The sequence below is a fragment of the Streptomyces sp. NPDC015171 genome, from assembly GCF_043079545.1.
GTDB lineage: Bacteria > Actinomycetota > Actinomycetes > Streptomycetales > Streptomycetaceae > Streptomyces.
Genome location: NZ_JBIBUO010000014.1, coordinates 168,840 through 214,519, shown reverse-complemented (window position 1 = coordinate 214,519; position 45,680 = coordinate 168,840). Strand labels below are relative to the sequence as shown.

Genomic DNA, 45,680 nt, shown 5'->3' with positions numbered 1-45,680 from the left:
GTCACCAACGTCGAGGCGTCGATGTCCTCGCCCTCGTCGCTGCTGCACTGGACCCGCCGCATGATCGAGATCCGCAAGCAGAACCCCGCCTTCGGACTCGGCTCGTTCACGGAACTCCCGTCCTCCAACCCCGCGGTACTGGCCTTCCTGCGCGAATACGGCGACGACCTGGTGCTGTGCGTGAACAACTTCTCGCGCTTCGCCCAGCCGACCGAACTCGACCTGCGGGCCTACGACGGACGGCATCCGGTCGAGCTGATCGGCGGGGTGCGCTTCCCCGCCATCGGTGAACTGCCGTACCTGCTGACCCTGCAGGGCCATGGTTTCTACTGGTTCCGGCTCACCCGAGTCGCATCCCGCATCGGCCGCCGCTGACCCGTCCGGCGCCGAGGAAAGGACGCGTCACCATGGCGAAGACCATCACCTCCCGACCGAGAACCGCCACCGGGTCCCACGGGTTGCTGGCCTCGTTGGGCGGGATGCTGCGCGCATGGCTGCCGAGGCAGCGCTGGTTCGCGGGCAAGGACCGGCCCGTCACCGATCTGTCGGTGCTGTCCGTGACCGAGCTGTTCCCCGGCTGTCTGCACCTGCTGGTGCACGCCTCGCACGCGCCGGTGCCCGCCCCCGGCGGCACTCCCCCGCCCGGCGACTGCTACCAGCTGCTGCTGGGGCTGCGCCCGCACCTCGCCCCGCGGCTGGAGCGGGCGTACATCGGGCGGGCCGAGGACGGCCCGCTGGCCGGGCTCGCGGTGTACGACGCGCTGCACGACCCGCGCGCGGCCCATCTGCTGCTGGAGCGGCTGCGGCAGCCCGGCGCGGCGGGCCCGCTCAGGTTCGAGGCGGACCCGTCCGCCCGGCTGCCCGGCGGTCTCCCGCCGCGGCTGCTGGACGCCGAGCAGTCCAACTCCTCGATCGTGTACGGCGACGCGTACATCCTCAAGGTGTTCCGGCGGGTCCAGCCGGGCGTCAACCCGGACCTGGAGGTGCCGGCGGCGCTGACCGCGCAGGGCTGCGCCCGGGTACCGGCGCCGGTGGCCTGGTTCACCACGACGGCGCCGCGCCCGGCCACCCTGGGGGTGCTGCAGCCGTACCTCCCGGACGCCACCGACGGCTGGTCGCTCGCGCTGCGCGCGCTCGCCGCCGGGGACGACTTCACCGCCGAGGCCCGCGCGCTGGGCCGGGCCATGGCCGAGGTGCACCTGGCGCTGGCCGGGGCCTTCCCGCCGGCCGGTCCCGGGGAGAACGGCCGCACGGCCGAGGCGATGTGCGCGCGGCTCGACGCCGCCGCGCACGCCGTACCCGGCCTTCTGCCCTTCGTGCCGGGCCTGAAGGCCGCGTTCGGGGCGCTCGCCACCTGCGACACCGGGCCCCCGGCCCAGCGCATCCACGGCGACCTGCACCTGGGACAGGTGCTGCGGGCCGGCCGCGACTGGTTCGTCATCGACTTCGAGGGCGAGCCGTCCCGGCCGCTCGCCGAGCGGCGGGCCCCGCAGTCCCCGGTGCGGGACGTGGCCGGGATGCTGCGCTCCTTCGACTACGCGGCCCGGCAGCGCCGCCCGTGGCGACCCGAGTGGGCGCGGCGCTGCCGGGAGGCGTTCTGCGCGGGCTACGCGGCCCGCGCGGGCTGGGATCCACGCAAGAAGCACGCGCTGCTGCGCGCGCACGAGACGGACAGGGCGGTCTACGAGGTGCTGTACGAGGCGAGACACCGACCGGACTGGCTGCCGGTTCCGATGGCGGCGATCAAACGGCTCGCCGTGTGGGGAGGCTGACCCATGGCGCTGCGTGACACCGCACGTATCGAGGCGGCGGGCCCCGTGCCGCCCGCGGCGGTCCCGCTGGACCCCGCCGACCGCGGCCGGCTGCTCGCCGGCGCGCACCACGATCCGCACGCCCTGCTGGGCGCCCACCCGGTGCCGGGCGGCATCCTGTTCCGGGCGCTGCGCCCGAACGCCCGCGCGGTGAGCGTGGTGATCGACGGGGCGCGCACCGACATGTGGTCGGAGGGCGGCGGCCTCTTCGCCACCGTGCTGCCCCGCCCGGAGATCCCCGAGTACACCCTGCTCGTGACGTACGACGACGGCGAGCAGGAGGTGCACGACCCCTACCGCTTCCTGCCCGCCCTCGGCGAGCTGGACCTGCACCTGATCCGGGAGGGCCGGCACGAGCAGCTGTGGCGGGCGCTCGGGGCCGAGCCGATGGTCCACCAGGGCGTGGCCGGCACCCGCTTCACCGTGTGGGCGCCGAACGCCCAGGGGGTGCGGGTGGCCGGTGACTTCACGTACTGGGACGGCACGCAGTACCCGATGCGGTCGCTCGGCGCGTCCGGGGTGTGGGAGCTGTTCCTGCCCCGGATCGGTGAGGGCACCCGGTACAAGTTCGAGATCACCTCCCGCGACGGCCGGCGGTTCCTGAAGGCCGACCCGATGGCGCGGGCCGCCGAGGTGCCGCCGGACACCGCGTCGGTCGTGACGGCCTCGCACTACGCGTGGGGCGACGCCGAGTGGCTGGCGCGGCGCGGCGACACCCCGGTCCACCAGGCGCCGTTCTCGGTGTACGAGGTGCATCTGCCGTCCTGGCGGCCCGGCCTGACCTACCGTGAGCTGGCCGAGCAGCTGCCGGCGTACGCCAGGGAGATGGGCTTCACCCACGTGGAGCTGATGCCGGTGGCCGGGCATCCGTTCAGCGGCTCCTGGGGGTACCAGGTCACGTCGTACTACGCGCCCACGCCCCGGCTCGGTTCCCCCGACGACTTCCGGTACTTCGTGGACGCCTGCCACCGGGCCGGCCTCGGCGTGATCATGGACTGGGTGCCGGCGCACTTCCCGAAGGACGACTGGGCGCTGGCCCGGTTCGACGGGGAGCCGCTGTACGAGCCCGGGGACTGGCGGCGGGCCGAGCATCCGGACTGGGGGACGTACGAGTTCGACTTCGGCCGGACCGAGGTGCGCAACTTCCTCGTGGCCAACGCGGTGTACTGGTGCGAGGAGTTCCACATCGACGGGCTGCGGGTGGACGCCGTCGCCTCCATGCTCTACCTGGACTACTCGCGGGACTCCGGGCAGTGGGCGCCGAACGTGTTCGGCGGCCGGGAGGACCTCGACGCGGTCGCCTTCCTCCAGGAGATGAACGCCACCGTGTACCGGCGCTGCCCGGGCGTGGTGACCATCGCCGAGGAGTCCACCGCGTGGGACGGGGTGACCCGGCCGACGGACAGCGGCGGACTCGGGTTCGGTCTGAAGTGGAACATGGGCTGGATGCACGACTCGCTCCAGTACATCCAGAAGGAGCCCGTGCACCGCAGGTTCCACCACGACGAGATGACCTTCTCGATGGTGTACGCCTACAGCGAGAACTACGTGCTGCCGATCTCGCACGACGAGGTGGTGCACGGCAAGCAGGCGCTGGTGTCGAAGATGCCGGGCGACTGGTGGCAGCGGCGCGCGAACCACCGGGCCTACCTCGGCTTCATGTGGGCCCACCCGGGCAAGCAGCTGCTGTTCATGGGGCAGGAGTTCGCGCAGGGCGCCGAGTGGTCCGAGGCGCACGGCCCGGAGTGGTGGCTGCTCGGCGACGAGTACCACTCCGCCGGCGACCACCGGGGTGTGCGGGATCTGGTGCGGGAGCTGAACACGGTGTACGGGGCGACGCCGGCGCTGTGGCAGCGGGACACCGACCCGGGCGGCTTCAGGTGGGTGCTGTGCGACGCGGCGGACGACAACGTCCTGGCGTTCCTGCGGTTCGCCGCGGACGGCGCCCCGCTGCTCGCGGTGTCGAACTTCTCCCCCGTCGTACGGCACGGCTACCGGCTGCCGGTCCCCGACGGGTACTCCGGCTGGCACGAGGTCCTGAACACCGACGACGAACGCTACGGCGGCGGCGGTGTCGGCACCGAGGGGCCGGCCGAGCCGGAGGACGGGTTCCTGCGCCTGACGCTGCCGCCGCTGGCCACCGTCTGGCTGACGCCGCGGCGCTGAGCGCCGCAGGTGTCGGCGGTCGCCGGAGGGGCAGACGGTGTCATGAGACCGCGACTGCCCCTCGTGGCCCGGACAGGAGGGCGGCATCAGTGCGCACCGTCGGAGTGGAGGAAGAGCTCCTTCTGGTCGATCCGGACTTCGGCGACCCGAAGGCGCTGGCGGCCGCCGTCCTCGCCCATGCCGCCCTGGACGATCCCGGTCAGCACGTGTTCGAGCCGGAGCTGTTCGGGCAGATGCTGGAGTTCGCCACGCATCCGCAGTCGGACATGGCGGACCTCGGCGAGGAGATCGTCCGCTGCCGCAAGGAGGCGGCCCGGCACGCCGGGCAGATCGGCTGCGGGGTGGCCGCGCTGGCCACCTCGCCGCTGCCGGTCAGCCCCTCGCTGAGCGTGAACGAGCGCTACCAGTGGCTGGCGGGGCGGTTCGGGATCCCCACCTGGGACCAGCTGGTGTGCGGCTGTCATGTCCATGTGTCGGTGGAGTCCGACGAGGAGGGCATCGCCGTCCTCGACCGGCTCCGCCCGTGGCTGGCGGTGCTCCGGGCGATCAGTGCGAACTCCCCGTTCTGGCAGGGCGGGAACACCGGGTACGCCAGCTACCGCAGCCGGGTGTGGAACCGGTGGCCGTCGGCCGGGCCGACCGAGCCGTTCGGTACCGCCGAGCGGTACCACCGGCGGGTGGCCGACATGGTGGCCACCGGGGTCATCCTGGACGAGCGGATGGCCTATTTCGACGCGCGGCTGTCCGCCCGCTATCCGACGGTGGAGATACGGGTCGCGGACGTGTGCCTGTGCGCGGAGAGCGCCGTGCTGATCGCGACGCTGGTACGGGCCCTGGTGGAGACCGCCGCGCGTGAGTGGCGGGCGGGCCGTCCCGCGTCCGGGGCCGATGTGAGCATGCTGCGCCTCGCCGACTGGCAGGCCGCCCGCTTCGGCCTGGAGAAGGACCTGCTCGACCCGGTCACCCTGCGGCCGCGGCCCGCCCCGCACGTCCTTCGCTCCGTGCTGGAGTACACCGGGGACGCGCTCACCGACAGCGGAGACGCGGTCCGTGCCTCCCAGGCCGTCGAGGAGCTGCTGCGCACCGGCAACGGGGCGCGCAAGCAGCTCGCGCTGCTGGAGCGCACCGGCAGTCTGCGGGACGTCGTCACCGAGTGCGTGCGCCGCACCCAGGGCTGAGCGTCCCGCCCGGCGGCGGTCGCGGGTACCGGCGCGGGGGACCGCGGGACACATCCGCGTCATCAGCCGATCACGACTTCGACGTTCCCGGTACCGAACGCGCTTACCTGGGCTACATTCGAGCACCGCCGACACCGAGCCGATCGGCGGAGTGACCCTCCGTACCCAGGAGCAGCGCATGCGGAACGTCGCCCTCGCTCCAGCAATCGCCCCGCCGCTCACCGGCGGTCTCGCCGACAGCGTCTTCGCCGCGGCGGACCGGAATCCGACGCTGCCGGTGCTCGCGCGCCGCGCGGGTCCCGCTGCGGCCGGCTGGGAGGTGGTGACGGCGGCCGAACTGCGGGACGAGGTGGTCGAGCTGGCCAAGGGCCTGATCGCCACCGGCCTCTCCCCCGGCCACCGGGTGGCCGTGATGGCCCGGACCCGCCACGAGTGGACGGTGTTCGCCCATGCGCTGTGGGCCGTGGGCGCCGAGGTCGTGCCGATCCATCCGTCCTCCTCGCGGGAGCAGGTCGAGTGGATGCTGCGGGACGCGGGCTGTGTGGCCGTGGTCGTGGACGACGAGCAGGGCGTGATGACCGTCGGCACGGTGTGCACCCGGCTGCCGCGGCTGCGGCACGTCTGGCAGCTGGACGCGGGCGCCCTGCCCGATCTGGTCGAGCGCGGGGCGGTGGTCCCGTACACCACCGTGGAGTCTCTGCGCCGGATCGTGCTGCCGGACTCCACGGCCGCCGTCGTCTACACCTCGGGCACCTCGGGGCGTCCGATGGGCTGCGCGCTCAGCCACCGCGGCCTCGCCTACCCCTGCGACACCCTGCTGGCCGGCTGGGCGCACGCCGCGGCACCCCCGGGCCAACAGCCCTCGGTGCTGGCCTTCCTGCCGTTCTCGCACGTCTACGGCATGATGATCATGGTGACATGTGTGCGCGGCGGGGCGCTGATGGCGCATGAGCCGGAGCTGACCGAGGCGGCGCTGGCAGCGGCCCTGAGCACCTTCCGGCCGACGTACCTGTACGGTGTGCCGTCGGTGTTCGAACGGCTCTACAAGACGTTTCTGCGCACCGCCCAGCAGGCGGGCCGGGGTGCTCTGTTCGAGCGGGCGGCGCAGACCGCACGGGACTTCGCGGCGGCCGAGGAGCGGTCGCGGCTGGGCAACGGGCCGGGTCCTGGGCTCGATCTGCGGCTCCAGCACGCCCTGTACGAGCGGACGGTGTACCGCAGGCTGCGGGCCGCGCTCGGCGGGCGGGTGCTGCGCGGCACCTCCGGCGGCTCCTCGCTTAGCCGCGAGCTGTGCCTGTTCTACGAGGGCATCGGCGTCCACGTGCACGACGGGTACGGACTCACCGAGGCCTCGGGCGGGATCACCATGCAGCCGCTGGGCCGGGAGAAGTCCGGAACCGTCGGGCAGCCGCTGCCGGGCACCCAGGTCCAGGTGGCCGACGACGGGGAGATCCTGGTGCGCGGTCCTTCGGTGTTCCAGGGCTACATCAGCGACGAGCGGGCGACCCGGGCGGCGCTGCGCGGCGGCTGGCTGGCCACCGGGGACCTCGGGCGCCTGGACTCCGAGGGCTATCTGACCATCACCGGGCGCAAGAAGGACATCATCGTCACCAGCGGGGGCAAGAGCGTGGCGCCGGCTCTGCTGGAGCGGCGGCTGCGCATGCATCCGCTGGTCCACCAGGCCGTGGTGATCGGTGACGACCGGCCCTGTGTCGGCGCCCTGATCACGCTGGATCCGGAGTTCCTCGCGCACTGGCGCGGGGGCCTGGGGCTGCACGGCGACCCGCCGGGCCGGGAGAGCCGGGAGGAGAACGCGCTGCGGGAGGAGATCGCGCGGGCCGTGGCCTCCGCCAACAGCGCGGTGTCGCGTGCGGAGTCCATCCGGGTCCACCGGGTCCTGCCCGAGCCGTTCGCCGCGGTCGACGGGCTGCTGACGCCGTCGCTGAAGCTGCGCCGGGACGCCGTGGTGCAGCACTACGCGGCCGAGATCGAGGCGATGTACGAGGCGCGTGCCCGGTCGCGGCCCGAACTGCCGGAGCCGGCCGAATGGGACGAGCCGGACGACGTGTTCCGCTGAGCGGGTGTGCCGTACGGTGCCGGGGGGACGGATAAAGCCGCGCCGTCGGGGGAACCCGGAGGGCGGCGAGTGATCAGCAACGACGACCGTCCCGGTCGCAGGGGCCGAGCCGGGCCTCCCGGCCGGGGCCGGGGAATGCGAGATGGCGACGGAGCCGCGTTGGGACGACACATCTCCCCAGGAGGAGAAGTACGGGCGTACGTTCTCCTTCCCGGGCGAGCTGTCGAACGTCACGGGTGCACGACTGGCGGCGGAGGAGTTCCTGCGCACGCTCGCGCAGGACGTGCCGCCGGGCGCCCACGAGTACTGGGACGACATCCTGCTCGTCGTGACGGAGCTGGCAGCGAACGCGATCCAGTACGCGCCCGGCCCCTTCGGTCTGCGCATGCGCCGCACCTTCGACGGGGTGCATGTGACGATGCGTGACACGAGCCGGACCAGGCCGGAGCCGCGGCCCTTCCACCCGCGCACCGGCGGTGGCGGCATCGGCTGGCATCTGGTGCACACGCTGTGCATCCAGGTCAGCGTCGTCGTGCACGAGGACGGCAAGGACATCCACGCGTTCCTGCCCTGGTGACCGAGGTAGGACGTGTAGGTGTGCGTCAACCGGTTACTCCCCTCATGAGTGGGGGCATGCTGGTCCCCACGCGTTCGTCTGCCTGCCGCGGCCAGCTGGCGGAACGGCTGGAGGCACGGTGGGATCGGAGCCGGTGGGCGGCGATCCGGGGCGGGCGAGCGAGGACGAGCCTGACCGCCTGGAGCCGCAGAAAGGGATGGACACCGTGACACGACCCAGGATCCTGGTGGTCGGCGCCGGCTTCGCCGGAGTCGATTGCGTCCGCCGACTGGAGCGGAAGCTCGCCCCCGACGAGGCCGACGTCACGCTGGTGACGCCGTACTCCTACCAGCTCTACCTGCCCCTGCTGCCCCAGGTCGCCTCCGGGGTGCTCACTCCGCAGTCGATCGCCATCAGCCTGCGCCGGAGCAAGAAGTACCGCACCCGGATCCTGCCGGGCGGCGCGATCGGCGTGGACCTGCGGTCGAAGGTCTGCGTCGTCCGCACCCTCAACGACAAGATCGTCAACGAGCCCTACGACTACATCGTGCTGGCGCCGGGCAGCGTGACCCGCACCTTCGACATCCCGGGCCTGACCGAGCACGCCTTCGGGATGAAGACCCTCGCCGAGGCCGCCTACATCCGCGACCATGTGATCACCCAGCTCGACCTGGCGGACGCCAGCGACGATCCGGCCGAGAAGGCCGCGCGGCTGCAGTTCGTCGTGGTCGGCGGCGGATACGCGGGCACCGAGACCGCGGCCTGTCTGCAACGGCTGACCCACGCGGCCGTGCAGCGCTATCCGCGCCTCGACCCGCGCCTGATCCGCTGGCATCTGATCGACATCGCGCCCAAGCTGATGCCGGAGCTGGGCGACAAGCTCGGCCGCAGCGCGCAGGAGATCCTTAAGCGGCGCGGCGTCGACGTCTCGCTGGGCGTGTCCATCGACAAGGCCGGTCCGGAGGAGGTCACCTTCACCGACGGCCGGGTGGTGCCGACGCACACCCTGATCTGGACGGCCGGCGTGGTCGCCAGCCCGCTGATCGGTACGCTCGGCGCCGAGACGGTCCGCGGCCGGCTCGCGGTGACCGCCGAGATGACGCTGCCGGGCCACGACGGGGTGTTCGCGCTCGGCGACTCGGCCGCCGTGCCCGACCTGGCCAAGGGCCAGGAGGGCGCGGTCTGCCCGCCCACCGCGCAGCACGCCATGCGGCAGGGCAGGAAGGTCGCTGACAACGTCATCGCGGCGCTGCGCGGCCAGCCGCTGAAGCCGTACGAGCACAAGGACCTGGGGCTCGTCGTCGATCTCGGCGGCAAGGACGCGGTGTCCAAGCCGCTGGGCATCGAGTTGCGCGGGATCGCGGCGCAGGCGGTGGCCCGCGGCTATCACTGGTCGGCGCTGCGCACCAACGTCGCCAAGACCCGGGTGATGACCAACTGGCTGCTGAACGCGGTCGCGGGCGACGACTTCGTCCGCACCGGCTTCCAGGCCCGCAGGCCGGCCCGGCTGAAGGACTTCGAGTTCACCGACTCGTACCTGACGCCGGAACAGGTGCGGGCCCGGGTGGCGAGCACCGCCGCCGACCAGCCCTGATGTGACCGGGATCACCGAGGGGCCGCCGATCATTGCGCACCGGACCGGCGGTCCACTCAGGTGATCGGATCACATCACACGGAGGGACACACCGGCATGACCGAGAAGACCGTGAAGGGCCCGGCGAGCTACTTCCCCGCGATCGAGAAGAAGTACGGCCGCCCGGTCGGCGAGTGGCAGGAGCTGATCCGCTCCTCGCCGCTCACGCAGCACATGGAGCTGGTCGGCTGGCTGAAGTCCGAGCACGGTCTCGGCCACGGGCACGCCAACGCCCTGGTGGCAGCCACGCTGGCCGGGAGCAGGTAGCCGCGGCCCGCGTGCGATGCTGGGCGGAGATCATTGCAGGGCAACGGGAGAGAGCGCGGCGGCGTGAGGGCAGCGGGACGGTCGGTACGGGTACGGATGTGGGACCGGCTGGCGGCGTCCGATCCCGGACTGCTCCGGCTCGCCGCGGGACTGCGCACGGTCGCCGCCATCGCCCTCGCCCTCGCCGTCCTCGCCGCACTGCGCGTCCCGGTGCCCCAGCTGGTCGCCGGGTCCATGACGGCGATGGCCGCCACCTTCGCCATCCGCGAGAAGCAGCGCGGCCAGCAGGCGGTCACGCTCGCGCTCGGCCTGCCGGTCGCGCTGGCCTCGGTGTCGCTGGGCACCCTGCTCAACCGGTGGGTCGTGGTGGGGGACGTGTTCTTCGTCGTCCTCATCTTCTGCGCGGTCTACAGCCGCCGGTTCGGCGACCGCGGCACGGCGCTGGGGCTGATCGGCTTCCAGATCTACTTCCTCTCCTTGTTCGTGCACGCGACGACGTCCACACTTCCCGCGCTGTACGGCGTCATCTGCGTGGCGTTCGCGTGCAGCGCCTTCGCGCGGTTCGTGCTGCTGCCGGGGACCCCGGCGGGCACGCTGGACCGGCTGCGGCGGGCCTTCCGGGCCCGGCTGGCCCAGCTCCTCGCCGTCCAGGCCGAGTTGCTCGACGCCGGGCCCGACGAGACGGAGAAGGTGCTGGAGGAGCTGCGCACCGGGACCGCGCGGCTGCACGAGACGGCGCTGATGATCCAGGGCCGGCTCGAGGACGGCACCTCGGACCCGGCGGTGGCCCGGCTGCTGCAGCGCCGGATCGCGGACGCCGAGATCGCGGCCGAGCGGCTCGGACTGCTGTTGCTCACCGCGCGCAGCGCCGAGCGGACCGACACCCTGACCCTGCACCTGCCGGGCGCCACGCTGTCCTCCGTGGGCGAACTGCCGGAGCGGGACGAGGCGACGGCCACGCTGCACCGGGACCTGCGGGCGCTGCGGCTGCTGATGCTGCGGCCGGCCGGCGAGGCGTCGGGGGCCGGTCTTGCCCAGGTGCGCAACCGGCTGCTGGGCTACCGCGAGGAGGAGAACCTGCCCGACGCCTCCCCGGCGGTGCAGGACGTCTTCCGTGGCCTCGGCGAGACGGCCCGGGCCTCGCTCGGTCTGCGGATGGCCCTGGAGGGGCCGCGGGACGAGGACCAGTCCGACGACTCCCCGGCGACGGCCCGCTCGCGCGAGGAGCTGGACGCCGAGGACGCGGCGATCGAGATCAGCGAGGAGAGCGAACCGGAGGAGCCGGAGCCGACCGGTCTGAAGCGGCCCACCACCCGGGCGGCGGTCCAGGTCGCGGTGGGTTCTTCGCTGGCCATCGCCGGCGGTGAGCCGCTGTCCGGTCAGCGCTGGTACTGGGCGGTGCTGACCTGCTGGATCGTGTTCATCAACACCGCTTCGACCGGCGAGATCCTGGTGAAGGGCTACCGGCGGCTGCTCGGCACGGTCCTCGGGGTGGTGGCCGGCATCGGGCTCGCCGGCCTGGTCGGGCACCACACCTGGACGGCGTTCGGGCTGGTGCTGCTGTTCATCTTCGCGATGTTCTACACCGCGCCCCTGTCGTACACGCTGATGTCGTTCTTCGTCACGGCGATGCTGGGGCTGCTCTACACGCTGCTGAACACGTACAGCACGGCGGTGCTGGTGCTGCGGGTGGAGGAGACGGCGCTCGGCGCGGCCTGCGGGGTGATCGCCGCCGCGCTGGTGCTGCCGGTCCGCACGGACCGTCGTACCAATGAGCTGCTGGTGGCGGTCCTGGACCGGCTCGCCGATGTCACCCGGGGCGCGGTCGACCAGCTGAGCGGCGGGTCGGGCGGCGATCTGGTGGAGCAGGCGCGCGAGCTGGACCAGGCGCTGGCCGATCTGCGGGCGGCCACCCAGCCGCTGACGCATCCGATCGCGCCGCAGCGCTCGCGCCGGGACACGGCCCGGTACGTGGTGGCGCTGCTGGAGACCTGCGCGTACCACGGGCGTTCCCTCGCGGCCACGGCCGAGCTGCTGCCCACGCATCCGTCGATCGCGGCGGACCCCCGGCTGCGCGGCGCGTGCGGGCGGATCCTGCACAACATCGAGGTGATCGCCGCGCGTGTCGCGGACCCGCGGTCCACCGCGGAGATCGAGACCGGTCCCAGCATCGCGTCGATGCTGGAGCCGGGCACCCTGGGCACCCCGCGCTACGGGCGGGTGACCGACCGGGTGCTGCGCCATCTGCAGCGGCTGGACGAGGCGGTCTCCGGTCTGGCCCGCCCGCTGGGCGTGCCCGGCGGGCCCACGCAGCCGCGGAAGTGAGCGGTGCTCACGGCCTGCCGGTGCCGGGGCCGCCGAGCACCTCGTCGCGGACGCGGGCGCAGCTGCGGCTGATCAGCCGGGAGACGTGCATCTGGGAGATGCCGAGCTGGTCGGCGATCCGGCTCTGCGTCATGTCCTCGAAGAAGCGCATGTAGAGGATGGTCCGCTCGCGTTCGGGCAGCCGGCGCAGCCCCTCCTTGGCGGCCTCGCGGTCGACCACCACGTCGTAGGAGGTGTCGGCGGAGCCCAGGGTGTCGGCGAGGCTGTAGCCGTCGTCGGCGGCGGACAGCTCGGCGTCCAGCGAGAGGGTGCTGAAGCTCTCCAGCGCCTCCATGCCGATGCGTACCTCTTCCTCGGCGAGGCCGGTGGAGGCGGCGATCTCGGCGATGCCGGGTTCGGCGGGGCCGTCGGGGTTCTGGGCGAGTTCGCGGCGGGCCAGCCGCACCCGGTTGCGCAGTTCCTGCACCCGGCGGGGCACCCGCAGCGCCCACATCCGGTCGCGGAAGTGGCGTTTCACCTCGCCGGTGATCGTCGGTACCGCGTAGCTCTCGAAGGCCCCGCGGGACGGGTCGAACCGGTCGACGGCCTTCACCAGTCCGAGCGCCGCCACCTGGCGCAGGTCCTCGACGGCCTCGCCGCGGTCGCGGAACCGGCCGGCGATGCGGTGGGCCATGGGCAGCCAGGCGGTGACGAGCGCGTCGCGTACGGCGTCCCGCTCGGGGCCGTCGGGCAGGCCCGCCAGTCTGGCGAACAGCTCCGCGGTCTCGGGGGCGTCCTCGTGGTGGTGGCGGGCGGGCGGGTCGGCGGGGGCAGTGGTGCCGGAACGGCTTGTCGACAAGTCGGTCAGCATGCGGAATCGCTCCTGAACGTGGTTTCAGGGCACGGCCGGGACAGCGGTCCCGGTCCTGGCCGAGCCTCCCTTCCGTTTCGGGAGGTGCTCGGACTGCATGGCTCTCTCTTTTCCACCGGCTGACCGCTGAGGGCGCGGTCAAACACCCTCGATTCCGCTGTCATCACTCCGCGTCGCGCGGGTACCCGGCCGGCATGAGGGATGTCGTATGAGGGATGTCGTGGACGCGGACGAGTTGCTGCGGCGTATCCTGCGGGGCCGCCGGCGCGCGGCCTCGGAGGAGCGCGCCTGGCGGGAGCGGGAGCAGAGCCTGGCGGCGACCGATCCGGAGGCCGCACGGGAGGCGGGAGACCGGGCACGGGCGTACGAGGCGGTGCTGCGGGTGCTGGAGGAGATCGTCTCGCCGGGCGCGGAACCGGAGCAGGCCGACGGAGTGAAACAGGTCACCTGACCCGCTTTTTGGTACCCAAAGGCACAGCAGATGGTTTATCGTTCATACATACGTGATGCGGGAGTGGCGCGGAATCGCTGTTCCCCACTCCTCGCGTCACCGCATACGGCCCTGGCTGGCCTCCCCCGTCCAGCCAGGGCTTTTTACTGCCCGCAGCGCGACACGCGGACGGACATCCGCCGCCTTCGAGGTGCCCGGGGCGGCGGCAGCGGCTGAAATGGGCTTAAGCACCCGAACCGCTACCGCCGTCGGCGAGGAGCACCGCGCCATGACCAAAGCGATCAAACTGCTCACCGCGCTGCCGCAGGCGCAGCGCGAGCGCCTGATGGAGCTGGCCGAGGAAGTCTCCTTCCCGGAGGACACCCGCATCTTCGAGCCGGGCGGCACGGCCGACCGGTTCTGGGTGATCCGCTCGGGCGCCGTCCATCTGGACCAGCAGGTCACCGCCCGGCAGCGGGTGACCGTGGCCACGCTCGGCGCGGGCGACCTGCTCGGCTGGTCCTGGCTGTTCCCGCCCTACCAGTGGGACTTCGGCGCGGTGGCGTTCAGCAACGTACGGGCCTACCAGTTCGACGGGCCGTCGGTGCTCGCGGTGTGCGTGGAGGACCCGCTGCTCGGGCTCTCGGTGGTGCGGACGGTGGCCGAGATCCTCGCCCACCGGCTCGAGACGACCCGCGGCAAGCTCATGGACCAGTACTCGCTGCGCCGGCGGGGTCCGCTGTAGGCCGTCAGATCCGGTAGCGGCGCAGCGCGGGGACGGCACCGGCCAGGGCCAGCATCACCACGACGACCAGGACGCCGCCGCCCGCGACGGCCGCCCGCGGGCCGAACACCGAACCGGCGGTGCCGTGCAGCGCGTCGGCCAGCCGCGGCCCGCCGGCGACGACCACCGTGAACACCCCCTGCATCCGGCCGCGCATCTCGTCGGTGGCGGCCGACAGCAGGATCGCACCGCGGAAGACCATGGAGACCATGTCGGCGACGCCGGCCACGGCGAGGAAGGCCATGGCCGCCCAGAGGTTCCCGCTCAGCCCGAACCCGGCGATGGCCACACCCCAGCCGACGACCGACCCGATCACCATCCAGCCGTGCCGGCGGGCCCGCGAGAACACCCCCGAGAAGAGGCCGCCGAGCACCGCGCCGACCGGGATGCCGGCGAACAGCACGCCGAGCGCGAGGCCCTCGCCGTAGGAGCCGTAGCTCTCCGCCGCCAGCTGTGGGAAGAGGGCGCGGGGCATGCCGAGGACCATGGCGACGATGTCGGCCAGGAAGGACAGCAGCAGCACCGGGTGCCGTGACATGTACCGGAAGCCGTCGGCTATCTCGCGCACACCGGCACGCCGGGCACCGGCCTCGCCGAGCGGCGGCAGGGCGGGCAGCCGGAACACGGCCCACACCGTCACGCACAGCGCCAGCGCGTCGATCAGGTACAGCTCGGGCAGCCCGATGACCGGGATGAGCACACCGGCGAGCAGCGGCCCGGCCACCAGACCGGTCTGCATCACCGTCGAGCCCAGCGCACCCGCGGCCGGCAGCTGCTCGGCGGGCACCAGCCGGGCGATGGAGGCGGTGCGGGCGGGCGCGTTGAGCCCGAAGAACGCCTGTTGCAGCGCGAGCAGCACCATGAGGACGACGACCGAGTCGAGACCGGTCGCCGCCTGCGCCCAGAACAGCAGCGAGGTCACCGCGATGCCGGTATTGGTGACCAGCAGCAGTTTGCGGCGGTCCACGGTGTCGGCGACCGCACCGCCCCACAGCGCGAAGACGACCATGGGCACCAGGCCGGCGAGGCTCGCGTAGCCGACCCACGCCGAGGAGTGGGTGATGTCGTAGATCTGCTTCGGTACGGCGACGGCGGTGAGCTGGCTGCCGACGGCGGTGACGATGGTCGACGACCACAGGCGCCGGTAGGCGGGGATGCGCAGCGGGCGGGTGTCCATCGCCCAGCGGCGCCAGCCGCGCCCGGGCGGGGCCTCGGCCGACGGGCCCGCGGTGTCGGTCTCGGTGCTGCTGCTCTCGCTGGTGTCCACGGCCGTCCTGGTTGCTCGCTACATCTTTTCGCTTCGACAGCCTAACTATCACAGCAACACCGCCTGCGCGACGAGGGGATCCGGCTCAGGACCCGGCGACCAGGACCGCGCCCAGACCCAGCATGGTCACGGCGACCAGGCCGTCCAGCACCCGCCAGGCGCCGGGCCTGGCCAGGTACCGGCCGAGCAGCCGGGCGCCGAAGCCGAGCGCGGCGAACCAGCACAGGCTGGCGAACGCGGCGCCGAGTCCGAAGGTCCAGCGCAGCGGGCCCCGGTCGGCGGCGAGGGAGCCGAGCAGGAACACGGTGTCGAGATAGACGTGCGGGTTCAGCCAGGTCATGGCGAGGCAGGTGAGCACCGCCCGGCGGCGCGAGCCGGCCGTCCCGCCCTCCGCGCGCAGCCCGGTGCCGGGCCGCAGCACCCGGCGGGCGGCCAGCGCGCCGTAGCAGAGGAGAAAGGCGCCGCCGACGAGCCCGATCGCCCGCAGCGCGCCCGGCCAGGCCACCACCACGGCACCGACCCCGCCCACGCCGAGGGCGATCAGCAGCGCGTCGGACAGGGCGCAGATGCCGACCACGGCGAGGACCGCGTCCCGGCGCACCCCCTGCCGCAGGACGAAGGCGTTCTGGGCGCCGATGGCGACGATCAGGGAGAGGCCGGTGCCGAATCCGGCGACCGCGGCGGTCAGGGCGTGCGTCATGCCGCCGACGCTAGAAAGTCCCGGGGCACAAGTACAGCTAAAGATTTTTACGTACCCTTAGCACTTGTGATGACAGAGCTACCCTCGGAGCAGGTGCGGACGCTGCTGGCCGTGGTGGACGAGGGCACCTTCGACGCGGCCGCCGCCGCCCTGCACGTGACGCCGTCGGCGGTCAGCCAGCGTGTGAAGGCCCTCGAACAGCGCACCGGCCGGGTCCTGCTCCAGCGCACCAAACCGGTACGGCCCACGGAGTCCGGCGCGGTGCTGGTGCGGTACGCCCGGCAGCTCGCCCGGCTGGAGCGGGACGCCTGGGGCGAGCTGGGGCTGAGCGGCGGCGGGGAGCCGACACGGGTGTCGGTCGCGGTGAACGCGGACTCGCTCGCGACCTGGTTCCTGCCGGCCCTGAGCCGGGTCGAGGGCCTCACCTTCGAGCTGCACCGGGAGGACGAGGCGCACACGGCGGCGCTGCTGCGCGAGGGTCTGGTCATGGCGGCGGTGACCTCCTCGCCCGACCCGGTGCCCGGCTGCACGGTCCGGCCGCTCGGCCGGATGCGCTATCTGCCGGTCTCCGCGCCGGAGTTCGCCGCCGCCCGGCTGGCCGGCCGGCCGCTGCCCGAGGCACTGTCCCGGGCCCCTGTCGTGGTGTTCGACCGCAAGGACGACTTCCAGGACCGCTTCGTCCGCCGGCTCGGCCGCGGGGCCGCCGGCCCGGTCCGGCACCATGTGCCCACCTCGGAGGGGTTCCTGGACACGGTCGTCGCCGGGCTCGGCTGGGGCATGGTCCCGGAGGTGCAGGCCGGCCCCCTGCTGGACCAGGGGCGGTTGATCGTGCTCGCCCCCGGCGAGTGGATGGACGTCACGCTCCACTGGCAGCAGTGGAAACTCGACTCCCCCGCGCTGGCGGCCCTGGCCGACGCCGTGACGGCGACGGCGGGCGAGGCGCTGCGCGGCTGAGGGCTCGGGGGGGGCGGCGCGGCACGGCTGAGGGCCCGGGGCGGGGCAGCGGGTGCGGGCGGGGCCGGCGCCGGGGCGCGCGCTGCCGAGGACTCGGTGGTCACCGGCCGCCGAGGGCCTGACGCCCGGTCATGCGCCCCCTCCCCGTGCCCGTCACCGCGCAGGCGACCGGCCGTTCGGCGTGGGGTGGGGCAGGCGCGCGGGGGACGGCAGTCGTCGGGTGCGGGCCGGGGCGCCCGAACTCAAACGCCGCCTGGGCCCGGTCGGGCGGAGCCGTGCGCTCCGCGCCCCCCGTCGAGGGCGAACGGCCCCCCGCGTGGCCGGTACACGCGCGTCACCCGAACCATCTGCTGTCATTCCGTTTCACACCCCGCCCGGCCGGTCACCCGAACCGGAGGACGCGTGCGGACCGCATGCGACAGACCACTGCCGACTACGATCCGATCCAGGAGACCGCGATGGACAACTGGCGCGACCACGCCATCTGCCGCCACGAGGACCCCGACCTGTTCTTCCCGATCGGCACCACCGGTCCGGCGCTGGTGCAGGCCCAGCAGGCCAAGGAAGTGTGCGGGCGCTGCCCGGTCCGGGAACAGTGCCTCGACTGGGCGCTGAACACGGGCCAGAGCATCGGCGTCTGGGGCGGTACGACGGAACTCGAACGCCGGGCGCTCGCGCGCCGCGCCCGCTCCCGTCCCCGCTCGGGCTGATGACCTGCCAGGGGGCCCGCCCGGCGCCCCGTTCAGGCACCGGCCCCGCCTCGCCCCCTCACGTCTCGTCGCCGGGGGACGGGCCGGACGGGAGGCGCAGGGTGAACACCGCGCCCTCCCCCGGCTCGCTCGCCACGTCGGCGGTGCCGCCGTGGGCGGCTACCAGGTGGCGGACGATCGGCAGGCCCAGCCCGCTGCCACCGGTGCGACGGCTGCGGGACTTCTCCGCGCGCCAGAACCGTTCGAAGACATGCGGCAGATCCTCGGGCGCGAGACCGGGACCGGTGTCGGTGACGGTGAGCACGACGTCGTCGCCGTCCCGGCGCGCGACGAGCGTGACCGTGCCGCCCGCCGGGGTGTGCCGCAGCGCGTTGGAGACCAGATTGCCGAGGGCCTGCCGCATCCGGACCGGGTCGGCGTCCAGCCAGGCGGCGGCGTCGGCCTCGGTGCGCAGCGCGACCCCGGTGGCGTCGGCCGCGACACGGTGGGCGGCGGCGACCTGATCGAGGAGATCGCCGGCCCGCAGCGGCTCGCGGTGCACGCGCAGCGTACCGGCGTCGGCGGCGGAGAGGTCCTGGAGGTCGTCGATGATCCGCTGCAGGACGAGCGCCTCCTCGTGCAGCGAGTCCAGCAGCGCCGGATCGGGGTCGACGACACCGTCCCGGACGACCTCCAGCCAGCCGCGGATGTTGGTGAGCGGGCTGCGCAGCTCGTGCGCGATATCGCTGACCATGGCCTTGCGCTGGGCCTCCAGGCGCCGGCGCCGCTCGGTCAGGTCGTTGAACGCCTCGGCGAGGATGCCGGTCTCGTCCCGCGTGGTCACCGGCACCTGTACATGCAGCTCGGGCGGCTGCTGTGCGGCGAGGGTGAGCGCACGCAGCGGCCGGACCAGCCGGATGGCGACGACGGCGGTGACGGCGACGGTCACAGCGAGGACGAGGCCGGCCACGCCGACCACCTTGCCCTTGTTGGCCGGTGACATGTCGAACCGGGCCGGGTTCTGGTCGCCGATGCCGAGGAACAGGTCGGCCACCGGGGCGACATAGGGTTCCAGCTGGGCACGGCGGGCGCTCTGCACACAGCGCTGCGCGGCCCGCCCCGCCTCGCCGGAGCTCCGCTTGGAGTACTTGCCCAGCAGATAGCCGCCGGCGAAGGGGTCCTTGCCGCTCGGGTCGAAGGTGAGATAGAGCCGTCCGCCGGGGTCGAGGCCGGCCTGATGCAGACAGGGCTCGGCCAGCGCCGACAGGGCGTCCAGGGCCTGCCGCTCGGTGGCCGTGGGGATGTTGAGCTGTCCGTCCTCGCACACGGTGGCGCCGTAGCCGGCCGGGTCGGCGCCGTCCGGGAGGGTGACGACCGGCCGCCCGCTCGCGGTCCGTACGACCGCGGCCTGCAGACCGTACTGCCCGAAGCACTGCTTTCGCTTGGCGGCCAGCGCGGCGAGCCGGGCGCGTTCCTTCGCCGGGAGCCGGTAGGGACCCACCACCCGCGGGTCGATGCCGCTGAGCTGGGCGCCGGTCTCGGTGTACGTGTCGGTGCGCAGCGGGTCGATGCCGGCGGCCGGCCGGGGCGGCAGCGGGGTGCCGCGGGGCGCGGAGTCGGCGACGAAGGTGCGGTCGGCGGTGGTGAGGGCGATCCGGCGCCCGGTGGCGGCTGCCAGCTCCTTGACGGTGCGCCGCACCCCCGACCAGTCGGAGTGGGTGGCCGCGTAGCCGCTGAGCTGGGCGAGGATGCGGTTGTCGGCGGCCAGGTCCTGGCCCTGCTCCTCCTTGAGGGCGCTGGTGGTGGTGGTCACCGCGAGCCAGGCCGTGGCGGCCACCGAGCAGACGGCGATCAGCGCGGAGACGAACAGCAGCCGGACGAGCAGCCGTTTGCGCAGCGGGATCCGGCGCTTCACGGGCCCGGCGCCGTCCGCCCGCAGGGTCCGGTCCGCCGTCCGCCCGCCGCTCCGGGGCCCCCGGCGCCTCATGGCCGGACGCCGCTCAGCTTGTAGCCGACGCCGAACACGGTCAGCAGCCGGACCGGCCGCCGCGGGTCGGCCTCGATCTTGCGGCGGAGGTTCATGATGTGCACGTCGACGGCCCGTTCGGGGCCCGGTCGAAGCCCCGGGTGCAGTGCAGCAGCTGCCGCCGGGTGAACACCCGGTCCGGCTCCCCCGCCATGGCCAGCAGGATCTGGAACTCGGCCGGCGTGCACTCCACCGGTGCGCCGTCGCAGCGCACCTCGTGCCGTACCGGGTCGACGCTGATCCCGGCGGCCCGCGCGACGGGGTCGTCCTCCCGGGCTCCCACGCCCCGCCCGCTGCGCCGCAGGACCGTACGGATCCGGGCCATCAGCTCGCGCGGGCTGTACGGCTTGGTGAGGTAGTCGTCGGCGCCGAGTTCGAGGCCGAGCAGCAGATCCTCCTCGGCCGAGCGGGCGGTGAGCATCACCACCGGGATGCCGGGGTCGCCGGCGCCGCCGCGCAGCGCCCGGCACACATCGAAGCCGTCGAGGACCGGGAGCATCAGATCGAGGACGACGATGTCGGGCCGCAGCCGGCGGGCCGCGTCGAGCGCGGCGGCGCCGTCGTGCACCACCGTGGCGGTGTGCCCCTCGGCCAGCAGCGAGCGGCGGATCAGTTCGGCCTGCTTCTCGTCGTCCTCGGCGACCAGTACATGTGCGCACACGAGTTCGGATCTTAGGCTGCTCAGCGGGCGAGCCAGTCGGCGTACCCCATGACGACGACCGGATGCCGGCCGGGGTCGAGGGTGCGCAGGAGGTCCTTCATATGCGCCTTGGAGACGCTGACGCAGCCGTGGGTGGGTCCGCCGTGGTCGACGTGCAGCCACACCCCGCCGCCGCGCCCGGGGCCGAGGGGCCGGGTCCAGTCCAGCGGCGAGGTGCCGCGCTCGCGGTTGTAGTCGATGGCGACGACGTAGTCGAAGGCCCCCTCCAGCTGTTCGCCCTTGAAGCCGGTGCCGGGCGAGTGGAAGCCGCCGGAGCGGTGGTACGGGAGCCTGCTGCCGGGGTCGGGGAGCAGGCCGCCGGCGTCGGAGAGGGTGTACACGCCGAGCGGCGAGCGCAGGTCGCCGGACATGTGGTGGGCGCTCCAGCCGCGCAGCGCGTTGTGCGCCGGCCAGACCGGCCCGGCCTGCCAGCCGGTGCCGGTGCGCCGGTACAGAACGACCGTGCAGAGCGGGGAGTTCCTGCCGCGCCCGGTGACGACGACGGCCTGGCCGCAGCGCTCGGGTATCGCCGCGCTCCGCTCGGGACCGAGTCCGGGTATGCCCCGGGGTGCCGGCGCCGTGGGCGTCTCCCGGCCGGGTGCCGGTGCCGGGCGCCGGGCCGGGGTCCGGCGCCCGATCGCCTCGGCTCCGCCGCCGCAGCCGGTGAGCAGCAGCGGGGAGGCGAGGAGTGCCACGGCGGTCCTGCGTCGGATCATGGAACGACCTTGGCCGACAGTTGTTTGGAAGCGGTCAGGAATCAGGCGCTGTTCGGCTTGCCCGACGTGTACAGCCAGGTGTGGAACAGCTCCTTCAGCTCCTTCCCCGAGGTCTGCTCGGCAAGCTTGACGAACTGTGCGGTGGTGCCGTGGCCGCCGCGGTGCCCGGTCGCCCAGGCGCGCAGGATCCGGAAGAAGTCCCGGTCGCCGACGGCCCGGCGCAGCTGGTGCAGTGCCATGGCGCCGCGGTCGTAGACGGGCGTGCCGAAGATACGGGCGCCGCTGCCCGGGTTCCCGGGCGGGTAGGCCCACAGGTCGTCGCCCGCGGGCCGGGCGTACAGGGCGTCGAAGCTCTGCTGGGCGCTGCGGCCGCCGTGCTGCTCCGTGTAGAGCCACTCGGCGTAGGTGGCGAAGCCCTCGTTGAGCCAGATGTCCTTCCAGGCGGTGAGGGAGACGGAGTCACCGAACCACTGGTGGGCGCTCTCGTGGACGAGGGTGGCGAGGTCGGGCGCGGAGTCGTAGACCGGCCGGCTCTGGGTCTCCAGGGCGTAGCCGACGTCCGGGGCGTGGTCGACGATCGCGCCGGCCGCCCGGAACGGGTACGGCCCGAACAGCTTGCTCTCCCACTCCAGCACGGAGGGCAGCTTCTTCAGCACGGGCTCGGCGGCGCGCGCCTCGCGGGAGTCCACCGCGTTGTACACCTGGATGCCGTCGCGCGTGGTGTACCGCTCGGTCTTGAACTTCCCGATGGTGGCGGTGGCCAGGTAGGCGGCCATGGGCTGGGTCTCGCGCCAGCGGAAGGTGGTCAGCCCGTGCGCGGTGCGCAGGCCGAGCAGGACGCCGTTCGCGACGGCGGTGCGCCCCTTGGGCACGGTGATCGTGAAGTCGTACGACGCCTTGTCCCTGGGGTGGCCGTTGGCCGGGAACCAGGTCATCGCGCCCTGCGGCTCGCCCGCGACGAAGGCGCCGTCGTCGGTGCGGATCCAGCCGTCCGCCGAGCCGTCGGGGTCGGTGACCGGCGCCGGGGTGCCGTGGTAGGCGACCGTCACGCGGAACTCCTGTCCGGCGCGCAGGGCGTGGCGCGGGGTGACGACGAGTTCCTGGCCGTCGCGCCGGACGCCCGCGGCGGTGCGGTCGACGGTGACGGCGGTGACCTTCAGCCCCTTCAGGTCGAGGTCGAAGCGGGTCAGCCGCTGGGTGGCACGGGCGGTGAGCACGGCCGTGCCGTCCAGCCGGCGGGAGGCCGTGTCGTAGCGGAGCGTCAGATCGTAGTGGCGGACGTCGTAGCCGCCGTTGCCGCTGAGCGGGAAGTAGGGGTCGCCCGCGCCCGCCGCGCCGGTGGTGCCGGGCGCCGGTGCGGCGGCGCCGAGCAGCGCCGCCACGGCGACGGGGACGGTGGCGAGGACGGCGGTACGACGACGGGCGGGCTGTCTGCCGGATGGCGTCACATGCGCTCCTTCGGGAGTGACCGGTGATCGACTGGCCGTCAGATTAGGCACGGAAGTGGATCGTTTTCTTCCTTGTTCCGGTCAATTCGTGCCGCGTGGCCGCCCCGGGCGGACCGGTGTGCCGCAGTACGCTCGCGAAACCGTCCCCGATCTGGAAGGGCTTCGACCGTGAGCGTGCGCGTGCGCCGGATCTACGAACCACCCGAGCCCGACGACGGCCTGCGCGTGCTGGTCGACCGGCTGTGGCCGCGCGGCCTCGCCAAGGACGAGGCGCGGGTGGACGAGTGGCCGAAGGAGCTGACCCCGTCGAGCGAGCTGCGCACCTGGTATCACGGGGGCGAGGGCTCGTACGAGGAGTTCCGCCGCCGCTACGAGGCGGAGCTCGCCGCGCCGGAGGCCGCCGCGCTGCTCGACGGACTGCGGAAGTCGGCCGCCGAGGGACAGGTGACGCTGCTGACGGCGTCGAAGCGGCCGGATTCCGGTCATGCCCACGTGCTGGAAGAACTGCTGTCGGACTGACTGACCGACCGACGGTCTGAGGGCAGGCGGTCGGGCGGCCCGGCCCACGGGGCCGAACCGCCCGACCGAACCGCCGGACCGAACCGCCGGACCGGCTCAGCCCGTCTGCGCCGCCGCGTGGCGGCCCGCTGCCCGGCCCGAGAACAGGCAGCCGCCGAGGAAGGTGCCCTCCAGGGCGTTGTAGCCGTGGACACCGCCGCCGCCGAACCCGGCCACCTCGCCGGCCGCGTACAGCCCCTCGACCGGGGTGCCGTCGGCGGCGAGCGCCCGGGAGTCCAGGTCGGTCTGGATGCCGCCGAGGGTCTTGCGGGTCAGCACATGCATCCGGACCCCGATCAGGGGGCCCGCCGCCGGATCGAGGATGCGGTGAGGTGCGGCGACCCGGCCGAGCCGGTCGCCGATGTACCGGCGGGCGTTGCGGATGCCCTGGACCTGGGAGTCCTTGCTGTACGGCTGGGCCATCTGCAGGTCGCGGGCCTCGATCTGGCGGCGCACCCCGGCCGCGTCCAGCAGCGGTTCGCCGGTCAGGCCGTTCATCTTCTCGACCAGCCGTTCGAGGCTGCCCGCCGTGACGAAGTCCGCGCCCTTGTCGAGGAAGGCCCGCACCGGTGCCGGGGCGCCCTTGCCGAGCAGCCGGTCGCGCAGTACGGCCTTGCGGTCCTTCGCCGTGATGTCGGGGTTCTGCTCGGAGCCGGAGAGCGCGAACTCCTTCTCGATGATCTTCCGGGTGAGGATGAACCAGGAGTGGTCGTACCCGGCGATGTCCTCGGTGGTGCGCAGGTACTTGAGCGTGCTGAGGGTGTCGTAGCCGGGCAGGCAGGGGTCGGGCAGCCGGCGGCCGAGCGCGTCGAGCCAGATGGACGACGGTCCGGGCAGGATGCGGATGCCGTGGCCGGGCCAGACGGGGTTCCAGTTCTGCAGGCCCTCTGTGTAGTGCCACATGCGGTCGCGGTTGACCAGCCGTACGCCGGCCTCGGCGCTGATGTCGAGCATCCGGCCGTCGACGTAGGCCGGGACGCCGGTGACCATCTCGGCCGGGGGCGTGCCGAGCCGTTCGGGCCAGTAGCGGCGGACGATGTCGTGGTCGGCGCCGATGCCGCCGGTGGTCAGGACGACGGCCTGGGCGGTGAGTTCGAAACCGCCCACGCCCTCGCGGCCGGAGGCGACACCGCGCGGGGAGTCGTCGGGGGCGAGGACGGTGCCGCGCACACCGCGTGCCGTGCCGTCCTCGATGACCAGCTCGTCCACCCGGTGGCGGTGGTGGAAGGCGAGCAGCCCCTCCCGGGCGGCCTGCCGGGCGTACCGCACGAAGGGCTCGACCACACCGGTACCGGTGCCCCAGGCGATGTGGAAGCGGGGTACGGAGTTGCCGTGTCCGTCCGCCCGCAGGTCGCCGCGCTCGGCCCAGCCGACGGTGGGCAGCAGTTCGATGCCGTGCCCCTGGAGCCAGGACCGCTTCTCGCCCGCCGCGAACTCGACGTAGGCACGGGCCCAGCGCACGGCCCAGGAGTCCTCGTCGGCGAGCCGGTCGAACTGCGCGCTGCCCTGCCAGTCGTTCCAGGCGAGGCCGAAGGAGTCCTTGATGCCGAGGCGGCGCTGCTCGGGCGAGTCGACGAGGAAGAGCCCGCCGAAGGACCAGAACGCCTGGCCGCCGAGGTTGGCGGCGTTCTCCTGGTCGACCAGGGCCACCCGGCGGCCCCGGCTGGTGAGTTCGTGCGCCGCGACCAGGCCGGCGAGACCCGCTCCGACGACGATGACGTCCGCGTCCATGACGACTGTGTCCTTCCTGACGGTGCTCGGTACGAGGGTGCTCGTGCGGGGGTGCTCGTGCGGGGGTGCCGTTGGGGGTTCCTGGGGGGGCTCGTGCAGTGGGGCTCAGACAGGGGGGCGGCTGCCGTCCGTCAGCAGCGCGGTGAGCAGCTGCTTGAGCCAGACCCTGGCGGCCTCGACGTCCCTGTCCAGCAGCAGCTGGACGGTGACCCCGTCGTACGCGGCGACCACCGCGTGCGCGGCGCCGTCCGCGTCACCCAGGACGGCGGGCAGCCCGGTGTGCCCCCGGGCCCGGAAGAGCCGGTCGGCGATGGCCTGCCGGAGCCGGGAGCGGTGGTCGAGGAGGGCGCGGGCGACGGCCGGGTCCCGGGCGGCGTGCACCAGGAAGTCGGTCTTCACCAGCAGCCAGTCCACGTCGAGCAGGAGCACCTCGGTGACCCGGTCCACCGAGGCGGGGACGTCCAGGTCGGGGCCGTCCTCGGCGAACGCGTCGGCGACCTGGGCGGCGATGAGGTCGGCCCGCTCCTGGTAGAGGGCGAAGAACAGCTCGTCCAGGGTGGCGAAGTTCGAGTAGAAGGCACCCCGGCTGAACCCGGCCGCCTCGCAGACCTCCTCGATGGAGACCCGTCCGAAGCCCTTGGCCGCGAACACCGAGAACGCGGCGTCGAGCAGCAGCGCGCGGGTGCGGACCCGGCGCCGGGTGACGCGCCTGGGCGCCCCTCGCCCCGACTCCCCCGACTCCCCCGACTCCGCCGGCTTCCTCGACTCCATCGGCTCCGCCCTCCCGTTCGATACGCGAATGTATCGGATACATCGATGTATCGAAAGACTCTGGACGGGAGAAGGGCCCGAGCACGGCCGGGCGCCATGCGAATGGAACGTATTTTCGATTAAGGAGTACGCTGGGCTCATGTCCACGCATCTCCAGGGCTCCCTGTTCGACCAGACCGACGAGCTGCGGCTCGGCCCGCTCGACGGGCTGCGCCGGACGCCGCTGGGCGCCGGCGCCTGGATCGACGTCCTGCCGGGCTGGCTGAGCGGGGCGGACGCCCTGTTCGAACAGCTGGCGGCGGACGTGCCCTGGCGGGCGGAGCACCGCAAGATGTACGACAACGTGGTCGCCGTACCCCGGCTGCTCGCCCACTACGGAGCCCAGGACCCGCTCCCCCACCCGGTGCTGGACGAGGCCCGCGCCGCGCTGTCCCGGCACTACGCCGAGGAGCTGGGCGAGCCGTTCACCACCGCGGGGCTCTGCTTCTACCGCGACGGGCGGGACAGCGTGGCCTGGCACGGCGACCGCATCGGGCGGGGCGCACGCGAGGACACCATGGTCGCGATCCTCTCCGTCGGCGCACCCCGGGACCTGCTGCTGCGCCCGGCGGGCAGGGGCGGCACCACCGTGCGCCGGCCCCTCGGCCACGGCGACCTCATCGTGATGGGCGGCTCCTGCCAGCGCACCTGGGAGCACTGCGTCCCCAAGACCGGCCGCGCCACGGGTCCGCGGATCAGCATCCAGTTCCGGCCACAGGGGGTGCGCTGACCCGGGCCCTCCTGTGCGCTTCGGCGCCCCGTCTGATTGGCTGTCCCCGACGATCCACCGCTCCGGGCTCGGGGAGATCATGCGGGCTGACGTACGCCAAGTCGCCGACGACACCTATCTGGTGCACGGCCACGACACCAACTGGGTGATCCTCAAGGACGGCGACGCCGTCACGCTGGTGGACACCGGGTATCCCGGGGACCGGCCGGGGCTGCTGGAGTCCCTGGCGGCGGTGGGGAGCGCACCGGAGGCGGTCGCCGCCGTCCTGATCACCCACGCGCACAACGACCACCTGGGCTCGGCCGAGTACCTGCGCGCCGCCCACGGCACCCCGGTCTATCTGCACCCGGCCGAAGTCCCGCACGCGCGCCGGGAGTTCCTCCAGCAGGCGACCGTCGCCGACGTGGTCCGCAACGCCTGGCGGCCCGGTGTGCTCCCCTGGGCGGTGCACGTGATCCGCGTGGGCGGCCTGGAGCAGCACCCCGTCACGGCGCCCGAACCGTTCCCCGCCGAGGGGCCGCTCGACCTGCCGGGCCGGCCGGTGCCCGTGCACACACCGGGCCACACGGACGGCCACTGCGTCTACCACCTGCCCGACGCCGGACTGGTGATCTCCGGGGACGCACTGGTCAGCGGGCACGCCACCAGCCGGTCCGCAGGCCCGCAGCTGCTGCCCGGCTTCTTCCACCACGACCGCGCACGGGCACTGGCCTCCCTCGAACTGATCGGCGCGCTGGACGGCGACACCCTGCTGCCCGGCCACGGGCCGCTCCACCGCGGCTCGGTACGGGCCGCCGCCGAGCGGGCCCGGGAGCGCGCCTCCTAGCGCCGCGCGGCGCCGCCGGAGAGCCCCGGAACGTCCCGGGCGGCTGCGGACCCGGTCCGAGCCCGCCCGAACAGACGCCCGGGGCCTTAGGGTTCGTGCCATGGCCTTGCAGATCAACGCCACGAACCCGGAGCACCCCGCGCTCCTGCTCGCCCTGCCCTGGGACACCCCGCTGGCGGAGTGGCCCGAGGAGTACCTGGTGCCGCTGCCCCGGGGCATCTCCCGGCACGTGGTGCGCTACGCGCACGCCGGCGACGAGGTGATCGCCGTCAAGGAGCTGGCAGAACGCCCCGCGCTGCGCGAGTACGAGCTGCTGCGCGACCTGGACCGGCTCGGCATCCCCGCCGTGGACCCGCTGGCCGTGGTCACCGGGCGCACCGACCGCTCCGGCGACCCGCTGGAGCCGGTGCTGATCACCCGGCATCTGCGCGGCTCGATGCCGTACCGGTCGATGTTCGAGACGACCATGCGCCCGGCGACCATGCACCGGCTGATGGACGCCCTCGCCGTACTGCTGGTCCGCCTCCACCTGGCCGGTTTCGCCTGGGGCGACTGCTCGCTGTCCAACACCCTGTTCCGGCGGGACGCGGGCGCCTTCGCGGCCTATCTGGTCGACGCCGAGACCGGCGACCTGCACCCCCGGCTCAGCCCCGGGCAGCGGGAGTACGACCTGGATCTGGCGCGCGTCAACATCAGCGGGGAGCTGCTGGACCTGGAGGCGTCCGGCGCGCTGCACCCGTCCGTCGACCCGATCGAGTTCGGCCACGAGATCTGCACCCGCTACCGGGGGCTGTGGCAGGAGCTGACCCGCACCTCGGTGTACCCGGCGGGCAAGTACCACTACATCGAGCGCCGGATCCGCCGCCTGAACGAACTCGGTTTCGATGTCGCCGAGATGCAGATCGAGCACTCCTCGAACGGCGACACGGTCACCTTCGTGCCGAAGGTCGTGGACGCCGGCCACCACCAGCGCCAGCTGCTCAGGCTGACCGGTCTCGACACCGAGGAGAACCAGGCGCGGCGGCTGCTGAACGACCTGGAGAGCTGGATGGCCACGCAGGACGACTACGCGCCCGGCGACCCCCTCGCGGCCCGTCCGGAGGTGCTGGCCCACCGGTGGGTGCGGGACGTGTTCCGGCCCACCGTGCGGGCGGTGCCGCCGGAGCTGCGCGGCTCCATGGATCCGGCGCAGATCTACCACGAACTGCTCGAACACCGCTGGTACCTGTCCGAGCGCGCCCAGCACGACATAGGGATCGACGGCGCGGTCGAGGACTACCTCGCGAACGTGCTGCCCGGCGCGCGGACCGCGCCGGGGCCGGCCGGCCCGGAGTAGACCGGGAGCCGGCCGGCCCCGGGCCGCTCACTCGTGCGGGACCACGGCCACCGGGCAGTCGGCGTGGTGCAGCACGCCGTGCGCGACCGAGCCGATCCGGGCGCCGACGGCCGTACGGTGCGCCCGGCGCCCGACGACCATCAGCTGGGCCGCGCCGGACAGCGACAGCAGCACCTGGCTCGCGCTGCCCATCTCGACGTGTTCGGCCACGGGCACCTCGGGGAACCGCTCGCGCCAGGGCCCGACGGCCTCGGCCAGCGCCTGCTTCTCGTACGGTTCGAGACCGCCCGCCTCGTCGAGCAGCTTGAGCGAGCCGGGGCTGTAGGCGAACACCGGCGGCAGGGTCCACGCCCGTACGGCCCGCACGGCCGCGCCGCGGGCCGCCGCCGTCTCGAACGCGAACCGCAGCGCCTGCGCACTGTCCTCGGGACCGCCCTGCTGGCCGACGACGACGTCCCGTCCCGCCGCCTCCGCCGTCGGCTCGTCCCCGGCCCGCACCAGGACGACGGGCCGGGCCGCCTCCGCGATCACCTGCTGCCCGACCGAGCCGAGCAGGAACCCGACGACGCGTCCGTGGCCGCGCGAGCCGAGCACCAGCATCTCGGCCCCGGCCGCAGCCTCGGCGAGCGCGTGCGCGGCCCCGCCCTCCACCACGTCGGTGGTCACCGTCAGCCCCGCGTGCCGCTCGGCGACGGTGCGCACGGCCTCCGTCGTCCCCTCGGACACCCACCCCCGCTGGGTGTCCCGGTCGGCCGTGGGCAGCGCCTCGGCGTACCGCCAGGCGTGCACCACACGCAGGGGGAGCCCCCGGCGTACGGCCTCCCTGGCCGCCCAGTCCAGCGCGGCCAGACTCTCCTCCGTACCGTCCACCCCTGCCGTGATCGGGCGTGTCATCCGTGGGCCTCCTCGTGCTCGCCGCGTCCGGTGGTGCTGGTGCCCGCCGTCGGGCACCGGTGCACACGGTCACGATGATCTCTCCCACGAGATCGCGCACGATCCCCAGGGGGTCGCCGATCACGGCCCGCGGTATCCGCAGCGAAGGCGGGCGAACGAACATACGATGGCTGAGAACCGGTGCGGCGGTCCCCACGACACCGCTCCGCGGGATTCCGATACTCGGGTGGGGAGAGGCATGGCACAGGCCGCCGAGACAGCGCGGACCGTCATCCTGACCGTGGACGACGACCCGGGGGTCTCCCGTGCCGTCGCCCGGGACCTCCGACGGCGCTACGGCGAGTCGTACCGCGTCGTGCGCGCCGAGTCCGGTGACTCCGCGCTGGACGCGCTGCGCGAGCTGAAGCTGCGCGGTGACCTGGTCGCGGTGATCCTCGCCGACTACCGCATGCCGCAGATGAACGGCATCGAGTTCCTGGAGCAGGCGCTCGATGTGTACCCGGGGGCGCGGCGGGTGCTGCTGACCGCGTACGCGGACACCAACGCGGCGATCGACGCGATCAACGTCGTCGATCTCGACCACTATCTGCTCAAACCGTGGGACCCGCCCGAGGAGAAGCTCTACCCGGTCCTCGACGATCTGCTGGAGTCGTGGCGCACCAGCGCCTACAAGCCCGTGCCGAGCACCAAGGTGGTGGGCCACCGCTGGTCGGCGCGCTCCTCGGACGTGCGCGAGTTCCTGGCCCGCAACCAGGTGCCCTACCGCTGGTACTCGGTGGAGGAGCCGGAGGGGCAGCGGCTGCTGACGGCGGCCGGGCAGGACGGGCAGCGGCTGCCGCTGGTGATCACGCCGGACGGTGCGGTGCTGGTCGAGCCGGAGGCGCCGGAACTGGCCGCGCGGGTGGGCCTGGCGACCATGCCGACCTCCGACTTCTACGACCTCATCGTGATCGGCGGCGGTCCCGCGGGGCTCGGCGCCGCCGTGTACGGGGCCTCGGAGGGCCTCAGGACGGTGCTGGTCGAGCGGTCGGCGACCGGCGGCCAGGCCGGGCAGAGCTCCCGGATCGAGAACTACCTGGGCTTCCCGGACGGCGTGTCCGGCGCCCAGCTCACCGACCGGGCACGGCGGCAGGCGGCCCGGTTCGGCGCCGAGATCCTGACCGCACGCGAGGTGACGGGACTCGAGGTCAACGGCGCCGCCCGGGTCGTGCGGTTCGCGGACGGCTCGGCGATCGCCGCGCACAGCGTGATCCTGGCGACCGGGGTGCAGTACCGGCAGCTGGAGGCCGCCGGCTGCCTCGATCTGACCGGCTGCGGGGTGTTCTACGGCTCGGCGCTGACCGAGGCCGCCGCCTGCCAGGACCAGGACGTGTACATCGTGGGCGGCGCCAACTCGGCGGGCCAGGCGGCGATGTACCTGTCCCGGGGCGCCAAGTCCGTGACGCTGCTGGTGCGCGGCGAGGATCTGTCGGCGTCCATGTCCTACTACCTGATCCAGCAGATCAACGAGTCGCCGAACATCCAGGTGCGCAGCCGCACGGTGGTGGACTCGGCCCACGGCTCGGACCACCTGGAGCAGCTGACCCTGCGGCACACGGGGACCGGGGAGACCGAACGGGTCGACGCCCAGTGGATGTTCGTGTTCATCGGCGCCGCCCCGCTGACCGACTGGCTGGGCGACACGGTGCTGCGCGACGGGCGCGGCTTCATCCTGGCAGGGCCCGACCTGACCGCCGACGGGCGACCGCCGGCCGGCTGGGAGCTGGACCGGCCGCCGTACCACCTGGAGACCAGTGTTCCCGGCGTGTTCGTCGCGGGTGACGCGCGCGCCGAGTCGGCCAAGCGCGTCGCGTCGGCCGTCGGCGAAGGAGCCATGGCCGTGATGCTCGTCCACCGGTATCTGGAGCAGTCATGAGCGGACAGGTCATGCCGTGCAGCCCCAAGGAGATCAGCTCGCTGTTCCTCTTCGAGAAGCTGACTTCCGAGCAGCTGGGCCGGCTGTGCGCGGCGGGTCGGGTCGAGCTGTTCCAGCCCGGCCCGGTGTACACCGAGGGTGATGCCGCCACCTGCTTCTTCGTGATGATCGAGGGCACGGTGGTGCTGTCCCGGCGGGTCGGCGGTGACGACATCGAGGTCACCCGGACCTCGCAGCCGGGGGTGTACGCGGGCGCGATGCAGGCCTACCTCGGCGACCGGGTGCGGCAGGGCTACAACAACTCCATGCGGGTCACCGAGCCGACCCGGTTCTTCGTGCTGCCCGCCGACGTCTTCGCGGAGGTCATGCGCGAGTGGTTCCCGATGGCGGTGCATCTGCTGGAGGGCCTGTTCTTCGGCTCGAAGAACACCCAGGCGATGATCGGGCAGCGGGAACGGCTGCTGGCACTGGGCTCGTTGTCGGCGGGGCTCACGCACGAGCTGAACAACCCCGCGGCGGCGGCGGTCCGGGCCACCGCCACCCTGCGGGAGCGGATCGCGAAGATGCGGCGCAAGCTCGCCCTGATCGCCGAGGGGCCCTTCTCACGCGAGTCGCTGGCCGGCCTGATCGAGGTCCAGGAGCGGACCGCCGAGCGGGTGGCGAAGGCGCCGGTGCTCAGCCCGCTGGAGGCGGCCGACCGGGAGGACACGCTGACCGACTGGCTCGAGGAGCACGGCATCGACTCCGGCTGGCAGGTGGCGCCCATCTTCGTGCAGGCCGGCCTGGACGTGGACTGGCTGGAGCAGGTCGCCGCCGCGGTGGAGGAGGCGATCCTGCCGAACGCGGTCGGCTGGCTCAACTACACCATCGAGACCGAGCTGTTGATGAACGAGATCGAGGACTCCACCACCCGTATCTCCCATCTGGTCGACGCGGCCAAGCAGTACTCGCAGCTGGACCGGGCGCCGTACCGGGAGGCGGATGTCCACGAACTCCTCGACAGCACGCTGCTGATGCTGTCCGGGAAGTTCGGTCCCGGCATCGAGCTCGTCAAGGAGTACGACCGCACGCTGCCGCCGGTGCCCGCCTACCCGGCGGAGCTGAACCAGGTGTGGACCAACCTCGTGGACAACGCCGTATCCGCCATCAAGAGCGCGGGCGGCCAGGGCACGCTGACCGTGCGGACGGCGCGCGACCACGAGCAGCTGCTGGTGGAGTTCCGGGACACCGGGCCCGGCGTCGCGCCGGACATCAAGGACCGGATCTTCGACCCGTTCTTCACCACCAAGCCGGTCGGCGAGGGCACCGGGCTCGGCCTCGACATCTCCTGGCGGATCGTCGTCAACAAGCACCACGGCAGCCTGCGGGTCGAGTCGGTACCCGGCGACACCCGCTTCCAGGTGCTGCTGCCCCTGACCGCCGAGACCCCTGACGAGGAGCCGGTATGACCGACGCCGACGGAATCGATCCGCTCGTGCCGCCCAGCGGGACGGGCTGCAGGGAGTGCGACGAGGCGGGCGGCTGGTGGTTCCACCTGCGCCGCTGCGCGCAGTGCGGGCACATCGGCTGCTGCGACGACTCCCCCGCCAAGCACGCCACCGCCCACTACCGGGCGACGGGACACCCGGTGATCCGCAGTTTCGAGCCGGGCGAGGGCTGGTTCTGGGACTACGCCGCCGACGAGTTGTACGCCTCCGGGCCCGAACTCGCGCCCCCGGTCAGCCATCCCGCCGAGCAGCCGGTCCCGGGCCCGGCGGGCCGGGTGCCGGACGACTGGGCCGAGACGCTGCGCTGAGGCAGGTGCGGGCGGCGGCCGGCGCGGGTCTGTCGGTGGCGCGTGTCAGGATGGCCCCGTGTCGCAGACCGCCTTCACCGCAGCCCCGCTGATCGGCCGTGATCAGGAACTGGCCCGGCTCACGGGGGTGCTGGAGCGCGCCCGGGCCGGTGTGCCGGCCGCGCTGCTGCTCGCCGGGGACGCCGGGGTCGGCAAGACGCGGCTGCTGGACGAGATCGCGGGGCGGGCGGCACGGACCGGGGCGACCGTGGTCACCGGGCACTGCGTGGACCTCGGTGACGGGGTCGGCCTGCCCTATCTGCCGTTCACCGAGATGCTGGGCGCGCTCGCCGCCGACGACCGGTTCACGGCCGTACTGGCCGCGCATCCGGCCGCCGGCCGGCTGCTGGGCGCAGGGCCGGACGCGGCGGGCGGCCCGGACGGGCGGCTCAGGCTCTTCGAGGACGTCGCCGGGCTGCTGGCCGACCTGGCGGCGGTGGCGCCCCTGCTGCTCGTCCTCGAGGACCTGCACTGGGCCGACCAGTCCTCCCGTGACCTGCTGCGCTTCCTGCTCAGCCGGGGCGTGCTCCAGCGGCCGGGCGCCGCCCCGGACCGGCGGCTCGCCGTCCTCGCCTCGTACCGCGCCGACGACCTGCACCGCCGGCACCCGCTGCGCCCGCTCCTCGCCGAGCTCGTCCGGCTGCCGGCCGTGGACCGCCTGGAGCTGCGTCCGCTGCCGGATCCCGAGGTGGCGCGGCTGGTGCGGGCCCTGGAGGACCGGCCGCTGCCCGACGCCGTCGTGCACGGCATCGTCGCCCGCGCGGAGGGCAACGCGTTCTACGCGCAGGAGCTGCTCGCCGCGGCTCCCGTCTGCGCGAGCGGGGGCGGCACCGCCGGGGAGGACGCGGGAGCGGTGCCCAGCGGCCTCGCCGATCTGCTGCTCATCCGGGTCGAGCAGGTCTCCGAGACCGCCCAGCAGGTGCTGCGGACCGCCGCGGTGGCCGGGCGGCGGGTGGAGCACGCGCTGCTGCGCGAGGCGGCCGGGCTGCCCGAGGACGCCCTGGAGGCCGCGCTGCGGGAGGCCGTCGGGCACCAGCTCCTGCTCGCCCGGGACGACGGCACGTACGCCTTCCGGCACGCCCTCACCCGCGAGGCGGTCTACGCCGATCTGCTGCCCGGCGAGCGCTCCCGGCTGCACGGCGCGTACGCCCGGCTGCTCGCGGCCCGCGGCCGGGCCCCGGAGACCGCCGCGGAACGCGCCCACCACTCCCGTGCGAGCCATGACCTGCCCGAGGCGCTCGCGGCCTGCCTCGAAGCCGCCGACCACGCCAGGCGGCTGGGCGCCCCCGCCGAGGAACTGCGGCATCTGGAGGCCGCGCTGGACCTGTGGCCTTCGGTGCCGGCGTCCGCCCGGCCGGCCGGGGAGGAGCTGGACCGGGTCACGCTGACCCTGCGCGCCTCGGCCGCCGCCGCCCACGCCGGGGAGTTCCATCGCGCGGTCGCGCTGACCCGGGCGGCGCTCGACGGGGTCGGCCAGGACACCGAGGGCGAGCTGGCGGCCCGGGTCCGGTACACACTGGCCGGGAACCTGCTGACCGTGGACAGCCTGACGGCGGCGTTCCGCTACAGCAGCGAGGCGCTGGCGATGATCCCCGCCGAGCCGCCGTCGCGGACCTGGGTGTGGGCGGCGGCCACGTACGTCGCCGCGGCCCGCCAGGTCGGCGAGGACGCGACCGCGCTGCGGGTCGGCCGGCAGGCGCTGCGGGCCGCCGAGGAGCTGGGGGTGCGGGCCGCCCAGGCCGATCTGCTGATCTCCCTGGCGTCCGCCGAGGGCGGTGGCCGCGGTTCCCGGGAGGGCCGGGAGCGGCTGCGGCAGGCCGGGGAGCTGGCCCGCGCGGCCGGGAACGCGCCGGTGGAGCTGCGCGCGCTGTTCAACCTGGCGATGGGCGTCTTCGAGGCCGGCGATCTGCCGGGGTGCCTGCCCGTGCTGGCCGACGGCCTCGACCGGGCCCGCAGGGCCGGGTTGCGGTCCTCGGCGTACCCGCTGGAGATGCGCTATCTCCAGCTGCTGATGCTGTACACGCTGGGCCGCTGGGACGAGTGCCTCGGCGCGGCGGCCGAGGCGGCTCCGGAGCTGCCGGCGGCGGGCGGCGGCTTCGCCACGAGCCCGGCCCTGTACGTGGCGCTGGCCCGGGGCGAGGAGGGCGCCGTCGACCGGGCCCGTGCGCTGCTCTCGGGTCCGTTCGACTGGATGGGCACGCTGGTCGCCGGGATCGTGCTCACCGACGCCGCGGCGGACCGGGGCGACGCGGAGGAGGCCCTCGCCCGGACGCGGGCGACGGTCGCCGCCCTCGGCGACGGTACGACGCGGCGGCCGGCGGTGGCGGTCCGGCTGGCCGCGCTGTGTCTGGCCGCGGTCGCCGACCGGACGGAGCAGCAGCGGCCCGGGGCGGACGCCGGCGCGGACCCGGCCCGCCGGCGACGGACCGCGGCCGAGCTGGTGGAGCTGGCGCGGGCCACGGCCGGGCAGGGCGGAGCGGCCGAGGGAGACGAGGCGGGCACGGCGCCGGGCCCGGAGGGGCGGGCGTGGCTGGCCCGTGCCGAGGCGGAGTGGGCGACGGTGGTGTCCGGTCCTGATCCGGCGGCCTGGGAGCGGGCGGTCGCCGCGTTCGGGTACGGCGATGTCTACGAGGAGGCCCGTTGCCGGCTGCGGTACGCGCGGGCGCTGCTGGCCGTGGAGCGGCGGGCGGAGGCGGCGGAGCAGGCGCGGCTGGCCCGGGAGACGGCGGCCGGCCTGGGTGCGGCGCCGCTGCTGGACCGGATCGACACGCTGGTCCGGCGCAACCGCCTCACGGCCGGCGCCGCCGGGGACGCGGGCGCCGAGGTGCCGGCGCTGACCGCGCGGGAGGGCGATGTGCTGCGGCTGCTGGCCCTGGGCCGCAGCAACCGGCAGATCGGCGAGGAGCTGTTCATCTCCGGCAAGACGGCCAGCGTGCATGTCTCGAACATCCTCGCCAAGCTGGGCGCCGCGAGCCGCACGGAGGCGGTGGCGCTCGCCTACCGCCATGGTCTGATCGCGGCGGAGCCGGCCGGGTCGGGCTGACCCGGCCGGGGCCCGTTCAGCGGGTGCAGTCCAGGCTGTCCAGGTCGACGGCGTCGGCCATGGCCCGCATGCCCTTGTCGTTGGGATGCAGATGGTCGCCGCCGTCGAAGAACGGCAGGACGCGCTCGGGGTCGTAGGGGCTGCGCAGGACGCGGTCGAAGTCGGTGACGGCGTCGAAGTCCCCGCTGCCGCGCAGGAATCCGTTGACCTCCTGGCGTACGGCTTCGGCGTCCGGGTCCCACTCGGACCAGCCCTTGAACGGGCCGACGGTGGCGGCGACCACGCACGTGCCCGCCGCGTGCGCCCGCCGGGCGATCTCCCGGTAGCCGGCGATGAGGTCGGCCGCGGTGACGCCGGTGTCCGCCTTGAGGTCGTTGACGCCTTCGAAGAGGAAGACGGTGCGCACTCCCGGCTGGCTGAGGACGTCCCGGTCGAGCCGGTGCAGCGCGGCCTGCCCGGCGCCGTCCGCGAGGACCTTGTTGCCCGAGATGCCCTCGTTGGCCACGCCCTGGACGGGCCTGCCGGCCGCGTTGAGGCGCCGGGCCAGGTAGTCGGGCCAGCGCCGGTCGAGGTCGGTGGTGGACTGCCAGCCGTCGGTGATGGAGTCGCCGAGCGCGGCGACGGCACCGCTGCCCGGGCGGGCGGGCCGTACGGCGACGGAGTCGATGTACCACCAGGATCCGGTCGTCTGGGTCCAGTCTGCGCCGCTCTCCTCGGCGGTGTGGTCCCCCTGCCCCGTGTACGAGGTCTGCATCGCCATCCAGTGGCCGGTGGCCGGGCCGGCCGCGTCCGGGGTGCGCAGGCTGACGACCAGATCGGTGCCGGCCGGGACGTTCCCGGGCAGCGGGTCGCTCCAGGCGACGCCGCCGGCCGGGACGCTGACCGTGCGGGCTCCGCCGAAGGTGAGCGGCCGGTTGCTGCCCGCCCCCAGGGCGGCGCCCTGGCCGCGCAGTCCCGCGTAGACGCTGTCCAGGGTGAGCGGCCGGTCGCCGAAGGTGTTGGTGAAGCGGACCCTCAGATCGCTGCCGCCGACGCTCGTGCGGACGACGAGCCGGTAGCCCTGGCCCGCGGTGCCCTCGCCCATGCGGTCGGCGCTCGCCGCCCAGGTGACCACTCCGGAGGGCCGGGTGGCGGAGTCGGGCAGCGGGGCGGCGCGGGCGGCGGGCGCGGACTGGCAGGCCACGGCGGTGAGCAGAGCGGCGGCGGCGCGGACGCCGCGCCCCGTCCGGCCGCTCATCGGTCGAAGTCCCGGAGCGTGACGGTCTGGCCGGGCTGTACGCGGACCGTCCGGCGGGTGCCTGCGTGTCCCACGGAGGTCATGGTGCCGCCTACGCTGCGGATCCGCACCTCGGTGGGTGTGCCGTCGCGCCAGGACAGGTCGACGAGGAAGCCGCCGCGGGCCCCCGCTCCGGTGAGCGAGCCGCGGGCGGCCCAGGCGTCCGGGAGGGCGGGCAGCAGTTCCAGATGTCCGGGGCGGGAGTGGAGCAGCATCTCGGTGACGGCGGCCGGGGTGCCGAAGTTCGCGTCGATCTGGAAGATGCCCCGGCCCTGTTCGACCTGGTAGATGTCGAAGAGGTTGGGGGCGGTGCCGTTGCTGCCGCCGGTGGACGGGCGCAGGTTGTTCACGATGAGCTGGTAGGCCTTGTCGGGGTTCTTCAGACGCGCCCAGCACAGTGCGCGCCAGGCGTTGGCCCAGCCGAAGCTGTTCATGCCGCGGGCGGTGAGCAGGGCGGTGGCGCCGGTGACGATGTCGGCGGGGGTGGAGCCGTCGGGCCGGATGCGGTCGCCGGGGAACAGGCCGACGAGCGGGGAGAGGTGGCGGTGGGTGGTCTCGCCGAGGTTGTCGGGGGACATCCACTCCTCCAGCCAGCCGGTCGTGGGGCTCACGACCGGGAGGTAGAGCCGCTCGCGCAGGGCACCGACGGTGCGGGCGTAGTCGGCGTCCCGGCCCAGTTCCGCCGCGGCGCTGCGGTAGTTGCCGAAGAGCGCCCAGACGAGTTCCTGGGCGTAGGTGATGCCCTTGGCGTCGAGGGGGCCCTGTTCCGGTGACCAGTCGCTGTCGGCGATGAGGACCTCCCGGCCGCTGTCCGGCAGGGTGTGCGGGAGCAGCCGCGCCTCCCAGAACTCGCAGGCGCCCTTGAGGAGCGGGTAGATCTTCTTCAGGTGGGCGCGGGACGCGGTGAACTCGTAGTGCTCCCAGAGGGAGTTGCACAGCCAGGCGTTGCCCGCCGGGTGCCACCACCAGCCTCCGCCGCCGTGCGGGTTGGTGGAGACGGCGACGGTCCAGCCCGCGTTCCTGCCGCTGGAGTTGCGGTAGCGGTTGCGGGAGTCGTCGAAGAGCCGCGCGGTCAGGGCGGTCCAGGAGGGCAGCTGGGCCACGCAGTAGTCGGTGAGCGCGTCGAAGCAGGACGACAGGCCCGTCCGGTCGGCCATCCAGTAGTTCATCTGGAGGTTGATGTCGGTGTGGTAGTCGCCCATCCAGTCCGGGTCGTTGCCGTCGAGCCAGGGCCCCTGGAGGCCGAGCGGGAGGCTGTCCCGGGAGCCGGCGATCATCAGGTACCGGCCGAACTGGACGTAGGCGGCTTCCAGTTCGGGGTCGGGTGCGCCGTCGCGGGCGCGGGCCTTGAGCCGCTCCCAGGTGTCCAGGGCCCGCTGCGGCGCGGTGGAGGTGCCGAGGCAGAGACCGAACCGGGCGAACAGGGCGTGGTGGTCGGCGATGTGTGTGCGCAGCAGGGCGCCGGCGGAGGTCCGGGCGGCGGCGCGGACCTTGGTGCGGGCCAGGGCCCGGGGGTCGAGGCCGGGATCGCGGTAGTCGGCGGCGGCGTCCGGGGCGTAGTTCGTGCCGCCGCTGAGGATCACGGTCAGTTCCCGGCAGCCGGAGAACGCGAGGTGTGTGCCGCTCGTCCGGACGGTGCCGCCGCTGCCGTACGCGGTGATCGCGGCGCCGTACCGCAGGCCGTTGGGGAGGGTCCCGGCGAAGGAGTCGGCGGTCCCCTGCTCGCCGTGGGTGCCGTCGAGGGTGAGGGTGCCGGTGTACCGGCCGCCGCCGCTCTGGCTGAAGTGCAGCACGACGACGTCGTCGGGGTGGCTGGCGAACAGCTGGCGGCGGTAGGTGACGCCGGAGCGGACGTAGGAGGTGGTCACCACGCCCTGGGCCAGGTCGAGGGTGCGGCGGTAGCCGGAGACGGCGGACAGATCGTGGTCGGGGATGTCCACGGTGAGCTTGGCGAGCAGGGTGAGGGAGCCGAAGTCGTCGCGGCCGTAGGGGAACTGGCCGTCGGCGTCCAGGGTGTCGTTGCGGCCGCCGGTCCACATCGTGACGTCGGTGACGAGGAGGAGATCCCGGCCGGGGTCGTTGGTGGCGAGGGCGCCGAGGCGGCCGTTGCCGACGGGCAGGCCCTGCTCGATGAGCGAGTGCTCGTCGCCGGGGGCCTGCCACCACAGCTGGTGGCGGGCGTCGGCGGCGGGGACCGCCGCTGGCCGCTGCGGGGCGGCGGTGGCGGTGAAGGCGGGCAGGGCGGTGAGGGCTCCGGTGGCCGCGGCGAGGGCGAGGAAGCCGCGTCTGCTGGGCGGGGTGGGGTACACGGCGGGCTCCGAACGTCGGTAGGGGGTACGACAGTTCCCTGCTGGGGGGGGCGCGGGGGCGGGGGGGCCGCGCGGCCGGCCACGGCGGTCTCGCGGCTCCCCGCGGTGGTGCGGGCGGAGGGTCAGCGCGGGGTCGCCGGGACGTCGATACGGTCGATGTCCGGGGCGTAGTCCGGGCCGCTGTCGAAGGTGACGGTGTTCCTGCCGGACGTGAGGGTGACGGGGACGCTGACGGTCTCGACGGTCCCCCAGTCACCGGTGGAGGGGAAGGTGTGCCGGGTGGCGGCACCCGAGCCGGCAAAGACGCTCACCGGGCGGGCGTCGCCGCTGATGTAGGCCACCTTGATCAGATAGGTGCCGGGGCGGTCCACGACGATGTCGTTGAAGCGGAGCGTGCCGCCGGAGTAGAGGTCGCCGACCTTCTTGCCGCCGGAGCAGGCGGCGCAGTCCGAGACCGAGGCCCGGCCGCCGAGGGTGTTGGCCCCGGCCTCGGCCTCGTAGCGGGTGGTGGTGAGGGCGCTGCCGCGCGGGGTGACGGTGAAGAGCCGGGAGCCGTGGGCGGGCAGGGCCTCGGTGATCTTGTTCTGGCGGGTGCCGAGGTTCTCGTGGTTCCAGAGGTCGCGGACGGCTGCCTTGCCGGTGAAGCCGAGGGCGGAGTAGTCGGCGGTGACGGCGGCGGGGGCGTCGGCGAGGTTGAACAGGGCCACCGTGTAGCTGCCGTCCGGGTTCTTCGCGGCCCACACCTGCTGGGGGTCGGCGGGGGTGACCGGCCTGGCCGGCGGGGTGGCGCCCTGGTCGACGGCGATGACCTCGCGGTTGGTGAGCAGTCGCACGCCGTACGCGTCGAGCTCGGTGAGGTCGTCGCCGGTGTAGAGCGGGGACTTGGCGATGGCCCACAGGGTGGCGTAGGTCTGGCGCTCGGCCCGGGTCAGGCCGTCCATGGCGCCGTTGCCGACGTCGAGGGAGTCGAGGTCGTTCCAGCCGCCGGGTCCGGCGTGCCGTGTCCAGCCGGGGGTGTCGTCGAAGCGGTCGTCGACGGAGTTCTCCCAGCTGACAAGGGTGTTGCAGTAGCACTCGACGTCGGTGTCGACGCGCCAGCCGTTGGAGTGCTTCTTCCAGTCGGCGGCGTGGCCGATGTCGAGGGACCAGGAGATCTCCAGGTGGACGGGCCGGCCGGTGGCGGCGAGCGCCTTCTGCCAGGCCGCGACGTCGGCGACGTTGTCGTAGTTGTCGCCGCTCTTGAAGGAGCCGGGGCCCACGCCGTCGAGTTTGAGGAAGTCGTAGCCCCAGCCGGCGAGCAGCCGGGCCTGGGAGTCGATGTACTTCTGGGCGCACGGCTTGGCGAAGTCGATCTTGTAGGCGCTGTCCCAGCCGTTGGTGGTGCGCAGGTCGTCGTGGACGACGTCGGCGGTGGTGCAGCCGTCGGCGTGCCACACCGGCACCTTGCCGTCGCCGTACGCCTCCTTCTCCAGGCCGACGGGCAGGTAGATGCCGGCCTTGAGGCCGAGGCCGTGGATGTGGTCGGCGACCGCCTTCATGCCGTGCGGGAAGCGGACCGGGTCGGCCCGCTGGCGTCCGTAGGCGTCGTAGCCGGGCTTCCAGCTCTTGTCGCGCCACCAGCCGGAGTCGATGTTGACGTACTCGTAGCCGTACGGCTTCAGCTTCTCGGCCAGCGCGTCGGCCTGCTTGAGGACGTTCGCCTCGGTCAGGTAGCTGTAGTCGCCGTCGGGGTTGAGGCCGGGGTACTTGGAGGACTGCATGCTCCAGCTGGACCAGCCCATGAAGGGCTTGGCGGCCGGGGCGGACGGCGGGCCGGCGGACGGGGGTGCGGTGTGCGCCGTGGCCGGGGCCGCCGTGGCGAGGCCCGCGGTGAGGGCCAGGACGACGGCGGCTCCGAGACCGCGTGCGGGCAGGACGGAGTACGAGGGTGACCGCATGGGCCGTGCCTCCTGATGGGTTCGGGTCGGGGCGGCTCAGCCCTTTCCGCTGCTGGGGTGCTGGGTGATGAAGGTCTGGATGGCCGCGGCGGCGGCGCCGCGCGCCCACTCCTCGAAGGGGAGCGGGCGGGTCTGGACGTCGCACCGGGCGGCGGAGCCGAAGGCGGCCGTGGCGAACGCCTCCCGGATCTGTTCGGCGAAGAGGTCGTAGGCGGCCAGCCCCTCGCCGGAGATGATCACGCGTTCGGGGCCGAGCAGGTTGGCGACGGTGGCGATCCCCCGGCCGATGGCCTCTCCGGCCCGGGCGTAGACCTCGCGGGCGCCGGTCAGTCCCTGGTGGGCGAGGGCCACCGCCGCCGCGCTGTCGGTCACATGGCGGCCCGTCACCTCACGGATGCGGGCGACGATGGCGGCGTCCCCGGCGATCGCCTCCACACATCCGCGGTTGCCGCAGTGGCACACGGGCCCCGCGGGGTCCACGACCAGGTGCCCGATCTCCCCCGCCACGCCGTGGGCGCCGGCGACCACCCGGCCGTGCACCACGAGTCCGCACCCGATGCCGGCGCCGACGGTCACCACGGCGAAGTCGCTGAGCCCCGCTCCGGCGCCGAACCACTGCTCCGCGACGGTGAGCGCCCGTACGTCGTTGTCGACGGTGACCGGCAACCCGCAGGCGGCCGAGGCGAGTTCGGCCAGCGGTACGTCCCGCCAGTCGAGGAACGGCGAGTAGCGTACGACTCCCTCGGCGCGGTCTACGTCCCCCGAGACGGCGATGCCGAGGCCGGCCACCGGTGCGTCCGACTCGGCCGCGTGGGCGCGGAGTTCGTGGACCAGTCCGGCGATCGCGGCGAGGGCGGGCCCGGGGGTCCGGTCCGGCAGGGGTGCGCGTCGGGCCAGGCGGACCCGGCAGCACAGGTCGGTCAGGACGGCGATCAGCTCGTCCCCGGTCGCCTTCACGCCGATGAACAGCGCGCGTTCGCCGTTGACCCGGACCAGGGCGGCGGGCCGGCCGAGGGCGGGGCGGGCCGCCTCGTCGGCGCCCTCCCCGAGTCCGGCGGCTTCCCCGGATCCGGCGCCCTCCACCAGGTATCCGGCCGCCAGCAGCGGGCGTACGGCCTTGGTCACGGCGGCCGGCGAAAGGCCGGCCCGGCGGCCCGCGTCCAGGCGGGTCAGGGGGCCGTGGGACAGGACCGTCGTGAAGACCTGGGCGGCGGCCGGGCTGTGTGCCGGGAAGGTCTCGGCGTGCGGGGTCGAGCGCATGGCCGGGAACCTAGGGCCCTTATTTTCCGCTGTCAATAAAAGAAACAGCGGCTGTTACGGAGACGGCGGGGGCCACGGGGTCCCCGGACATGCGGATGCCCCGCGCGGGGCGGGGCATCCGGTCGTGCTGGGTGTACTGCCGTCCGTCAGTGGCGGGCGGCCGGCGTGTTCGCGGCGGTGACGTTCACCGCGGACCACGACTTGTCGACCGTCTTGTACTCGGTGCTGTTCGCGCCGTACAGGTCCTTGGCCGCCTTCAGCGTCGCGGTGCGCGCCTGGTGGAAGTCGGTCGTGGAGACCATGTAGCGGGTGAGCGCACGGTAGTAGATGGCGGTGGCCTTGGTGCGGCCGATGCCCTTGACCGTGACGTTGTGGTAGGTCGGCGAGTTGTAGCTGACGCTGCCGATCTTCTTCTTGCCACTGCCCTCGGCGAGGAGGTAGTAGGCGTGCGAGGAGACACCGGAACCGGCGTGCACCTCGGTGTAGTAGGTGTCCGGCGACCAGTAGTCGATCGTGCCCTCGAGCTTGTCGAGCGACGGGTGGTCCAGGCGGCGCAGGAACTTCTGGTCGAGGCCCAGCTTCTCGCCGACCAGGTAGTCCGGCGTGTCCTTCGCGTTCTTGGCGTAGAACTCGACGTTCGAGCCGAAGATGTCCGCGAGCGACTCGTTCAGCGAGCCCGGCTCGCCGTACTGGTTGCCGTCGGAGTCGACGAAGGTCGGCTGCAGGTTGGCGGTCGCCTCGACCACGCCGTGGGTCAGCTCGTGACCCGTGACGTCGAGGACGACGAGCGGCTTCTTGAACATCTGGCCGTCGCCGTCGCCGTACAGCATGCAGTTGCAGGTCGGGTCCCAGAAGGCGTTGGCGACCTTCTTGCCCCAGTGCACCATCGCCTGGGCGGCCTTGCTGTTGTTGGCGATGCCCTTGCGCTTGAACGTGTTCTTGTAGAAGTCGAGCGTCTTGGTCACGCCGTACTGGGCGTCGGCGGCGGCCGTGGCGCGGGCGGTGGTCTTGCCGTTGCCCCACACGTTCGAGGTGGTGGTGAACTTCGTGCCGGCGCTGAACTTCTCCGTGTACGAGCCCTTGGCGTCCCGCGTCTCGGTGCCGTACCGGCTCGGGTCCTTGAGCTGGTAGTGGCCGCGCGAGGTCTGCGTGGTGGTGAGGCCGACGTTGCCCACGAAGAGGGTCTTGCCGGTGCCCTTGGCGGCCGACGGGTAGGCCGCGGCGCCGGAGGCAGCCGAACCGGCCAGGCCGGACGGGGCGGAGGCGGAGCCGACGCCGGTAGCCGGGTCGATGGTCTCGCCGCGCTCGCGCAGGGCGTCGAGCAGCTTCGGCGACAGGAACTCGTCCCGGGTGGGCGTGTTGCTGCGGACCTTGCCGGTCACCGCGTCGACGACGACCGTGCGGGCGCTGTCCTGGTCGGTGACCGTCACCTGGTAGGCGAGGGCGGAGGCGCCACCGCGGGCGTCCACCACGAGCTGGGCGCTGCCGGCGTCGCCCTTGGCGGCCTTGGCGGCCTTGGCGGCGGCCTGGTCAGCGGTGAGCTTGGCCTGGCCGGCGGCCGGCTTGACGGCGTGGTCGGCCGCACGGGTCACGCCCGTGTAGGCGAGCTTGCGGTCGAGGTGGACGATGAGGTCGCCACCCAGCACCGGCAGGTCGTCGTGGGTGCGGACGAAGCGGACGTGCCGGGCACCCTCGGGGTCGATCATGACGTCCTGGGCGTGCAGCGCGTCGCCCTTGGAGACGCCGGACGCCGCGGTGTGGGCGAAGGCAGCGGTGCGCGCCGCCTCCACCACCAGCGTGGCGTTCGAGGTGGCGGAGGCGGCGGAGCGCTCCACATCGGTGGAGGGACCCGCGAAGGCCGTACCGGCCAGGCCCGTGGCAGCCGTCGTCACCGCGACGGCGACCGCCACGGTGCGTATGTGCGGTCTACGCAATCTGATCAGGGTTCCTTCGTTCGAAAGCGGCAGGGTTCGCCAACCGCCTTGAGTCGTGGCGCGATTAGGCGCCGCGGGGGCTTGTCCGGCCCCGGGGGATACCCTTGCGGATCAGTCATGGGCACGTAAAGCCGGAATGATCCATTTCGCCACTTTCTATGGCAATCCTTTACGAAGGGGAGCCACAGGGTGACCACGGGAAGCACCAACTGTGTGTCGGCTGGGGAGACGCCGCCACCATCCCCTAGGTTCCCAGGGCGGAATGTGACCGACATCGCATCAGAATCCGGCCGACGGGAGTGGATAGCAGATGGTCTCAGCAACGGTGGGGCGGGGCGCGGTTCTCGGAGCGGTGGCGCTGTCGCTCCTCGCGGTTCCGGCGCGGGCCGCGACCGGTTCCCCGGACGCCCGGGCGACGTCGGCGCATCCGGCACCGGACAGCCGGGCGGCGGCACGTCCGGCACCGGACAGCCGGGCGGCGGCGGCACGTCCGGCACCGGCCTCCCCGGCACCGGCGCTCGCGGCGCCCGACACCACCGGCCTGGCCGCGGTGCTGGGTTCGGCGGTGACCCAGGGCGCCCCCGGGGCGCTGGCCCTGATCGACGACCACGGCCGGACATATCAGGCCACTCGCGGCGTCGCCGACCGCGCCACCGGACGCTCCATCAGCACCGCCGACCGGTTCCGGGTCGGCAGTGTCACCAAGAGCT

At 73.5% G+C, this 45,680-nt stretch carries 36 protein-coding genes and 1 pseudogene (1 of these 37 only partly in view); 22 read left to right on the top strand and 15 right to left on the bottom strand.

The window, feature by feature from the left end; all coding sequences use genetic code 11:
* The 9 genes from ACF073_RS32070 to ACF073_RS32030 all read left to right on the top strand — a co-directional run.
* Nucleotides 1–375: alpha-glucosidase C-terminal domain-containing protein (locus ACF073_RS32070; RefSeq protein ID WP_392074935.1), on the top strand; the 375-nt coding region annotated here is incomplete at its 5' end.
* A gap of 32 nt (nt 376–407) precedes the next feature.
* On the top strand, nt 408–1,772 hold the full coding sequence (locus ACF073_RS32065; RefSeq protein WP_392074934.1) for a maltokinase: 1,365 nt from the start codon (nt 408–410) through the stop codon (nt 1,770–1,772).
* Nucleotides 1,773–1,775: 3 nt separating this feature from the next.
* A complete protein-coding gene (gene glgB / locus ACF073_RS32060; RefSeq protein WP_392074933.1) occupies nt 1,776–3,977 on the top strand; it encodes a 1,4-alpha-glucan branching enzyme in 2,202 nt (733 codons plus the stop codon).
* An 89-nt stretch (nt 3,978–4,066) separates the two neighbouring features.
* Nucleotides 4,067–5,155, top strand: coding sequence for a glutamate--cysteine ligase (locus tag ACF073_RS32055; protein ID WP_392074932.1), 1,089 nt, complete (start codon nt 4,067–4,069; stop codon nt 5,153–5,155).
* A gap of 178 nt (nt 5,156–5,333) precedes the next feature.
* Complete coding sequence (locus tag ACF073_RS32050) at nt 5,334–7,232, top strand: AMP-dependent synthetase/ligase (protein WP_392074931.1); 1,899 nt, start codon at nt 5,334–5,336, stop codon at nt 7,230–7,232.
* 142 nt (nt 7,233–7,374) lie between these two features.
* Nucleotides 7,375–7,809 carry an ATP-binding protein gene (locus tag ACF073_RS32045; RefSeq protein WP_392074930.1) on the top strand — a complete coding sequence of 145 codons (435 nt, stop codon included), beginning with the start codon at nt 7,375–7,377 and terminating at the stop codon, nt 7,807–7,809.
* Between the two features lie 196 nt (nt 7,810–8,005).
* Nucleotides 8,006–9,382 carry an NAD(P)/FAD-dependent oxidoreductase gene (locus tag ACF073_RS32040; RefSeq protein WP_392074944.1) on the top strand — a complete coding sequence of 459 codons (1,377 nt, stop codon included), beginning with the start codon at nt 8,006–8,008 and terminating at the stop codon, nt 9,380–9,382.
* A 96-nt stretch (nt 9,383–9,478) separates the two neighbouring features.
* Nucleotides 9,479–9,688 carry a DUF4287 domain-containing protein gene (locus ACF073_RS32035; protein WP_392074929.1) on the top strand — a complete coding sequence of 70 codons (210 nt, stop codon included), beginning with the start codon at nt 9,479–9,481 and terminating at the stop codon, nt 9,686–9,688.
* 96 nt (nt 9,689–9,784) lie between these two features.
* A complete protein-coding gene (locus tag ACF073_RS32030) occupies nt 9,785–12,013 on the top strand; it encodes an FUSC family protein (protein WP_392074943.1) in 2,229 nt (742 codons plus the stop codon).
* Between the two features lie 7 nt (nt 12,014–12,020).
* Here ACF073_RS32030 and ACF073_RS32025 read toward each other — a convergent pair whose 3' ends face one another.
* A complete protein-coding gene (locus tag ACF073_RS32025) occupies nt 12,021–12,863 on the bottom strand; it encodes a SigB/SigF/SigG family RNA polymerase sigma factor (protein WP_392074928.1) in 843 nt (280 codons plus the stop codon).
* Between the two features lie 208 nt (nt 12,864–13,071).
* Between ACF073_RS32025 and ACF073_RS32020 the strand changes: the two genes are divergently transcribed.
* Both ACF073_RS32020 and ACF073_RS32015 read left to right on the top strand, forming a co-directional pair.
* A complete protein-coding gene (locus tag ACF073_RS32020; RefSeq protein WP_392074927.1) occupies nt 13,072–13,314 on the top strand; it encodes a hypothetical protein in 243 nt (80 codons plus the stop codon).
* Nucleotides 13,315–13,582: 268 nt separating this feature from the next.
* Entirely contained in the window at nt 13,583–14,038 is a 456-nt protein-coding gene (locus ACF073_RS32015) for a cyclic nucleotide-binding domain-containing protein (RefSeq protein ID WP_392074926.1), read from the top strand.
* 4 nt (nt 14,039–14,042) lie between these two features.
* Here ACF073_RS32015 and ACF073_RS32010 read toward each other — a convergent pair whose 3' ends face one another.
* Nucleotides 14,043–15,344 carry an MFS transporter gene (locus ACF073_RS32010; protein WP_392074925.1) on the bottom strand — a complete coding sequence of 434 codons (1,302 nt, stop codon included), beginning with the start codon at nt 15,342–15,344 and terminating at the stop codon, nt 14,043–14,045.
* A gap of 85 nt (nt 15,345–15,429) precedes the next feature.
* Nucleotides 15,430–16,044, bottom strand: a complete 615-nt coding sequence (locus ACF073_RS32005) for a LysE/ArgO family amino acid transporter (protein ID WP_392074924.1) — start codon at nt 16,042–16,044, stop codon at nt 15,430–15,432.
* Between the two features lie 66 nt (nt 16,045–16,110).
* On the opposite strand from ACF073_RS32005, the gene ACF073_RS32000 reads away from it, so the two are divergent.
* On the top strand, nt 16,111–16,998 hold the full coding sequence (locus ACF073_RS32000) for a LysR family transcriptional regulator ArgP (protein WP_392074923.1): 888 nt from the start codon (nt 16,111–16,113) through the stop codon (nt 16,996–16,998).
* 458 nt (nt 16,999–17,456) lie between these two features.
* A complete protein-coding gene (locus ACF073_RS31995; RefSeq protein WP_392074942.1) occupies nt 17,457–17,708 on the top strand; it encodes a WhiB family transcriptional regulator in 252 nt (83 codons plus the stop codon).
* 58 nt (nt 17,709–17,766) lie between these two features.
* Here ACF073_RS31995 and ACF073_RS31990 read toward each other — a convergent pair whose 3' ends face one another.
* The 4 genes and pseudogenes from ACF073_RS31990 to ACF073_RS31975 form a co-directional block, all read right to left on the bottom strand.
* On the bottom strand, nt 17,767–19,602 hold the full coding sequence (locus tag ACF073_RS31990) for a sensor histidine kinase (RefSeq protein ID WP_392074922.1): 1,836 nt from the start codon (nt 19,600–19,602) through the stop codon (nt 17,767–17,769).
* Between the two features lie 68 nt (nt 19,603–19,670).
* Nucleotides 19,671–20,374, bottom strand: a pseudogene (locus ACF073_RS31985) (response regulator transcription factor).
* A gap of 20 nt (nt 20,375–20,394) precedes the next feature.
* Nucleotides 20,395–21,129 (bottom strand): L,D-transpeptidase family protein, encoded by a 735-nt coding sequence (locus ACF073_RS31980; protein ID WP_392074921.1) that lies wholly within the window; start codon nt 21,127–21,129, stop codon nt 20,395–20,397.
* A gap of 41 nt (nt 21,130–21,170) precedes the next feature.
* A complete protein-coding gene (locus ACF073_RS31975) occupies nt 21,171–22,577 on the bottom strand; it encodes a M1 family metallopeptidase (RefSeq protein WP_392074920.1) in 1,407 nt (468 codons plus the stop codon).
* 168 nt (nt 22,578–22,745) lie between these two features.
* On the opposite strand from ACF073_RS31975, the gene ACF073_RS31970 reads away from it, so the two are divergent.
* Nucleotides 22,746–23,096, top strand: a complete 351-nt coding sequence (locus ACF073_RS31970) for a DUF488 domain-containing protein (protein WP_392074919.1) — start codon at nt 22,746–22,748, stop codon at nt 23,094–23,096.
* 96 nt (nt 23,097–23,192) lie between these two features.
* Here the strand turns inward: ACF073_RS31970 and ACF073_RS31965 are convergent, their stop codons facing one another.
* Both ACF073_RS31965 and ACF073_RS31960 read right to left on the bottom strand, forming a co-directional pair.
* Entirely contained in the window at nt 23,193–24,866 is a 1,674-nt protein-coding gene (locus ACF073_RS31965) for an FAD-binding dehydrogenase (protein WP_392074918.1), read from the bottom strand.
* Between the two features lie 105 nt (nt 24,867–24,971).
* Complete coding sequence (locus ACF073_RS31960; RefSeq protein WP_392074917.1) at nt 24,972–25,637, bottom strand: TetR/AcrR family transcriptional regulator; 666 nt, start codon at nt 25,635–25,637, stop codon at nt 24,972–24,974.
* A gap of 139 nt (nt 25,638–25,776) precedes the next feature.
* On the opposite strand from ACF073_RS31960, the gene ACF073_RS31955 reads away from it, so the two are divergent.
* The 3 genes from ACF073_RS31955 (at nt 25,777) to ACF073_RS31945 (ending at nt 28,568) form a co-directional block, all read left to right on the top strand.
* The gene (locus ACF073_RS31955; protein WP_392074916.1) at nt 25,777–26,406 is read left to right on the top strand and encodes an alpha-ketoglutarate-dependent dioxygenase AlkB family protein; all 630 of its coding nucleotides are present in this window, start codon (nt 25,777–25,779) and stop codon (nt 26,404–26,406) included.
* A 79-nt stretch (nt 26,407–26,485) separates the two neighbouring features.
* Nucleotides 26,486–27,232 (top strand): MBL fold metallo-hydrolase, encoded by a 747-nt coding sequence (locus ACF073_RS31950; RefSeq protein ID WP_392074915.1) that lies wholly within the window; start codon nt 26,486–26,488, stop codon nt 27,230–27,232.
* A gap of 100 nt (nt 27,233–27,332) precedes the next feature.
* Nucleotides 27,333–28,568 (top strand): DUF4032 domain-containing protein, encoded by a 1,236-nt coding sequence (locus tag ACF073_RS31945; protein WP_392074914.1) that lies wholly within the window; start codon nt 27,333–27,335, stop codon nt 28,566–28,568.
* Between the two features lie 27 nt (nt 28,569–28,595).
* Here the strand turns inward: ACF073_RS31945 and ACF073_RS31940 are convergent, their stop codons facing one another.
* Entirely contained in the window at nt 28,596–29,462 is an 867-nt protein-coding gene (locus ACF073_RS31940) for a universal stress protein (RefSeq protein ID WP_392074913.1), read from the bottom strand.
* Nucleotides 29,463–29,700: 238 nt separating this feature from the next.
* Between ACF073_RS31940 and ACF073_RS31935 the strand changes: the two genes are divergently transcribed.
* From ACF073_RS31935 to ACF073_RS31920, 4 genes are read left to right on the top strand one after another with little or no spacing between them, the layout of a single operon-like run.
* A complete protein-coding gene (locus ACF073_RS31935) occupies nt 29,701–31,377 on the top strand; it encodes an FAD-dependent oxidoreductase (protein ID WP_392074912.1) in 1,677 nt (558 codons plus the stop codon).
* Nucleotides 31,374–32,825, top strand: coding sequence for an ATP-binding protein (locus ACF073_RS31930; protein WP_392074911.1), 1,452 nt, complete (start codon nt 31,374–31,376; stop codon nt 32,823–32,825). Before ACF073_RS31935 ends, ACF073_RS31930 begins: the two co-directional genes overlap by 4 nt.
* On the top strand, nt 32,822–33,172 hold the full coding sequence (locus ACF073_RS31925; RefSeq protein ID WP_392074910.1) for a UBP-type zinc finger domain-containing protein: 351 nt from the start codon (nt 32,822–32,824) through the stop codon (nt 33,170–33,172). The genes ACF073_RS31930 and ACF073_RS31925 overlap by 4 nt, the downstream gene beginning before the upstream one ends.
* 58 nt (nt 33,173–33,230) lie before the next feature.
* Nucleotides 33,231–36,254: an AAA family ATPase gene (locus tag ACF073_RS31920; protein ID WP_392074909.1), complete on the top strand. Its 3,024-nt coding sequence runs from the start codon at nt 33,231–33,233 to the stop codon at nt 36,252–36,254.
* A 16-nt stretch (nt 36,255–36,270) separates the two neighbouring features.
* Here the strand turns inward: ACF073_RS31920 and ACF073_RS31915 are convergent, their stop codons facing one another.
* The 5 genes from ACF073_RS31915 to ACF073_RS31895 form a co-directional block, all read right to left on the bottom strand.
* The gene (locus tag ACF073_RS31915; protein WP_392074908.1) at nt 36,271–37,491 is read right to left on the bottom strand and encodes an SGNH/GDSL hydrolase family protein; all 1,221 of its coding nucleotides are present in this window, start codon (nt 37,489–37,491) and stop codon (nt 36,271–36,273) included.
* On the bottom strand, nt 37,488–39,839 hold the full coding sequence (locus tag ACF073_RS31910; RefSeq protein ID WP_392074907.1) for a glycoside hydrolase N-terminal domain-containing protein: 2,352 nt from the start codon (nt 39,837–39,839) through the stop codon (nt 37,488–37,490). Before ACF073_RS31910 ends, ACF073_RS31915 begins: the two co-directional genes overlap by 4 nt.
* Nucleotides 39,840–39,961: 122 nt before the next feature.
* Nucleotides 39,962–41,776, bottom strand: a complete 1,815-nt coding sequence (locus ACF073_RS31905) for an alpha-galactosidase D (protein ID WP_392074906.1) — start codon at nt 41,774–41,776, stop codon at nt 39,962–39,964.
* A gap of 36 nt (nt 41,777–41,812) precedes the next feature.
* Complete coding sequence (locus ACF073_RS31900) at nt 41,813–43,036, bottom strand: ROK family protein (protein WP_392074905.1); 1,224 nt, start codon at nt 43,034–43,036, stop codon at nt 41,813–41,815.
* Nucleotides 43,037–43,182: 146 nt separating this feature from the next.
* A complete protein-coding gene (locus tag ACF073_RS31895) occupies nt 43,183–44,970 on the bottom strand; it encodes a M4 family metallopeptidase (RefSeq protein WP_392074904.1) in 1,788 nt (595 codons plus the stop codon).
* A 310-nt stretch (nt 44,971–45,280) separates the two neighbouring features.
* Here ACF073_RS31895 and ACF073_RS31890 point away from each other — a divergent pair, with 310 nt between their 5' ends.
* On the top strand, nt 45,281–45,680 hold the 5' portion of the coding sequence (locus tag ACF073_RS31890; protein ID WP_392074903.1) for a serine hydrolase domain-containing protein. The gene runs 845 nt beyond the window's last position; 400 of the gene's 1,245 nt are visible here — the first part of the coding sequence; its start codon is at nt 45,281–45,283; its stop codon lies beyond the right edge, outside the window.

What these genes read in the sequence shown, in the direction of transcription:
- ACF073_RS31980 (WP_392074921.1), bottom strand. Translation starts at nt 21,129, where the DNA reads ATGATCCGACGCAGGACCGCCGTGGCACTCCTCGCCTCCCCGCTGCTG.
- ACF073_RS31965 (WP_392074918.1), bottom strand. Translation starts at nt 24,866, where the DNA reads ATGGACGCGGACGTCATCGTCGTCGGAGCGGGTCTCGCCGGCCTGGTC.
- ACF073_RS31950 (WP_392074915.1), top strand. Translation starts at nt 26,486, where the DNA reads ATGCGGGCTGACGTACGCCAAGTCGCCGACGACACCTATCTGGTGCAC.
- ACF073_RS31940 (WP_392074913.1), bottom strand. Translation starts at nt 29,462, where the DNA reads ATGACACGCCCGATCACGGCAGGGGTGGACGGTACGGAGGAGAGTCTG.
- ACF073_RS32050 (WP_392074931.1), top strand. Translation starts at nt 5,334, where the DNA reads ATGCGGAACGTCGCCCTCGCTCCAGCAATCGCCCCGCCGCTCACCGGC.
- ACF073_RS31945 (WP_392074914.1), top strand. Translation starts at nt 27,333, where the DNA reads ATGGCCTTGCAGATCAACGCCACGAACCCGGAGCACCCCGCGCTCCTG.
- ACF073_RS31935 (WP_392074912.1), top strand. Translation starts at nt 29,701, where the DNA reads ATGGCACAGGCCGCCGAGACAGCGCGGACCGTCATCCTGACCGTGGAC.
- ACF073_RS32030 (WP_392074943.1), top strand. Translation starts at nt 9,785, where the DNA reads ATGTGGGACCGGCTGGCGGCGTCCGATCCCGGACTGCTCCGGCTCGCC.
- ACF073_RS32045 (WP_392074930.1), top strand. Translation starts at nt 7,375, where the DNA reads ATGGCGACGGAGCCGCGTTGGGACGACACATCTCCCCAGGAGGAGAAG.
- ACF073_RS32020 (WP_392074927.1), top strand. Translation starts at nt 13,072, where the DNA reads ATGAGGGATGTCGTGGACGCGGACGAGTTGCTGCGGCGTATCCTGCGG.
- ACF073_RS31995 (WP_392074942.1), top strand. Translation starts at nt 17,457, where the DNA reads ATGGACAACTGGCGCGACCACGCCATCTGCCGCCACGAGGACCCCGAC.
- ACF073_RS31955 (WP_392074916.1), top strand. Translation starts at nt 25,777, where the DNA reads ATGTCCACGCATCTCCAGGGCTCCCTGTTCGACCAGACCGACGAGCTG.
- ACF073_RS32035 (WP_392074929.1), top strand. Translation starts at nt 9,479, where the DNA reads ATGACCGAGAAGACCGTGAAGGGCCCGGCGAGCTACTTCCCCGCGATC.
- ACF073_RS32005 (WP_392074924.1), bottom strand. Translation starts at nt 16,044, where the DNA reads ATGACGCACGCCCTGACCGCCGCGGTCGCCGGATTCGGCACCGGCCTC.
- ACF073_RS32040 (WP_392074944.1), top strand. Translation starts at nt 8,006, where the DNA reads ATGGACACCGTGACACGACCCAGGATCCTGGTGGTCGGCGCCGGCTTC.
- ACF073_RS31900 (WP_392074905.1), bottom strand. Translation starts at nt 43,036, where the DNA reads ATGCGCTCGACCCCGCACGCCGAGACCTTCCCGGCACACAGCCCGGCC.
- ACF073_RS31905 (WP_392074906.1), bottom strand. Translation starts at nt 41,776, where the DNA reads ATGCGGTCACCCTCGTACTCCGTCCTGCCCGCACGCGGTCTCGGAGCC.
- ACF073_RS32015 (WP_392074926.1), top strand. Translation starts at nt 13,583, where the DNA reads ATGACCAAAGCGATCAAACTGCTCACCGCGCTGCCGCAGGCGCAGCGC.
- ACF073_RS32065 (WP_392074934.1), top strand. Translation starts at nt 408, where the DNA reads ATGGCGAAGACCATCACCTCCCGACCGAGAACCGCCACCGGGTCCCAC.
- ACF073_RS31925 (WP_392074910.1), top strand. Translation starts at nt 32,822, where the DNA reads ATGACCGACGCCGACGGAATCGATCCGCTCGTGCCGCCCAGCGGGACG.
- ACF073_RS31915 (WP_392074908.1), bottom strand. Translation starts at nt 37,491, where the DNA reads ATGAGCGGCCGGACGGGGCGCGGCGTCCGCGCCGCCGCCGCTCTGCTC.
- ACF073_RS32025 (WP_392074928.1), bottom strand. Translation starts at nt 12,863, where the DNA reads ATGCTGACCGACTTGTCGACAAGCCGTTCCGGCACCACTGCCCCCGCC.
- ACF073_RS31930 (WP_392074911.1), top strand. Translation starts at nt 31,374, where the DNA reads ATGAGCGGACAGGTCATGCCGTGCAGCCCCAAGGAGATCAGCTCGCTG.
- glgB (WP_392074933.1), top strand. Translation starts at nt 1,776, where the DNA reads ATGGCGCTGCGTGACACCGCACGTATCGAGGCGGCGGGCCCCGTGCCG.
- ACF073_RS31960 (WP_392074917.1), bottom strand. Translation starts at nt 25,637, where the DNA reads ATGGAGTCGAGGAAGCCGGCGGAGTCGGGGGAGTCGGGGGAGTCGGGG.